The following is a 56,755-nucleotide window of genomic DNA, read 5'->3' as shown; positions in this document are numbered from 1 at the left end:
AACATCGAGTCCAAAGACCCGAGCCAGATCATCAGCGGCAACGAAAAGGTGGTTCGCCCCCGTCTCTCAGACGCCGAGTTCTTCTTCAAGACCGACCTCAAGCAGACCCTGGCCTCCCGCCTGCCGCGCCTTGAAACCGTGCTGTTCCAGCAACAGCTGGGCACCGTCAAGGCCAAGGTCGAGCGCATCGAGACCGTCGCCGGCTTTATCGCCGAGCGCATCAGTGGTGGCGATAGTGCCGTCGTGACTCAGGCCCGCCGTGCCGGTCTGCTCTCCAAGTGTGACCTGATGACCAACATGGTCGGCGAGTTCACCGACACCCAGGGTGTCATGGGGATGCACTACGCCCGTCACGATGGCGAAGACGAAGCGGTTGCCGTGGCCCTCAACGAGCAGTACATGCCGCGCTTTGCCGGTGATGCCCTGCCGTCCGGTCTGGTTGCCTGCGCCGTCGCGCTGGCCGACAAGTTCGACACCCTGGCCGGTATCTTCGGCATCGGCATGCTGCCGAAGGGTGACAAGGATCCGTTCGCCCTGCGTCGCGCCGCCATCGGTGCCCTGCGCATCATGACCGAGAAGCAGCTGGATCTGGATCTGGTTGAACTGGTTGAAGAAGCGGTACGCGTCTACGGCGACAAGCTGACCAACAAAACCGTCGTCACCGACGTGGTCGACTTTATGCTGGGCCGCTTCCGCGCCGCCTATCAGGACGAAGGCATCGGTGCCGACGTGGTGCTGGCCGTACTGGCCCGCCGCCCGACCCGTCCGCTCGACTTCGATCGTCGCGTCAAGGCCGTCAGCCACTTCCGCACGCTGGATGCCGCACTGGCACTGGCTGCCGCCAACAAGCGCGTGAGCAACATTCTGGCCAAGGTCGAAGGCGAGTTGCCGACTGCCGTCAAACCGGAACTGCTGGTCGATGCTGCCGAGAAGGCGCTGGCCACCCAGGTTGCTGCACTGCAAGCCGAACTGGCCCCGCTGTTCGCCGCCGGTGACTATCAGGCTGCCCTCACCCGTCTGGCCGCCCTGCGCGAGCCGGTCGATACCTTCTTCAACGAAGTGATGGTGATGGCCGACGACGAGGCCCTCAAGGCCAACCGTCTGGCGCTGCTGAACAACCTGCGCAACCTGTTCCTGCAAGTCGCGGATATCTCCCTGCTGCAGTGATTCCGGTTGGGTAAGTGATATAAAAACGGCGCCGCGAGGCGCCGTTTATTTTATTGAAAACAGACTGTATGGAGATGGTATTCACCTGACAGTTGCCCACAAAAGGGAGTGGTCATACGGCTTCAAACCGGATAACAAAACGGTACCCCTACCGTGTTATCCGGAGTCACCGTATGACCACCAACGAGAAAGTAGCACGTCGCAAACTCAGCCTGCTAGAGCTCGCCAAAGAGCTCAATAATGTCAGCAAAGCCTGCAAGCTCATCGGCTACAGCCGTCAGCAGTTCTACGAAATTCGCCGTAACTACCAGACCTATGGCGCCGAGGGATTGCTCGACAAATTGCCCGGGTGTAAAGGGGCTCATCCCAATCGGGTCGCTCCTGAGATTGAACAGGCCATCCTCGATTACTCCCTCACCAGACCAACTCATGGCCCGCTGCGGGTCGCCCAAGAACTGGCTCTGCAAGGCATCAATGTCAGTGCGGGTGGTGTGCGTGGCGTGTGGCAACGTCACGACTTGCTCTCCAAACACGACCGCTTGTTGCGCCTCGAGAAAACCCACCGGGAGCAGACCATTGAGCTCAATGACGAGCAGATTCGCCTGTTAGAACGCTTCAGCCCCGAGTTTCGCGAACGCCAGATTGAGGTCCACTACACCGGGGAACTGGTGGCGGTCGACACCTTCTTCGTCGGCGCACTCAAGGGGGTGGGCAAGGTGTATCTGCAAACCGTACTGGACTGCTACAGCCGCCACGCCTGGGGACGGCTCTACACCAGCAAGCTGCCGGTGACCTCGGTTCATGTGCTCAATGAAACGGTATTGCCGTTCTTCGAAGCCCATGAGGCGCGGGTCTATACCATCCTGTCGGACAACGGGCGCGAGTTCTGCGGCCGCCCTGACCATCATCCCTACGAGCTGTTCCTGCAACTGGAGGGGATTGAGCACCGGACCACCAAGGTACGCAGGCCGCAGAGCAACGGCTTTATCGAGCGGCTACATCGCACCCTGCTGGATGAACACTTCCGTATCAAGGGGAGGACAACCTGGTATGAGTCGGTAGAGCAGATGCAGACAGACCTGGACAGCTATCTGGATCACTACAACACCCAGCGGCCACATCAAGGCAGGATGATGGAAGGACAGACTCCCTACAGCATGTTCAAAAAGGGTCTGAAATTGATACCGAAGGAAGTGCGCACTAAAGTAGCGTAAACAAGACACCGGTTTGAGGCCGGTGTCAGGTGATAACTAGATCTGTACAAACAGACTGAATTATTATGAAGACACAATTGGCTGATAATCTTGTGAGCTAAATGGCTTGAAACTTTCTGGCCATACACTCTTAAACTCACACAGGATTTTATATTGCTCTGGTGCGTCAGCATTAAATTTGATAGTTGTAATTTTGGGTAATGGTTTTCTTTCTGAATTCAAGATGTCTGTTAGCACCCAAATATCTTCGTTAAGATATTTAGGAAAATAACCAATTTTTCTTTCCCCATGAAATAATGCTACAGCCAAACTGTCATGGGAGTTAGTTCTTTCAAACTCATAATCAATTTTCTCTCCTGGGGTAAGCATCAATGATTCATCTTGCACTGGCTCCATATAACGATGCCCACTAACAAAAAAATTGAATGAGTAAATATCACTCCCATTTCTCTCTGGAGCTAGAATGACACGGAAATTATCAGTTGTCTTTGAACCACTTGTCACACCTAAAAAACGGAATAGATCGAAATCGTCACTATTCATATCTGTCCATTCAAGCATAGAGTGATATTCTGGTCTACGACTAGAAAGAATTCGATTACTTAAGAATGGGAAAATATCTTCTGAAAAATATGTTTTATCCTTACTTTGCATGCGAGGAAGACCAGAAAAATTCTTATGATTGGCACCCTTTGTGTAAGAAAGAATAAATAAGTTATCTTTGTGTTCTAACTTAGCAACAGGAATCCACATTCTTGATTGTGGCTGTGGGTCTTGCCAGATAACATATAAGCTACTCATATGTCCTCATTAATTCCTTTCGAACTGCTGGATTTAAACATTTCACAAAAGTTTTTTCTAGAGAAATTATATTATCTCTATTACATTTAAACATTTTGCTTGCAAACTGTTTTGATACATCATCCAACACCTCCTTTGGAATCAAATTCAAGATCTCATCAAATCTCTCACATGGGTAATTTTTAATTTTCTCTACCCATTTTAGCGCCGCGTTTGGTGTAAGTATACCAAAGAATTCAAAAGCGCTAAGAGTCTTTAATCTGTTATCTTTTAGGTAGAAATAAGACTTTGATTTCTTGACGTAGGTCTCAACTTTTTGACCTCGATCTTTAGACATGAGCCTCTGGCTCTTCTTCTCAATTGACTCATTTCTGCCTAAACTGGCAGCGTGGTCAAATGTAGGAGATAAGTGATATGTACCATTTTTTGTAGTCAAGAACCCCCAGTTTTCACTATGTCTATCTTGGTTTGAAATTAATGCATCAAGCATCAGATACCCACAGAAAAAATCTGCAGCACTCTTTATTCCAGTTTGACTATTGAATTTTAAAGGTTTATTTCTGATGAGCCTGCGCATAATTAGATAAACGAGAAATATATTCTGCTTCTCTTCTGTTACTAGCGATTGCTGATCGTTATATTTTTTTAGAATTTCGTTCCCAAGGCTTAAGGACAGAGTCTTATCAACCACAATGTTTGGCGTTAAAACACCTCTTTCACCATTATATATTGCAAGTTCATAATCAGCACATGGTATGTCAATTGCCTTTGCTAACTCACAAGCAACCTTTTCAGCCCAATCTTCACCATATCGTTTTATTTCATGCCCATCTCTGTCGTAAGTTACAACAGATTTAAACAAAAACTCTCCACCTGACTCATCAGTGTACCAGAACTTAGATTTCGTACCGAGTTCTTCTATGTTAACTTTGTCAAAAGCTGATATATCATAGATCCTAAACATTGGAGATTGTCTGATTATTGTTTATGACTCACATGTAATCATTGGCACAATCATTTTTCAATAAATTTCATATCTAGATGCAGCTATGATGTATTCAAGAATCCTCTTGGTGGTTTATATGCTTGTTTTCCAATTACGTTTGGTTTCGCTCGGAAAACCACCACAGAACTAAATAGCTGATCCTAATTTCGCTCCAGTTGCATAAGCCCATGTCCATTACCGGGGAACGGGGCGGCATGATCCAGGAAGTAGAACACGCGACGTAATAACTCACCCAATGTGCGGCATTGGTGGTTCCGGGTGATCGTTTCATGGAGGGCATGCCACAGCCGCTCAATCTGGTTCACCCATGGCGAATACACCGGCTGAAAAAGCACGATGAACTTCGGATTTCTTGCCAGCCATCGCTGTGCTTTTTTGCTCTTGTGGATGATGTAGTTATCCAGGATCAGCGTGATGCTCTTGGCGCGCCGATAAGTTCGCTTTAGTGTCTGGAGCAGTGACAAGAACAAGTCCGTGTCTTTGCTATCGCTCGCCACATAGGTCACGTTACCTGTTCCGGCATGCAGGGCGCCAGCGAGGTAATGTTTGCGATTCTGGCCCGGAGTTGCCACTTTCTTCTGCTTCCCTCGCATCATCCAGTCCGCCCCCAGCTTGGGATTGAGGTGGATATCCACCTCATCTTCATAGAACACGGGATGGTCCGCACTGCAGCGTCCCAAGGCCTCATTGATGGCGGCCATTTTCCGCTCTTTATGGGGATCGCGGATGTGCAAAGTGGGCGCGGCCCGGCGCCAGACAATCCCTAGCCTGGGCAGCCATCGCCGTATTGTTGAAGCATGCAATGTCAGGCGCCAACTCCGTTTGAGTTCAAGCGCCATCAGTTCGGTACTCCAACGAGAGCGCTGATATCCGAGCTCCTGTGGAGACAACTGGATCAACAGGTGTAATAGACCCGAGATGTGAGCAAATGGCAGCACCGGCTTGCGCCCCCGAGGCTCGCTTTCAAGCCCCTCCAGACCGTACAAGGTGTACCAGTTCACCCAGCGATTGATCGATGACCGGGCGGCGGCAGTGAGCCGAGAAACAGCCGAGACACTGTGCCCGTCAGCAAGGAGCAAGATGGCGTTGAGCCTCCGGCAGAGATCTTTATCTTTGGTCCGGTGCATCTTGTTGATGATCCGGCGTCGCTCATCATGGTCGGGGAGTGTTAGTATCATTTCGGGCTCGGCTCGTTTGTCGTTTGATTGGTTTGGCGATTAATCAGATCGCACAAACGACGCCGAGTTCCCTTCTTTCCCGGATAAGTGATCTACATTTCGGAACGGTTATTTAGCAGCTTAGATTGATATTTCACTGCTGAGAAGGTTGCCATGACCATAGCTCGTTCACGCCAGAGCAACCTCGCTGATACGTCCTATTGCCACCTGGTCAGCCGCAGTGCTCAGCCAGCCGAATTTCTACCTCTCTGTTGCATGGCAGAAACCGCAATCAAAGTCTCTCGTTCGTCCAATTAGGCTGCGCTAATCGAGCCTACGATTCCTGTGCCAATGCAGCGACAATCGCTTCCACGCTCTGGGTGACCGACAGGGTGGCGCTATCCAGCACCAGACGCTCCTTGTCCCAGGGTTGATAGTCGCGCTCGATCACTGCCTGCCAATCCGGCAATGCCAGCCCCTCGATATCCACCGTCCTGTTCTCGACCCGTTCGCGGTGCAGACTTGGGTTGGAGCAGACCACTTCGACATCGAGACAGGGCACCCCGACCGAGCGGGCGATGTCGTGGTAGGCATCCCGGGTGAGCTGGATGGGGTTAACGGAATCCGTGATGACGATCGAGCCAAGTGCCAGGTTCTCTCTGGCCAGCCCATAGGCGATGAAATAACCGGCCGGCCCCATCTCGTTATCCGCCTGCTCAGCGGCACGAATGGCCTGCTCTATGGTATCAATGCGCAGGTAGACGGCGCCCAGCCGCCGGGCCAGGGCTCGCGCTATGGTGCTTTTTCCGCTGCCCGGCAAACCACTGAAGATGATCAGCATATCCCATTCCCGTGATAAAAGAAGAATCCGAGCCATAGGGTATCGGATTGCCATCGCCCCCACAGCCCGTAGGTTCGATTAGCCGCCAGGCGTAATCGGACGTTCGCGTAAATGGACTCTCCCGCCATCACGGCCAGCCGAATTTTCCACTCCGGTTGGCCGCTCCTGTTGCACGGCAACAACCACTATCAACACCTCTCGTTCGTCCGATTACGCTGCGCTAATCGAACCTGCGGGGCGACGGAGGCCTACGGAGTATGCTGCTTGGTATTGATCGGTCATTGTCGAATCCATCATGGCCCCGACTTTGCCACACAATCCTCTACCCGATACCCGCCAGCCCCAAGGAATAACCTCTGCCGGCGAGAGAGGAGCTGTTATCCTTTGAGGCAATCTCTCGCGACCCCACGCCTTGAAAGGAACGTCATGGACATACCTGCCGCCCCGTCCCCCGCCATCTGCCAGCTGTGCCAGGAGAAAGCAGATCTCGACTTCGACTTCACCATGGCCTTTCAGCCCATCGTCGATTGCAGCCAACGCACTGTCTTCGGCTACGAGGCCCTGGTGCGGGGGCTCAACAACGAGTCGGCGCAGAGCGTGATTGACCGGGTCAACGACGACAACCGCTACCGCTTCGATCAGCTGTGCCGGATCAAGGCCATCGCGCTGGCCGCCCGCCTCGACATGCGGGGCATGCTGAGCATCAACTTCCTGCCCAATGCGGTCTATCGCCCGGAGCGCTGCATCCGCACCACGTTGCAGGCGGCCCGCGAGCATCTCTTTCCCATCGAGCAGATCATGTTCGAGTTCACCGAGGTGGAACAGGTGCAGGACAACCGCCATATTCGCGGCATCGTCGATCACTATCAGGCCCTGGGCTTCAAGACGGCGATCGACGACTTTGGCGCCGGTTACTCGGGCCTGAGCCTGCTGGCCGATTTTCGCCCCGACATCATCAAACTCGATATGCACCTGCTGCGCGGCATCGACCAGGACCCGATCCGTCAGGCCATCGTTCGCCACTGTCTGGCGCTGTTTACGGAGTTGCAGATCACCCCGCTGGCGGAAGGGGTCGAGACCCGCGACGAGATGGCCTGCCTGCGGGAGATGGGCGTCAGCCTGATGCAGGGCTATCTGTTTGCCCGCCCCGGCTTCGAAACCCTGCCCGAGGTGGATTTCGCCAGCCTGTGAGCGGCGCTGGCTATCTCCCTTAGTTGGCGTTCATTCGGGCAAGGCGGGACGGGAGGCGGCCCGGAGGGTATCCACGGGCGGGCGGCAGAAAGCGCTGGACCGGGCAACCCCCTGGGCTAGGATAGGACTGTCACCCTTTGCAACCACCGCTCTGACAGGGACACCATGGCGCAGGTTTCAGGATACCGCTTCTTCGCTCTTTCACTGCTCTTGCTGCTGGCCTTCCAGGTATGGGGGGCGCAAGGCAGGGGCAACATCACACTGGTGAGCTCCCTTGAAACCAGGGAGTCCCCCTATGGTCGCTGGCTCGATCTCATCTATCGGGATGCGTTCGCCCGCCTGGGCTATGACTTCCAGTACCAGGGCTACCCCGGGGGACGGGCCCCCCTGCTGGCAGAGCAGGGACAGGTCGATGGCGAGATCCACCGCGCCGCCAGCTACCAGCAGCAGACCCGCACCCTCCAGCGCGTGCCAGAGCCCCATTTCGCCGTCTCCTATCAGGCCTATGCCCACCAGCCCGGGATCCAGCTGCAGGGGTGGCACAGCCTGCAGGGCACCGGTTATCGGGTCGAGTTTCGCCGTGGCGCCAAGCTGCCGGAGATGATGCTGGGCAAGGTGGTGGCACCGGACCGGCTCTTTGCCATCGCCACCGCCGAGCAGGGGATGGGCAAGCTGCTCAAGGGGCGCAGTGACCTCTATGTGGAGCAGACCCTGATTGCCAGCCAGACCCTGGCCGCCCTGACGCGCCAGGACCCGGGCTATGCCGGCATCTACTCCGCCGGGGTGATGGAGCTGGCCGATTCTTACGTCTACCTGCACGAACGGCATCAGGATCTGCTGGCCCCCCTTGCCAGCGTGATCCGGCAAATGAAGCAGGACGGCACGGTGGCGCGCTATGAGCAGCAGGCCATGGCGGCTGAGGGCACCAGCCAGCCATGACGTCCTCTTTTTCCGCAAGCCCTCCCGCGCCCTGACCATGCAGGAGACCCGGGGCGATCAATTCTGTCGCAGACTCATGGCCGCAGCGGGCACCCTGTTCGTCAACACCACGTTGACAAAAACGCCCCTGTATCAGGGAACTCGCCATATAAAACCCCATCGACCTTGTGTTCATCTGGCTTGCGGCCAAAAGGCACTATGTCCGTCTGTGCATACCCCAAATCTTGCAACATCCCCCGCTCCGACCGCCCCATCATTTCGATGGAGTCGCGTCATCGTTCAGGCATATCTTCCCCTTGAGGCCCGTGCCAGGGCCCGATCACAGGAGCAATACATAATGAAAAAAGCAGTAACGGCCGCCTTGCTGGCCATGATGATGGCGGCCTCGGTTCAGGCGGCAGACAAGGTGACCACGGTGCCGGTGCACTTCGCCAAAGGCGCGCACAGCGCCAAGGTTGACGGCACCTTCTCCGGTTATGACACCATCAACTACACCCTGGGCGCCAAAGAAGGCCAGACCATGACGGTCGCCATCACCGGCAGCACCAATGCCAACTTCAACGTCTTCGCGCCGGGCGCCATCCCGGGTCAGGCCGAGGCACTGGGCGGCGGCAACGTGGACACAAAATGGCAAGGCACCCTGCCCAAGTCGGGCAAGTACCTGATCCAGGTCTACCAGATGCGCGCCACCGCCCGTAAAGGCGCCAAGGTCCCCCACTCCCTGTCGGTCGGCATTCAGTAACCGACGCCAATATTGCCTGTGTGACAAGCAAGAAGGAGCCCATGAGGCTCCTTCTTTGTCATTGTGTGCTGGCACTGCGACCCGGGTAACGGCTCAGCCCTTGTAGGCGGGCAGCAGGTCCACCATGTTGAGCAGGTGGAAGGCGGCGGTCAGCACGCCGAACAGGATCACCAGGACGATCATGAAGAGGCCACCGGGGGCGCGGAAGCCCTCGCCACCGTCTTCGCGCCGGGCCGACCGCACCTTCCAGGCCAGCAGAGGCGGGATGATGCAGGTCCACAGGGTCGCCACGGCGCCCGCATAGCCGATGGCCACCAGGAAGCCGAACGGGAACAGCAAGGAGAGCACCAGGGGCGGCAGGAAGGTCACCGCCCAGGACTTGGCGCGGCCACCCCGGCTGTTGTCGAACTTGAACAGATCCGCCAGGTAGTCGAACACCCCGAGCCCCACCCCGATGAAGGAGGAGAGGATGGCCGCCATGGAGAAGGCGTTGAGGGCGCTGGCCACCGCCTTGGACTCGATCACCGAACCGAGAGCCTTGAGCAGGGCATCCACGTTGCCCCCCTCCGCGATCACCGGGCCGAACTCGCTGCGGGGCAGGTTGCCAAAGACGCTCACCAGCCAGATGAGGTAAAACGCGAGCGCGATCAGGGTGCCCCCCAGAATGGCGCGGCTGGCGCGACGCTCTTCACCGTAGTAGGCGCGCATGGAGGAGACCGAATGGTGGTAGCCGAACGAGGTGAGCGCCACCGGCAGCATCACCAGGGCATAGGGGGCGTAGCTCACTTCGCTGCCCACCCGGTCGAGCAGCAGATCGAGGCGCACGTTCATCGACAGGCCCGAGATGCCGAAGGCAAAGCTCAGCCCCATCAGGATCACCAGCAACACCGAGATGCGGTCCACCGCCCGGGTGGAGTGCCACACCAGCAGGGAGAAGGCTAGGGTAAAGAGCACGGACGCCCACTGGCTGCCCATCCCCGTCATGCCGTCGATGATGAGACCGGCCGAGGTGATGTAGGCATAGAGCAGGATGCCGCCGACGAAATAAACGCTGAGATTGTTGAGGGCGTTGACCTTCTCCCCCAGCAGATCCCGCGTCACGGTATCGAAGGAGACGCGCAGGGGATAGCCCCGATAGGACTCCAGCAGCATCCAGCCGGAGACCGTCATCACCACCATGGTCAGTGCCACCGCGAGCATGGACCAGAGGGTCCAGGCGCCCGCCCCCGCACTCGGCAGCCCCAGCATGCCTGCCCCCACACAGACGCCGGCAATGATGCATGCCCCGCCCACCAACGATGGTTTCTGTTCCATTACTCCCCCAAACGGATTGTCGACTGGTCACGGCACACCGCCGTGCTTCTCCTGCGTTCGCCACTGCTGGCGCCGGGGGACTTTACCCTGCATGCCTTCGGGTATCAAATCCGGAGGGAAAATGGGGGGAAACGGGCCGGATCCTGCGCCCCATCCGTGGAATATGTTCGGGATGGGGCCAGGTTCAGCACACCAGGGTCAGCCGGTGTAGACGGGCAGCAGACCCGCCATGGCCATCAGGTGGAAGATGGCGGTAAGCACCCCGAAGACGATGACGGCCACCACCATGGGCTGGCCACCGGGGGCCTTGAACCCCGCCTCGTCCGGGGCCAGCTCCCGGGACTTCTTCGCCAGCAGGGCCGGGATGATGCAGGCCCAGACGGTCGCCGCGGCCCCGGCATAGCCGATGGCCACCACGAAGCCGAACGGGAACATCAGGGAGAGCGCCAGGGGGGGCAGGAAGGTCACCGCCCAGGATTTGGCCCGCCCCCGGCGACAGTTGTCGAACCGGAACAGATCCGCCAGATAGTCGAACACCCCAAGCCCCACCCCGATGAAGGAGGAGAGGATGGCCGCCATGGAGAAGAGGTTGATGGCCTGGGAGACCTGCCTGGACTCGATCACCGAGGCCAGCGCCCCCAGCAGCACATCCACGTCACCCCCCTTGGCGATGACGGGGCCGAAGGCGGAACGAGGCAGGTTGCCGAAGATGCTGAGCAGCCACAGCAGATAGAGCGCCAGGGCGATCAGGGTCCCCCCAGGATCGCCTGCCTGGCTTTCTGCTCCTCGCCGTAATAGGCGCGCATCGATGCCACCGAGTGGTGGTAGCCAAACGAGGTGAGCGCCACCGGCAACATGGCCAGGGCGTAAGGGGCGCGGCCCAGCTCCTCGGCAAAGGAGTTGAACAGCTTGGCGGTGTCGACCTTGCTGGCAAGCCCGGAGACCCCGAACACGAAGCTCAGCACCATGAAGACGATCAGGACGACCGAAATCCTGTCCACCGCCCGGGTCGAATGCCAGACGAACCAGGAGAACACCAGCACGAACAACACCGAGGCCAGCTGGCTATTGATGCCCAGCAGGCCGCCCAGGATGAGACCCGACGAGGTGATGTAGGCATAGAGCAAAATGCCGCCCACGAAATAGACGGTGAGGTTGTTGAAGAGATTGATCCTGTGACCGAGCAGATCCTTGGTCACCGAGTTGAAGGAGGCGGTCAATGCGTAGGGTTTCAGGGCTTCCAGCAGCATCCAGCCTGAAACCGTCATGACGACCATGGTAAGAATGATGGCGAGGGTTGACCAACTGGTCCAGGCCCCGGCTCCCGCGCTCGGCAGCCCCAGCATGCCAGCACCGACACAGACGCTGGCAATGATGCAGGCCCCTCCGATGACGGACGGTGTTGATGTCATGTGTGTCACTCCAAATCTTTCACAGAGCAGTGAAAAAAAGGGCACAGAAAAATCTGTGCCCCTGACTCGTTATGCTTCTATCAATTTTTTCTGCGTCTTGCCGGCTGACGGGTCGTTATGCTCGACCTCTTTCAGTCTGGCGGTGAAGTGGCGCAGCACGGCCGGCTCGTAAATGAAGTCCAGCCCCTTCACCCGGTGGGCGTTCTTCTTCACCTCGCCGAAGGCCTCGATGACAAAGTCCATGTGGGTCTGGGTATAGGTGGCACGGGGGATGGTCAGGCGCAGCAGCTCCGCCGGGCAGGGGTGCTGCTTGCCGGTGGCGGGGTCGCGCCCCAGCAGCAGGGAACCTATCTCCACCGCGCGGATGCCGGCGACCTTGTAGAGCTCGCAGGCCAGGGCGTGGGCCGGGAACTGATCCGCCGGGATGTGGGGCAGCAGCTTGCCCGCATCCACGAAGGCCGCATGGCCCCCCGCCTGCTGGCACACCACGCCGATGGCCTCCAGCCCGTCCACCAGGTACTGCACCTGGCCGATGCGATAGGCCAGCCAGTCCTGGCGCATGCCGTCCCGCAGGCCCACCGCCAGGCGCTCCATGGCGCCCCCTTCTAGGCCGCCATAGGTCGGGAAGCCCTCCTGCACCACGCACAGGGTGCGGCACTCGGTGTAGACGTCCAGCATGCTGTCATCCTTGAAGCACAGCAGCCCCCCCATCTGCACCATGGCATCCTTCTTCGCCGACATGGCGAGGCCGTCCGCGTACTTGTAGGACTCCCTGGTGATCTCCTCGATGGTCCAGTTCGCGTAGCCGGGCTCCCGCTGCTGGATGAAGTAGGCGTTCTCGGCGAAGCGGGCGGAGTCCATGATGACCGGGATGTCGTACTTTCTGGCGATCTCGTACACCGCCTTCAGGTTGGCAATGGAGACCGGCTGCCCCCCGGCGGAGTTGCAAGTGATGGTGCTGACGATGTAGGGCACGTTGGCGGGGCCCGCCTCCAGGATGGCCTCTTCCAGCTTCACCAGATCGAAGTTGCCCTTGAAGTCGGCGGTGACCGAGGTATCGAACGCCTCCCTGGTGTAGACGTTCTTCGCCACGCAGCAGTTGATCTGGGTGTGGCCCTGGGTGGTGTCGAAGAAGTAGTTGGAGAGGGCCACCATCTTCTTGCGATCCAGCCCCTTCTCCTGCTCCCGCTTCTTGATGAGCACGGGGATGTAAATCTGCTCGGCGCCGCGCCCCTGGTGAGTGGGGATGGTCAGGGAGTAGCCGAAGATCTCCTGCACCGCCTGTTGCAGGGCATAGTAGCTGCGGCTGCCGCTGTAGGCCTCGTCACCGCGCAGCATGGCGGCCTGCATGTCCTGGGTGATGGCGCCGGTGCCGCTGTCGGTCAGCAGGTCGATGAAGACGTCTTCGCTGTCCAGCAGGAAGGGGTTCATGCCCGCCCGGACAATGGCCTCTTCCCGATAGGCACGGGTGGTGCGCTTGACCGGCTCGATGACACGAATACGGAAGGGTTCGGGCAGATGCTTGAAGTTTTCCATAATATAAACACCCCAGATTTAAATATTCAGAATGAGTCTCTTCCCCCGCCGAAAATAGAATGTCCGGCAGGTGGGAAATATTGGGAAATAGGTGCACGACATCGCCTCGCCAGAATAAACAGGCGAAGATAGGTGCAGCTATTTCAGTTCAGGAATGGAGGCGGGCTCGTGGCATGGCAGGCATGCCGCGCCGCCGCGAGGAATTACAGCGGGAAGAAGAACGCGATCTTATGGTCCAGGGTAAACCACTTGGGATAGCTGACCTTGATATTCATGTTGTTGCTCATCCAATTGATATTAACAACGCCAAATAACAGCACCCATTATGGTGGGGAGCGCTATATGATCAATTGCAATATGAGCAAAGTGGGATGGCGCTAACAATTTGGCGGGGGATTTTTATACAGCTTATTATCGCCAATCCGAAAGATCCCCCCATCATCCACCTTTTGCCCTTTCCCCCCTCAGTGGGTCAACCAGGGCAGCCGCTGCAACAACTCGTAGCGGTCAGGGATCGGTGTCTGGCTGACCCAGAGATCCAGCAAGCCGTAGGAGAGCAGCGGCAACACCAGCAGCAACAGACAGAGCAGCCCCAGCAGTTGGCGGGGGGCGAGTCGCTGCCCTTGCGTGCCAAGATGCAGGGCATCGGCCCGCTTGGGGCAGGCGGCCACGCAGCTCTGGCAGCTGGTGCACTCGAGGCTCTGCACCGCGATGAGCTGGTGCACCTGGATGCGCGAGGGGCAGGCCCGGCTGCACTTGTCGCAGTCGTGGCCCAGGCTTCGCAGGCAACGGGCCGGGTCACGGCGAATGCGCAGCGGGGTCAGCAGGCCGAGCAGGGCCATCCAGGCGCCATAGGGACAGAGGTAGCGACAGAACCCTTGCCGAAAGGTGGCGGTGAGCAGCAGCACCCAGCCAAGGCACAGGCCCGAGATCAGGGTCAGGTTGAAGAAGAAGGCCCCCATCTTCATGTCCGCCGCCTGATGGTAGGGGCTGGCGAGGTAGCCGGGCAGGGCGGCGGCGGGTACCGCCAGCAATATGATGAAGAGCAGAAAACCGAGCACCAGAAACTTCTGGCCGCGCAACACGGCATCGAGCCAGCGCGGCGGGGTCCACTCCCCCGGCAACAGGCGCGAGCGCAGGCCGTGCAGCCACTCCCCCACCAGCCCGAGCGGGCAGAACCAGGCACAAAACGCCCGACCCAGCAGCAGGGCCGACAGGGAGAGCACCAGCACGGTGACGGTGGCCGCCGGGTGATGGGGGTCCGTCAGCCCCTGCCCGAGCCAGGCCCGCAGCCCGAGACCACCGGCGATGGGCAGGAAACCGTCCACCACGTCGGGGCGCACCAGCCAGGGAACCGTCCCCCGTGCCAGCAGCCAGATATAGACCCCATATTGCACCGACACCAGCAACCAGCAGAGCAGCAGCAGATGACGCGCCCACTCCCGCAGCGGCTGACTGCCCAGCTCGTCCAGTGCGGGGAAGGGCTGGATGCGATGAAGCAGGCTGAGACTGCCGACCACCAGCCCCAGGCCAAGCCAGAGGCTGACATCTGCCGCCGCCAGCCAGGCAATGACCAGCACTCCGAGGGAGAGTCGAGATGACCAGCCCGGCCCCGTTTTCAACACCAACAGGACCAGATAGACCAGTCCGGCCACCATGGTCATCGCCTCAATCACGCTCATGCATCCTCCACTGCGTACACCCGATCTGGCGGCAATGATAACCAACATCTGAGTTGATTATTTTGATCTGCATAGGCACAGGGGGAGATTCGGGCCAGTGCCCCTGCCCGCGATTGAGCCTATGCCTTGCGGCTGTGGAACAGCGGCTGGTCGGATTCGGCCTGCTCGGCCCAGAAGTGGATGTTGAAGCGGGCATCCTCCGACAGCTCGACCCTGTGCCAGTACCGGGGTGGGCTGGTGGCAAACTCCCCGGCCCGGATCACCAGGCTCAGCTCGGGCTCTTCGGCCTGCTCATCGGCAAAACCGTGATAGGTGACGGTGCCCTCCATCACGCAGAGCTGGCCGAACACCCCGGCCGCGGTGTTGTGGTGGGTGAGCAGGGCCTGGGGCACATTCTGGCGGGTGAAGAAGGGGGTGGAGCGGCGCACCACCCAGTGAGACGGGATCAGTTGCATGGCCATATCGGTTCTCCTCAGATGGCCGGGTCGACCCGGCCAGTACAATGAAAGGGGTTAACGGGGCAGCTGACGCAGCAGCGGGAAGGCGGCGCTCATCTGGTCGCCCCCCACCACGAAGCCGCACAGCTCGCCGGCTTGGTCGCGCGCCTCGGCCACCATGCCGTGGCTGTTCCAGCGGCACTGCCAGGCAAGATCCTCGCCCCGGGTGCGACCGGCCAGTTGCAGCGGGTAGCGCGGCGTCTTCACCTTCACCAGCATGGGGGGCAAAGTCAGCGGGGTCGGCGTCCCGAGCAGGGTGCGCGCCAGCGCATTGGCCCCCAGCACGATGGGTTGCAGGAAGGGGAGCAGCTGGCCCTGCCACTGGGCGCAATCCCCCAGCGCGAAGATATGGGGGTCGCTGGTCTGCAGCCGATCGTCGACCAGGATGCCACGCTCCACTGCCAGCCCGGCCCCGCGGGCCAGGGCCAGATTCGGCCGCAGGCCGATCGCGGCGATCACCAGATCCTGCTCGCTGATGCGGCCATTGGTCAGGGTCACCCGCCAGCCATCCCCCGGCTGGGCATCCATCCTGGCGAGACCCGTCCCGAACTGCAGGCTGACCCCCTGGCTGCGTAGCGCCTGTTGCAGCGGCTCGGTCAGGGCGGCGGGCAGCAGGGCGCTTAAGGGGCTGTCGGCCAGATCCACCAGCGTCACCTCTTTTCCTGCGCTCGCCATGTCCATCGCCAGCTCGCAGCCGATGAGCCCCGCCCCCAGCACCAGGATGCGGCGGGCCTGGCGCAGTTGCGCCTCGATGGCGGCGAACTCCTGCTGGCTGTTGAGGGTGACCAGGTGTTCGCTGCCCGGCAGATCGGGGCGCGCCGCGCTCGCCCCGGTGGCCAGCACCAGCTTGCCGTAGGGGAATTCCCCCTGCTCGGTCAGCACCAACCGCCTTGCTGGGTCGATGCCATGCACCGGGCAGTGGGGCAGCAGCGCGATGCGCTGCTGCTCGGCAAAATCGCTGCCGCTCTGGCGGGTCATGGCCGCGGCAGGGCAGCCCCGACTCACCACGTGGCTCAAGTCGGGCTTGTTGTACTCGTCACCGCTGTCGGCGGTGATGAGGCGGATGGGCTGCTCGGCATCCAGCTTGCGCAGGCTCTTGACCAGCTGCTGGGCGGCGAAGCCGCTGCCGATCACCACTATCTCCCGGCTGATGCCGGCGTCACTCTGCGTTGCTGCGCTCATACACAGACCTCCACGGCGCAGGGTTCAAATACCTCCTTGCCGATGCCGCAACCCGGGCAAAGGAAACTCTCCGGTACCTGGGCCCAGGGGGTGCCCGGCGCCACCAGCTGATCCGGCTCGCCCAGCGCCGGGTCATAGACCCACTGGCAGACGGTGCAGAGCATGGCCTGGTCATCGTCCCATTCGGCGGCGGCCGCTGCGGCTTGCGGCTCAACAGCAGGCATCGCGAGGACGGGCGTCACGGTTGTCTGGGTTGTGGTGATCGGGCGGGGTGCGTCCAGCGGGTGCAACGCCCACTGACGGGCGAGCTGGCGGCCATGCTCGCGGCATTCGGCCAGCGCCGAACCATCCGGGCGCCACTTGGCCTTGAGGGAGATGCTGATGTCAAAGCCTGCGTCCATCAATCGGGTCTGGATCCGGTCCACCGCACCGCCGGTCCAGCCGTAGCTGCCGAAGGCCGAGGCACGCTTGTTGCGAAAACGCAGGCCGGTGATCTCCTCGAGCATGCCCGCCACCTTGGGCATCATGACGTTGTTCATGGTGGAGGATCCCACCAGTATCCCCTTGGAGCGGAACACCTGGGTCAGGATCTCGTTCTTGTCGTGGCGGGCCACGTTGTAGATCTTCACCGCCACGCCGGGGTCCACCTCGTGGATGCCCTGGGCGATGGCGTCGGCCATCATGCGGGTGTTGTTGGACATGGAGTCGTAGAACAAGGTGATGCGATCTTCCTGATAGTGGTCGGCCCACTCCAGGTATTTCAGGATGATCTGGGTGGGGTCCTCGCGCCAGACGATGCCGTGGGAGGTGGCCACCATGCTCACTGGCAGGTTGAAGCCGAGCACCTCTTTGATCTTGGCTGTCACCAGGGGGCTGAAGGGGGTGAGGATGTTGGCGTAGTAGCGCTGGCACTGCTCCATCAGCTCGCTCTGATCCACCTCGTCGTTGAACAGGTGCTCGTCGCAGTAGTGCTGGCCGAAGGCGTCGTTGGAGAACAGCACCGCGTCCTCGGTCATGTAGGTCATCATGCTGTCGGGCCAGTGCAGCATGGGGGTCTCGATGAACACCAGCTGCTTGCCGTTGCCGATGTCCAGGCTGTCACCGGTCTTGACCGGGTGGAAGTTCCACTCCGGGTGGTGATGATGGCCGGTGATGGAGTCGATGGCGTTGTGGGTGCAGTAGATGGGGGTGCCGGGAATGCGGGCCATCAGCTCGGTCAGGGCGCCGGCGTGATCCTCCTCGGCGTGGTTGATCACCACGTAGTCGATGGCGGCGAGATCGATCTCGGCCGCCAGGTTCTGCACGAACTCCCGGCTGAACTTGTGATCGACGGTGTCGATCAGCACGTTTTTCCCTTCGCGGATGAGGTAGCTGTTGTAGCTGGTGCCCTTGTGGGTCTTGTACTCGGTGCCGTGGAAGTCGCGTACCTCCCAGTCCCGTTGGCCGACCCAGTGGATGTTGTTCTTGACGTGAATGCTCATCAGGCAGTTCCTCGAATGCAATAGTGGATGTTCAACTGAACCAGCTATTGCAGCGGACGTGCCAAATTGTAACCCATTGTTTTTAATGGCTTCGCATGTCACTCGTTGTCATTAAGACACCACACCTTTATAGTCAAAATCACAAACATACTGTCATTTGGACAATTATCGTGATCTCGACCGACAGCCTGGCGCGCATCGCCCTCGACCTGCAACTCGGCATCTCCCATCAGGACCGCTTCCACCGCCTGATCCAGAGCGTGCGCAGCCTGCTGAACTCGGATGCCTCGGCCCTGCTGCGCTACGAGGGGGGCCAGTTCATCCCGCTGGCCATCGACGGCCTGATGCAGGACGTGCTGGGGCGCCGCTTCGCCCTCAAGGATCACCCGCGCCTCGAGGCCATCGCCCGCGCCGGGGATGTGGTGCGCTTCCCTGCCGACAGCGCCCTGCCCGACCCCTATGACGGCCTGCTGCCGGATCACGACGACTTCAAGGTACACGCCTGCGTCGGCCTGCCGCTCTTCTCGGATCAGGCGCTGATCGGCGCCCTGACCATAGACGGCATGAACCCGACCCAGTTCGACGGCATCAGCGACGAGGAGCTGCGGCTGGTGGGGGCTCTGGCCGCCGCCGCCCTCGACAACGCCCTGCTGCTGGAGCGGCTCGCCCGCCAGAGCAGCGAACCCCTCGCTCCCTCCACCCAGAATGGGCCGGGCCAGCCCGAGATGATTGGCCGCTCCCCCGCCATGGCCCGGTTGCGCCACGAGATAGACGTGGTGGCAAGCTCCGAGCTGAACGTGCTGATTTTGGGGGAGACCGGGGTCGGCAAGGAGCTGATCGCCAAGGCGGTGCATGGCGGCTCGCCCCGCGCCCATGCCCCCCTGGTCTACCTCAACTGCGCCGCCCTGCCGGAATCCGTGGCCGAGAGCGAGCTGTTCGGCCACGTGAAGGGGGCCTTCACCGGCGCCATCCACAATCGGGCGGGCAAGTTCGAGCTCGCGGACAAGGGCACTCTGTTTCTCGACGAGATAGGGGAGCTCTCCCTGGCACTGCAGGCCAAGCTGCTGCGGGTGCTGCAATACGGCGATCTGCAGCGGATCGGTGACGACACCCCGCTCAAGGTGAATGTGCGCATCCTGGCGGCCACCAACCGGGATCTGAAACAGGCGGTGGTCGAGGGGCAGTTTCGGGCCGACCTCTACCACCGGCTGAGCGTGTTCCCGATCCACGCCCCGGCACTGCGGGAACGCCCGGGCGACATTCCCCTGCTGGCCGGTTACTTTTGCGAGCGCTGCCGGCTCGGCCTGGGGCTGGAGCAGCTGCGTATCCAGCCACAAGCGCTGCAACTGCTCGAGCGCCACGACTGGCCCGGCAACGTGCGGGAGCTGGAGCACGCCATCCACCGCGCCGCCGTGCTGGCCAGGGCCGAACAGGGCAGCCCCTCGCCGACCCTGAAACCCCACCACTTCAACCTGGGGGCGACGGGCTCATCCCTGCCCGCCGACACCGTCAGCCAGCCCGCCTCCCCGGCCATTGCCGGCCTCGGCCTGCGCGCCGCCACCGATCTGTTCCAGCGCCAGCTCATCGAGCAGACCCTGACGGCCCATGACGGCAACTGGGCCGCCACCGCCCGGGCGCTGGATCTGGACGGCGGCAACCTGCACCGCCTCGCCAGGCGGCTCGGCCTCAAGGCCTGACGCCCCCAGATTCGAGAGGGGCCCAAAAACAGAAACCCCCTCGCTGGCGAGGGGGTTTCTTGTTCATGGCACCCGTGGCGCCGTCAGCGCAGGGACTTGACCGAGCGGCGGACGATGAGCTCGGGCTGCACCGTCATGGACTCCACTTCCAGCTCCTTGTTGCGGATCCGGCTCACCAGTTGCTGCACCGCCAGCAGACCGAGCTCGGCCTTGGGGTGGCGGATGGTGGTGAGCGGCGGGCTGGAGAAGCGCGCCATCTCCACATCGTCATAGCCGATCATGGAGATATCGTCCGGCACCTTGACCCCGGCCTCCCAGGCGGCGCAGATGGCACCGATGGCCATGGGATCGTCGAAGGCAAAGACCGCAGTCGGGCGAGGGGTGAGGGCCAGGATGCGCTGCATGGCATCGAAGCCGCTCTGGCTCTCGTAGTCCCCTTCGAAGATCTGCTCTTCTTTCAGGGTCATCCCCTGTTCAGCCAGGGCATCGCGCACCCCGTCCAGCCGTTGCTGGGTAGTCGGCTTGGCGAGATGGCCGGTGATGCAGACGATGTTGGTGTGGCCCTGCTCCAGCAGATGGCGCACCGCCAGACGCGCGCCGATGCGGGCGTTGTCGTTGATCACGTTGGCGAAATCGCACTCGTTGCCCCAGTCCAGCACCACTTGCGGCACGTTTTTGTGGATACGCAGCATGTCCCTGAACTGGGTGTCGATATCGGTCCCCAGCACCAGCAGGCCGTCGACCCGCTTTTCCATCAGCATGCGCAGATAGTGCTGCTGGCGGGGCGGCTGGTTCTCGGTGTTGCACAGGATCAGGCTGTAACCCTGCTCGAAGCAGTAGGCTTCCACCCCCTGTACCACTTCCGCGAAGAAGGGGTTGGCACTGGTGGTCACCAGCATGCCAATGGTCTTGGTCGAATTGATCTTGAGACTGCGCGCCACCGAGTTGGGCGCGTAGTTCAGCTCTGCCACCGCCTCAAGCACTTTCTGGGTTGCGTCTTCGCTGACCCGACGGGTGTGATTGAGTACATGTGAGACGGTGGAGATGGATACGCCTGCGCGCGAGGCGACATCCTTGATAGTTGCCATCTCTGTCTCCTGAATAACAAAGGCGGAACAGTAGCAGATTTCCCGAATAAAGGCTTGGTTTTAACGGGCGCTGCCAGTGAATTATCAATGCTGGCTAATCTATGCGGTCATTTCTTTTTGCGCAAACGGATTTTGGTCAAAATGAGAGCGGACGCAGAATGAAATATCGTCAGTTTTTTACTCTGGAAATTGTCACCATGACAATTTGTTATGTGTATGTTGCACCACATTGACGACATTAAACTCCAGCAAACAGCAATAAACTGCGTGTTAGTTTCACAAAACCCCTCTCACACCTGCTCCGGTTAGTATCTTTAACATCTTGTTATTGCCCGGCGAGGAATGATAGAACCTTATCTATCGCCGGGCTGGCGGGACACAGGCTCGGAATGACGTGCATAAAATGAAACAATTCACTGATTAAGGGACGAATCAATGCATAACTTCAGCAAAATGGCAGTCAGAGCAGCGGTTTCTTTGGCTCTGTTTGGATCAGTTTCCATGGCCAATGCGGCCGATACCATCAAGATCGGCATCGCCGGCCCCCTGACCGGCCCGGTCGCCCAGTACGGTGACATGCAGTTCACCGGCGGCAAGATGGCGGTCGAGCAGATCAACAAGGCGGGCGGCATCAAGGGCAAGCAGATCGAAGCCGTCATCTATGACGATGCCTGCGATCCCAAACAGGCCGTGGCCATCGCCAACAAGGTAATCAACGACGGCGTCAAGTTCGTGGTCGGCCACCTCTGCTCCGACAACACCCTGCCCGCCTCCGACATCTATGAAGATGAAGGGGTCCTGATGGTCACCCCCGCCTCCACCAACCCCAAGATCACCGAGCGCGGTTACCAGCTGACCCTGCGTACCATCGGTCTGGACAGCGACCAGGGCCCGACCGCCGCCAAGTACATCATCGAGCAGGTCAAACCCCAGCGCGTGGCCGTCATCCACGACAAGAAACAGTACGGCGAAGGCATCGCCTCCAGCGTGAAAGCCGCGCTGGACAAGGCAGGCGTCAAGGTCGTTGCCTATGAGGGCATCACCGCCGGCGACAAGGACTTCTCCGCCCTGATCGCCAAGCTGCAAAAAGAGAACGTCGACTTCGTCTACTACGGCGGCTACCACCCCGAGCTGGGTCTGATCCTGCGCCAGGCTGGCGAGAAGGGTCTGAAGGCCAAGTTCATGGGTCCGGAAGGCGTGGGCAACAAGGACATCTCCGCCATCGGCGGCCCGGCTTCCGAAGGCCTGCTGGTGACCCTGCCGAACAAATATGACCTGGTGCCGGCCAACGCCCCCATCGTAGAAGCGTTCAAGGCCAAGGGGCAGGACTCCTCCGGTCCGTTCGTCTGGACCACCTACGCCGCCATGCAGGCCCTGGCGGCCGGTATCGCCAAGGCGGGCGAGGATGATCCGGCTGCCGTCGCTGCCGCCATCAAGGCCGCACCGATCGACACCGTGATGGGCCCCCTGACCTGGGCGCCGAACGGTGACCTGAAAGGCTTCGAATTCGGTGTGTTCCAGTGGCACGCCGACGGTACCTCCACTCAACTCAAATAATCTGCCGGTCGGGGTGACGTGAGTCACCCCTCCTTTCTTTGCGGGCAAGTACACAGGGAACGCGGTATGTCCGAACACCTTCTTTATCTGGTTCAGCAGTTGCTGAACGGATTGACCATAGGCAGCACCTATGCGTTGATCGCCATCGGCTACACCATGGTCTACGGCATCATCGGCATGATCAACTTCGCCCACGGCGAGGTCTACATGATCGGCTCCTATGTCGCCTTCATGGTGATGGCCGGGCTCATGATGATGGGCATCGACAGCACCGTGCTGCTGCTGGGGGGCGCCTTCCTGGTCAGCATCATCATCACCGGCAGCTATGGCTGGTCCATAGAACGGGTGGCCTATCGTCCACTGCGGGGCGGCAACCGCCTGATCCCCCTCATCTCCGCCATCGGCATGTCGATCTTCCTGCAGAACATGATGCGGATGGCCCAGGGCTCGCGTGACATCGCCATGCCCACTCTGATCTCCGGGGGCTGGACCCTCGGCGGCGAGGATGGCTTCCAGGCCAGCCTCTCCTACATGCAGCTCATCATCTTCGTGGTGACCTTCGTCACCATGCTGGCGTTGACCCAGTTCATCGGCCGCTCCCGCATGGGGCGTGCCTGCCGTGCCTGTTCCGAAGACATCAAGATGGCCAACCTGCTAGGGATAGACACCCACGTGGTCATCTCCATCACCTTCGTGCTGGGGGCCGCCCTGGCCGCCGTCGCGGGGGTGCTGCTCGGCATGTACTACGGTGTCATCAACCCCTATCTCGGCTTCATGGCGGGCTTGAAGGCCTTCACCGCCGCGGTATTGGGCGGCATCGGCAGCATTCCCGGCGCCGTACTGGGCGGCCTGCTGCTCGGCGTGGTGGAAGCGCTCACCGCGGGCTATCTCAGCACCGAGTACAAGGATGTGATGGCCTTTGCCCTGCTCATCTTCGTGTTGCTCTTCATGCCCACCGGCATCCTGGGTCGTCCGGAGGTCGAGAAGGTATGAAAAACCAATCTATGCATGCCCTCGTGCTGCTGTTCATGACCATCACTGGCATTCTCGGCCGTCCGGAAGTGGAGAAAGTCTGATGAAACGTCAATTTATCCATGCCTGCATCGCCAGCCTGGTGCTGCTGGTGCTCTCCTTCTGGCTGCTCGGCTTCAAGCTGGAGACCGATGGCTCCCGCCTGCTGGTGGTGAGCCGCCTCGATGTATCGCTGGCCTGGCTGCTGGGGGGCGCCACCATCGTCTTCTGGTTCCAGATGCTGCGCGGCCAGATAAGCCGGCTGTTCCAGGCCTCCATCAGCGGCTTCTCCGTCGGCTTCACCAAGCTGGTGCTGCCAAGCCCCGAAGAGGCCCCCAAGCTCTATAACCTCACCGCCGTGCTGGTGCTGCTGTTTGCGGTGAGCTGGCCCTTCATGGCCTCTCGCGGCGCCATCGATCTGGCCACCCTCACCCTGATTTACATCATGCTGGGGCTGGGACTGAACGTGGTGGTGGGCCTCGCCGGTCTGCTCGACCTCGGCTACGTCGGCTTCTATGCGGTCGGCGCCTACAGCTACGCCCTGCTCAACACCTACTTCGGTCTGAGCTTCTGGGAGTGTCTTCCCATCGCCGGTCTGCTGGCGGCCACCTTCGGCTTCCTGCTCGGGTTCCCGGTGCTGCGGCTGCGGGGGGACTACCTGGCCATCGTCACCCTGGGCTTTGGCGAGATCATCCGCATCCTGCTCAACAACATGACCACCCTGACCGGCGGTCCGAACGGGATCTCCGGCATTCCGAAACCGACTCTGGGGGGGCTGGAGTTCAACCGCACCGTCAAGGATGGGGGCTTTGGCACCTTCCACGACTTCTTCGGCATCGCCTACAACGCCAACCACAAGGTGATCTTCCTCTACCTGATGGCCCTGGTGCTGGTAGTGGCGACCCTGTTCGTCATCAACCGCCTGCTGCGCATGCCGCTCGGCCGTGCCTGGGAGGCGCTGCGGGAAGACGAGATCGCCTGCAAGTCCCTGGGGCTCAACCCCACCATCATCAAGCTGACCGCCTTCACCATAGGCGCCTGCTTCGCGGGCTTTGCCGGCAGCTTCTTCGCCTCGCGCCAGGGCTTCATCAGCCCGGAATCCTTCGTCTTCATCGAGTCGGCCATCGTTCTTGCGATTGTGGTGCTGGGGGGCATGGGATCCCAGATCGGGGTGGTGCTGGCGGCCATCGTGATGACGGTGCTGCCGGAGCTCGCCCGCGAGTTCAACGAATATCGCATGCTGATGTTCGGTCTCTTGATGGTATTCATGATGATCTGGCGGCCGCAGGGACTGCTGCCCATGAGTCGACCCCATATGGAGCTGCGTAAATGAGCAACAATCAACCATTGTTGGATGTCTCAGATCTGTCGATGCGCTTTGGCGGCCTGCTTGCGGTCAACGGCGTCAAGCTGGATGTGGAAAGGGGGGAGGTGATCTCCATCATCGGCCCCAACGGGGCGGGCAAGACCACCATCTTCAACTGCCTGACCGGCTTCTATCGCCCGAGTGGCGGTGTCATTCGCTACAAGGGTGAAGAGATCCAGGGGTTGCCCGGCCACCTCATCGCCCGCAAGGGCATAGTGCGGACTTTCCAGCACGTGCGCCTGTTCAAGGAGATGACGGCGGTGGAAAACCTGCTGGTGGCCCAGCACAGGCATCTCAATACCGGCTTCATCGCCGGCCTGTTCAAGACCCCCTCTTTCCGCCGTGCCGAGAAAGAGGGGTTGGAGCAGTCCGCCTTCTGGCTGGAGAAGGTGGGCCTCAAGGATCTCGCCAACCGCGCCGCGGGCAACCTGGCTTACGGCCAGCAGCGCCGCCTCGAGATCGCCCGCTGCATGGCGACCCGGCCCGAACTGCTGATGCTGGATGAACCGGCCGCAGGTCTCAATCCCAAGGAAACCGACGAGCTCAACGAGCTCATCTCCAACCTGCGAGACGAGTTCGGGGTCTCGGTGCTGCTGATCGAGCACGATATGAAGCTGGTGATGGAGATCTCCAACCGCATCTTCGTGGTCAACCAGGGCACCCCGCTGGCCCACGGCAAACCGGACGAAATCCGCAGCAATCCGGCGGTGATCAAGGCCTATCTGGGCGAGTCGTAAGGACAAAAAGATGTTAGAACTTCGCAACGTATCGACCCACTACGGCAAAATTCAGGCGCTGCACGACGTCAGCGTCGAGGTGAAAGAGGGGGAAATCGTCACCCTGATCGGCGCCAACGGCGCCGGCAAGACCACTCTGCTGATGACCCTGTGTGGCGAGCCCAAGCCCAGCAGCGGTTCCATCTGGTTCGAGGGGGAGCAGATAGACTCCCTCACCACCGCCCGCATCATGCGCAAGGACATCGCCGTGGTGCCGGAGGGGCGCCGCATCTTCGCCCGCCTCACGGTGGAGGAGAACCTGCTGATGGGGGCCTTCTTCGTCGACAAGGCGGAGCAGCGCGGCCTGCTGGATCAGATATTTACCTTGTTCCCCCGCCTGCACGAGCGGCTGGAGCAGCGGGCAGGCACCATGTCCGGCGGCGAGCAGCAGATGCTGGCCATCGGCCGCGCCTTGATGAGCAAGCCGCGCCTGCTGCTGCTGGATGAACCCTCCCTCGGATTGGCGCCCATCGTCATCCAGCAGATCTTCGACACCATAGAGCAACTGCGCCAGAAGGGGATGACCATCTTCCTGGTGGAGCAGAACGCGAACCAGGCGCTCAAGCTGGCGGATCGCGGCTATGTGCTGGAGAACGGCCGGGTGGTGCTGCAAGACACGGGAGAGGCCCTGCTGGCCAACCCCGCCGTCCGCCAGGCCTATCTCGGCGGCTGAGGATGCAGCAACCATCGTCACCCTTCCCCTGCCGCGCTCCCCGAGCCCGGCAGGGGAACAGCCCCCCGCCGAGGAGCACATTGTGAGCCGTGCGCGGGCGACGCAGGATCAGCACCACTTCTGGCACGATCCCGCCCTGCCCTTCATCGAGGCGCGGGCGGTGCAGGATGGCCGGCGCGTCTGCTATGACAAGCACAGCCACCCCCACTTCTCCATCGGTGCCATCACCGGCGGCCACAGCCACTACCTCAACCAGCGCAGCCTGCAAGAGGTCGGCCGCGGCAGCCTGGTGCTGATGAACCCGGAAGAGGTGCATGCCTGCAATCCAGTCGCTGACCAGCCCTGGTCCTATCTGATGTTCTACATCGACAACCTCTGGTTGCAGCGCCAGCAGGAGGAGGCCGGGCTCGGAAACGCGTTTCGCCCCTTCGACATGACCGCAAGCCGGGATCCCCTGCTCTACCAGGGGCTCTGCCGGCTTCACCGGCAACTGGTGGAGGAGCCGGATCCCCTGGCTCGCGAAGTGACCTGCCACCTCTTCAGCCGCCAGCTTCTGGCCAGGCTCACCCCGGCCAAGTGGGATGACCGCCCTCCCCGGCACCTGCAGCGAGCCGCCGAGCTGATGCAGGACGAGAGTGCCTGCGCCCTCACCCTGGCACAGCTGAGTGCGGTGGCCGGGCTTACCCCTTCCCACTTCGTGCGCGCCTTCAGCCGCCACTACGGCATGACGCCCCACGCCTACCTGCTCGATCAGCGCATTCGCCACGCCCGCACCCTGCTGCGCCAGGGGCAGCCCCTGGCGGAAGTGGCCCTTGCCAGCGGTTTTGCCGATCAGGCCCACTTCCAGCGCCAGTTCAAACGCCGGGTGGCAGCCACCCCGGGCCAGTACAGAGCGCAGCTCGCCCCTCAGGACGAGCGCACCAGATAGGCGGCGCTGAGCAGCAGCAAGAGCGCCATGGCCCGATTGAACCAGCGCAACCGGCGGGGAGAGACCAGCCACCCCTGCAATCGGCTGCCCGCATAGGCCCAGCAGGCGATGGAGCCGAGGCAGATCACCAGATAGATGCCGGTAAAGAGGGCGATCTGGCTCATGCCGCCCGCGATCCCATAGGCTCCCATCCCCATGCTGGCGGCGAGCCAGGCCTTGGGATTGAGCCACTGCATCAAGGCCCCGTACCAGAAGGCGGGGGGCACGCCCTCTACTTCCTCCACCTCGCCGCTGTCCACCAGCAACTGCCAGGCCATCCAGCCGAGAAAGAGCACGCCTCCCCAGTGAATGGCCCCCAGCGCCACAGGCCAGCGGGACAGGGCGCCGCCAAGACCCAGCCCCATCAGCAGGAGCAGCAGGATGAAGCCGAGGGTGGCCCCCACCACGTGGCGCAGGCTGGCCGTGAAACCGTACCGGGCGCCGGTGCCAAGGGCGACCAGATTGACCGGCCCCGGGGAGATGGACATGGCCAGGGCAAACCCGGCCATGGATAACAGCAGACTGAATTCCATGGATGATGCTCATTCAATTGAGGGAAGCCCGAGCCTACCCGGCCCGGGCGGCCCGATATTGAAGAAAATTGCGATCCCCTGGATGCCGCCTCCATTGCACACTTAGCGCAAACCGCCGCTTGCGGTAAACTGCCCTTCAACCTTCCATTTTCAGGACATCTCAATGGACCAGTTTGCCCATATCAGCGCCCATGATGCCCACCAGAAGCTGAGCGCAGGCGAAGCCCGTCTCGTGGACATTCGCGATCCCCAATCCTTCGAGACGGCCCACGCGGTCGGCGCCTTCCACCTCACCAACGGCACCCTGGTTCGCTTTATGAACGAGGTGGACTTCGATACCCCCGTCATCGTGATGTGCTATCACGGCAACAGCAGCCAGGGGGCGGCCCAGTACCTGCTGCAACAGGGCTATGACGAGGTCTATAGCCTGGATGGCGGTTTCGAGGCCTGGCGCAGGGAGTTCCCCATCCAGGCGGGGGACGCATGACAGAGGCGGGTCGCTCCTCCTCGACCGGCATGATCCAGCTGCTGGTGCTGGGCGACGCCCGCATGGCCCAGGCGCTGGTGGATTATCTCGCTACCCTGGGCATTCCGTGCGAGCTGACCCAGTCCGAGCTCGGCGTCTCGGTCTGGCTGGCGGACGAACGGCGCCTCGCCCAGGCCCAGCAGGAGGTCAAGCGCTTCCTGAGCGAACCCAATCACCCCCGCTACATGGAGGCCTCCTGGCAATCCGGCCATGCCGATGCCCGGATCGACTACAGCAAGGGGATGACGGATCCGGTCACCGATTTCCTCCACCAGGCGGGCCCCCTGACCCTGGTGGTCATCATCGCCTGCCTGGCCATCTACGCTCTGGATGCCATCGGCCTGCCCATCTTCGACGAGCTCGCCTTCCACCCCACCCTGGCCCAGTTCACCGACTGGCAGGCCTGGCGCTACGTCACCCCGGCCTTCATCCACTTCTCGGTGCTGCACCTGGTGTTCAACCTGTTGTGGTGGTGGTATCTCGGTGGCCAGATAGAGCAGCGCCTCGGCAGCGGCAAGCTGTTCATCCTGCTCATCGTCGGGGCTGCCCTGCCCAATATCGCCGAGTTCTTTGTCAGCGGCCCGCGCTTTGGCGGCCTCTCCGGGGTGGTCTATGCCCTGCTCGGCTACAGCTGGCTGCGAACCAGGCTTCAACCGGATTGCGGCCTCGCCATGCCGCCAGCCCTGATGGGCTTCATGCTGGTCTGGCTGGTGCTCGGCTTCCTGGACATGCTCGGCACCCCCACCGCCAACATGGCCCATTTGGTCGGCCTGCTGGTCGGTCTTGCCCAAGGCTGGCTGGACAGGCACCACAGGCCGGGGTGAGGCCTGGTTGCCGGCAACGGCTCGGCAACCAAAGCGACCACCAACATGGCTCACCTGGCGGGTCTGCTGGTCGGCCTTGCCCAAGGCTGGCTGGACAGGCACCACAGGCCGGGGTGAGGCCTGGTTGCCGGCAACTGCTCTGTAACCAAAGCGACCACCAACATGGCCCACCTGGCGGGCCTGCTGATCGGCCTTGCCCAGGGCTGGCTGGACAGGCACCACAGGCCGCGGTGAGGCCTGGTTGCCGGCAACGGCTCGGCAACCATAGCGACCACCACTGGCGGGTCTGCTGGTCGGCCTTGCCCAAGGCTGGCTGGACAGGCACCACAGGCCAGCCTGAGCCGATTTGCCATAAAAAAACGCCGCCCCAAGGGGCGGCGTTTTTATTGGTCGGCCGGCTTACTGCTTGAGCAGGCTGCCGTCGGTCACCTTGACCGCGGTACCGCCGCTTGCGAAGAAGCTGCCGAACTGGGTCTGCATCTCGGTGGTGACGGCGCCGGTCGGATCGAAGTTCTCGTCCGGTGCCAGCAGCGAGCTGTGACCCCCGGCCACGAAGCGGGCAGCTCTGTGGTTGGCGGCGCCGGTGGCGGTCAGCGGTTGCAGGGCCAGGACCTTGAACAGCGGCTCGGTGCCACCCAGCGGGGCGGTGGCGATGCTGTTCGGGATCACCCGATCCGACAGGCTCAGGGCGCCGTCGCCGACGATTTCGGTGGCAAACAGCGGGAAGTCCGCCGCGATGCCGCTCCCCAGGTTGATGGGGTCTGCCGAATCCAGCACCGACTGCGCCGCGAAGCTGTAGCTCTGCAGGGTGCTGGCCGCCGTGGCCTGGGTGGCCGCATCCTGGCTCGGCAGGAACTCGTTGACGAAGCAGGTCGGCACCGCCGTCTTGCAGTTCGGGGCGTAGGCGGTGAAGGCTGCCTTCAGGGCCGCACTGCCAGCGGTCAGCACGCTCATCTGGATGGTCGGACCGAAGGTCGGCGAGTTCAGCAACAGCGGCGCTATGCCGCCACCCGGCATGGCCAGGCCGCCAGTGTCGAACTTGAACAGGGCGTCTGCCGTCGGGTTGCCAACAGACTGGTTGGCCACCGCCAGCAGGTTGGCCCCCGCGATGGCACCCAGGGAGTGACCCAGGAAGTGTACCTTGAGGCTGCCTGCGGTGCCGATGGCGCCCTTGGCATTGGCCAGCCCCACCGCCAGACGCAGGCCCAGCAGATCCGCCACGCTCTGTTTCAGGTTGTCGCGGGCCACGGTCAGGTAGCTCAGGTTCAGGTAGGGGGTCGGGTTGTCGGAGGTGGTCACCGAGTCCATGCTGCCGGTCAGGGCGAAGCCGCGTTCACCGTGCAGGGGATGATCGATCACCACCACGGCCACGTTCTTGCTCGCCTGGGCACCGGCACCAATCTGGCCAAGGGCCAGGGCATAGGCGTTCTCCTTCACGGAGGTGACGCCGTGCTGATAGATGATCACGTCGGTGATGTTCGCCAGCGGCGCGGCAGCGAAGATCCGCATCGGGACGGACTGCACCTCTTCCAGTGCCGGCAGCGGGTTGAAGCGCCCGATATTCATCTCGGGATCCAGCGCCTTGCCGCCGGAGGTGAGGGTCACCCCGATCAGCTTGCTCGCCTCCGCCAGCAGCTCGGCCTGACGGCTCGGATCGGCGATGAGTTCGCCCAGCAGGGCCGGATCCACGCCCGCCCCCACCAGGCCGCCGATCACTTCGGCATCCTGGGCCTTCAGGGCGTTCGCAATTGCGTAGAGGCTGGGGATGGCACCGTGCCAGGACTGGGTCTTCGCCTTGTCCCAGGAGCCGGCGGTGGCCGGGGAGGAGAGGAAGTAGGGCAGCTTGACGGTACCGCTGTAGACGGTGGTACCCAAGGCCAGATTGTGGAGCGGAGTGCCGTCACCAAAAGCGGCGGCAATCGCATCCTTCTGCTCCTGGGGCAGGAAGTTCTCGGCGTCCAGCTGGGTCAGGAAGGGGCTGCCGCCGCTCACCGACAGGGTATAGGTGCCAGGCAGGCTGGTATTGCCCAAGGCGTCCTGCTTCCATAGGGCGGCGGCGTCCAGGGTCGGGCTCTTGAGCACGGATGCGGCCGCCCCTTTCACCGCCACCAGCACGTCGGCGCCGGACTGGGTACCGAACCAGTCGGAGAAGATCACGTGGTCGCTGGTGATGCCGGTGGCCGCCTTGAACAGCCCTTCCTGCAGCGCAATCAGGCCGCTGATGGTCTGCTCCTGGGCGTTGCTGCCGGTGCTGGTCTTGTAGTTGCTGTAGTCGCTACCCGGTCGCAGGGGGGCACCCGTGCTGTCTTTGAGGGTATCGGTCGCCACTATCATGTAGTAGGAAGAGGGGTTGAGCGGCTTGAGCGGCACCAGATTCAGCTTGCCGGTCGTCTCGGCCACCACGAAGTCCACCCCGTAGGTCAGCACCTTTTTCACGCCGCTCGGACGCAGGGCCGCACTGTCAAACTCCAGCTCCATCAGGTAGAGGGGTGCCACGGAGGCTGCGAATTCAGCAGCGGCCGGCGCCTTGACCAGGATGCCGGAGGCCGTCACCGGCACTATCTGGATCGCCTGGGTAGTCGACCAGCCATCCAGGGTGGAGAGGGCGGACACCGGGTTGGAGAGATCCGCCGTCTCCGTGGAGAATTTCAGGGTACCGTCGGTCGCACGGGCTGCCAGGGCGCTGGGTCGGACTGCATTGGAGCCGCTCAGCAGATAATCGAGATAGCTTGAGGTATCGCCTGTGTTGTCGTCACTGCCACCACAACCGCTCAGCAGCGCACTGACGACGGCCGCGTAAATTAGCTTTTTCTTCATATCCTTATCTCTTTTATGTTGTTATCCATGATGAGCCTGACGGGGTAGGGTTCAAACCCGACCGAATCATATTAACAGCAACGCAACAATTAATAAGCCTCTGGTCAGTCATCTGATCTGATTTTTTTGTGTACACCATCAAGGAATTGGAATTGATTCCCGGTGTCACAGGGTAGCAGCCAGGGTACATCAACCAGACCCGACCAGAGCCCGATGGGATCTATGGCGCAAAAAGCCGCCCCGATCTCGGCAAAGGGGACGATTTGTCGGTAGAATGGCGCCATTGCTTAAGGAGACCCCCATGATCGACCCGAAAAAACTGGAAGAGATCGCCAAACAGATACACAACGCCCTGCCCCCCGGCATTCGCAGCATGGGTGAAGAGGTGGAGAAAAAGACCCGTCAGGTCTTGCAGGCCCAGCTCAACAAGCTGGATCTGGTGAGCCGCGAGGAATTCGACGTGCAGACCAAGGTACTGCTGCGCACCCGGGAGAAGCTGACCGCCCTCGAGGCCAAGCTGGCCCAGCTCGAGCAGCAGCTCGCTGCCAAGGGCGAATGATCCGGCGTGACCCGCCGTAGATAGCACAAACCCCAGCCAGGCTGGGGTTTGTCGTTTTTATGGGGACAACGAGTTTCTCATCCCCCCCTCTCTCGCAAGACGATAAGGGGGCAGATCGACGCTCTGCTGTTGACCGTGGTCAGATAAACTCGTAGGCATCGCCGAAGATGCGCTCGGGCTCGGCGCCCAGCACCTTGAACTCTTCCCGCGCGGCACCAGCCATCTCGAAGCGGCCCGCCACATAGATGTCGTAGTCATGCAGGCTGACGAAGTCATCCATGATGGCCTTGTGCACCAGCCCGGTCCTGCCGGTCCAGTCGCTCTCGGGCTCCTGCACCACGGGAATGAAGGTCAGCGGCGCATAGTCGCGCTCCCACTGCTGCATCTGCTCCAGCTCGTAGAGCCAGTGCGCCTGGCGTACGCCCCAGTAGAGGAACACCGGACGCTTGCTGCCGCTGCCGATCAGGTATTCCAGGATGGCGCGGGCATAGGAGAAGCCGGTGCCTCCCGCCATCAGGATCAGCGGTCGGGGGGATTCGTCGCGCAGGAACGCCTTGCCGGCGGCCAACTCGACCTCGATCTCTCCCTGCTCGCGCATGCGGGCCAGCACCTGACCGGCATAGGCATTCTCGGGAGTGGCACCGATCTGCAGCTCCAGCACGCCGGAGCGGGTCGGCGAGTTGGCGATGGAGAAGGGGCGCTTGTCCGAATCGCTCATCACCACCAGCAGATACTGGCCCGGCTTGAAGCTCACCTCCTGCTGCGGCGCCAGCGCCACGTGCCAGATGGTGTCGACATATTCGCGCAGTTCCTCTACGCGGCACTTGATACGTTGCATTCTTGTCCTTGTGAGGGGCCTGCCCGGCCCGCTTCGCTCATGGTTTCACTGTTTTTATGGCGACCAGTTGGTGGTCAGGTCCGTCGAGCATACCCAATTCGGCACGGCAATACCGCACTTTTGCGTCACAATGGCCGCGCCCCATCGGGGATCCCTCAGTCGAGGATCTTCAGCTCGTCCCAGATGGCATCGATCTTCTGCTTTACCGCCTCGTCCTGGACGATGGGCTGACCCCACTCCCGGTTGCTCTCCCCCGGCCACTTGTTGGTGGCATCCAGCCCCATTTTGGAGCCGAGCCCGGAGACCGGCGAGGCGAAGTCCAGGTAGTCGATGGGGGTGTGCTCGATCAGGGTGGTGTCCCGAGCCGGGTCCATCCGGGTGGTGATGGCCCAGATCACGTCCTTCCAGTCTCGGGCGTTGATGTCGTCATCACAGACGATCACGAACTTGGTGTACATGAACTGGCGCAGGAAGGACCAGACTCCCAGCATCACCCGCTTGGCGTGGCCAGGGTAACGCTTCTTGATGGTCACCACCGCCATCCGGTAGGAGCACCCCTCCGGCGGCAGGTAGAAATCCACTATCTCGGGGAATTGCTTCTGCAACAGCGGCACGAACACCTCGTTGAGCGCCACCCCGAGCACCGCCGGCTCATCGGGCGGACGGCCGGTGTAGGTGCTGTGGTAGATGGCATCCCGGCGCATGGTCATGTGGGTGATGGTGAAGACCGGGAACTCGTCCACTTCGTTGTAGTAGCCGGTGTGATCGCCGTAAGGCCCTTCGGGGGCCATCTCCCCCGGCTCCAGATAGCCTTCCAGCACGATCTCGGCGCTGGCGGGCACCTCCAAATCGCAACTCAGCGCCTTCACCACCTCGGTACGGCTGCCCCGCAGCAGACCGGCAAAGGCGTATTCGGAGAGGCTGTCCGGCACCGGCGTCACCGCGCCCAGGATGGTCGCCGGATCGGCGCCCAGCGCCACCGCCACCGGGAAGCGTTCGCCCGGGTGGGCCTCCTGCCACTCGCGAAAATCAATGGCGCCACCCCGGTGATCCAGCCAGCGCATGATCAGCTTGTTCTTGCCGATCTTTTGCTGGCGATAGATGCCGAGGTTCTGTCGCTTCTTGTAGGGACCGCGGGTGATGGTCAGCCCCCAGGTGACCAGGGGCGCCACATCCCCGGGCCAGCAGTGCTGGATGGGGATCTGATCCAGATCCACCGCGTCCCCTTCCAGCACCACCTGCTGACAGGGGGCCGAAGAGAGCCGCTTGGTCGGCATGTTGAGCACCTGCTTGAAGATGGGCAGCTTCTCCATCAGCTCCTTGAGCCCGCGAGGCGGCTCCGGCTCTTTCAGGTAGGAGAGCCAGGTCCCCACCTGGCGCAGGGCGCTGACGTTGGGCTGGCCCATGCCCATGGCAACCCGGTCCGGCGTGCCGAACAGGTTGGTCAACACCGGCATGGTGTAGCCCTTGGGATTCTCAAACAGCAGAGCCGGGCCCCCCGCACGCAGGGTACGGTCGCTGATCTCGGTCATCTCCAGATAGGGGTCTATCTCGCGACTGATGCGCCTGAGCTGTCCGTTTTGTTCCAACTGCGCGATAAAATCACGCAAGTCCTTGTATTTCATGCAAGTACCCCAGCGGGATCAGGTGGTCCCGCATTATAGCCCTGGCGGCGTATCCGGTGTACCCGTATCGGACCTCATGACGGACGAGGCGTGTCGCCGCTCCTGAAGCGTCAGCCGGTTTGCCAATTGACCCAGGAGCCTGGGCTCGTCCATCTGCAACAACAGGCCGGCCACCAGCCCGCCATACTGGTGCTTGCCGAGTTCGGCCAGGAGGAACTGCTGGGCCCCGTCCGGCAAGGGGGAGAGGCGGCTGAGCTGGTGCAGGGCGGGGACCATCAGGCGGCTGTTCTGGCTGGCGGCGATCAGCAGATCGCTCGCCTCCTGCCCTGAATAAAAGCGGGAAATGGTGTGTAGCGCAGTCAGACTATCGTGATCCACTGGCTGACGCCACAGCTTGAGGTAGAGTGCCGTCTCCCCGGTCTGTTCGATGAAGTGCAGCAGCAACTGGTTGTCCGGCAGGAAGAGATTGAGGGCGGCAAGCCGCTGCGCCTCTCGGCGCAGCACGGATACCGGCTGCCGATCGAGCACCGCCAGCAGGGCCTGCTGCTGCTGTGTCAGCTCGGGATTGCGGCTGTAGTAGACCTGCTTGAAGTCGAAGCGATCCTGCTCCAGCAACTGGCGATAGTTGTCCTGCCAGGCCAGCTGCTGCCAGTGGCTCAGCACCAGCCGGGCCTCGGCGGGGAAGTCGTAGGCGGGTAGCTGCACCAGGAAACCGTCCACCTTCCCTTCCACCAGCCATTGTGGCGCCTTGGCCGCTTGTGCCCGCACCCAGGCCAGCAGCGCCGGGCTCGGTGCGCCCGATGACTTGAGCTCACCCAGCAACTGGAACAACAGGAACTCCCGCTGCCCCACCGACAGGGTCTCGAGCAACGAGTCCATGGCATCAAACTGCCCGAGCGCCATACGGCCGTCCAGGTACGCCCGATGCCCCTCCAGTCCCTCGTCCGCCACCAGGGGAGCCTGCAATTGCGGCGGGGAATCGGCATGCACCGGGGCCGCCAGCCACAACCAACCCATCCATATGAACAACACCAGCTTCATGACGTCCCTTTCCTTGTGACATCGAGGCTTCATACTACTAAGCCAGCCGTGAAATAGATAAACAAAAACCGCGACCTGGGCCGCGGTTTTGTCATGGAAGAGGCTGTTACTTCTGTTGACGCTTCATGGAGTCGAAGAACTCGTCGTTGGTCTTGGTCGCAGCCAGCTTGTCGATGAGGAACTCGATGCTGTCGATCTCGCCCATGGGGTGAATGATCTTGCGCAGGATCCACATCTTCTGCAGCTCGTCCGGTGCGGTCAGCAGCTCTTCCTTGCGGGTGCCGGAGCGGGTGATGTCGATGGCCGGGTAGACGCGCTTCTCGGCAATCTTGCGCGAGAGGTGCAGTTCCATGTTGCCGGTACCCTTGAACTCTTCGTAGATGACTTCATCCATCTTGGAGCCGGTATCGATCAGCGCGGTGGCGATGATGGTCAGGCTGCCGCCCTCTTCGACGTTGCGCGCCGCACCGAAGAAACGCTTCGGACGGTGCAGGGCGTTGGCATCCACACCACCGGTCAGCACCTTGCCGGAAGACGGGATGACGGTGTTGTAGGCGCGAGCCAGACGGGTGATGGAGTCCAGCAGGATCACCACGTCCTTCTTGTGCTCGACCAGACGCTTGGCCTTCTCGATCACCATTTCGGCGACCTGGACGTGACGGGAGGCCGGCTCGTCGAAGGTGGAGGCGATGACTTCGCCCTTCACCATCCGCTGCATCTCGGTCACTTCTTCCGGACGCTCGTCAATCAGCAGCACGATCAGCTCACAATCCGGGTGGTTGTAGGCGATGCTCTGGGCGATGTTCTGCAGCAGCATGGTCTTACCGGCCTTGGGCGGTGCAACGATGAGACCGCGCTGGCCCTTGCCGATCGGGGATGCCAGATCCAGTACACGGGCGGTGATGTCTTCGGTGGAACCGTTGCCACGCTCCATGCGCAGACGCTCGTTGGCGTGCAGGGGCGTGAGGTTTTCAAACAGGATCTTGTTGCGGGAGTTTTCCGGACGGTCGTAGTTGACGTCGTTGACCTTGAGCAGGGCGAAATAGCGCTCGCCCTCTTTCGGCGGCCGGATCTTGCCGGAGATGGTGTCGCCGGTACGCAGGTTGAAGCGGCGGATCTGGCTCGGGGAGACATAGATGTCATCCGGACCAGCGAGATAAGAGCCGTCTGCACTGCGCAGGAAACCGAAACCGTCGGTCAGGATTTCCAGCACACCGTCGCCAAAGATATCCTCGCCGCCCTTGGCGTGCGCCTTGAGGATTGCAAAGATAATGTCTTTCTTGTGCGCCCGAGCCAGATTTTCCAACCCCATGGATTCGCCAAGCTGGACCAGCTCGGACACAGGAGTGTTCTTAAGTTCAGTCAGATTCATAGTGGTGAAAGTCTGTAAGCAAGGATTGAAATGAGGAGACAGTCTGCTGGATTGATGCTGATCGGATTTGACTTGCCAGGCTGGTAGTTAAGCAAAGAGTCAGGCAAAAAGGTTAGCAAACGAGCGATAAACTAGCACCAATCAGGGTGAGCGTCTAGGTGATAAAACACAAGGAGCGCATTATTGCAATGCGCTCCTTCTTGATTATTACAGGTTGCCGTCCAGGAACTCTTTCAGTTGGGTCTTGGACAGGGCGCCGACCTTGGTCGCTGCCACTTCACCATTCTTGAACAGCAGCAGGGTCGGGATACCACGAATGCCGTACTTGGGCGGAGTGTCGGCGTTATGATCGATATTCAATTTCGCCACGGTCACGCGACCTTCATATTCCTGAGCAACTTCGTTCAGGATCGGGGCAATCATCTTGCACGGTCCACACCATTCGGCCCAGAAATCGACCAGAACAGGGCTGTCGGCGTTGATTACATCGGCCTCGAAGCTGGCATCGCTCAGCTGAACAATCTTGTCACTCATCTCCAACTCCAGTCAGTAATTAAGGCTTTATTGATGGTTCAACAAAGGCAATAGTTGCCCTATTTGAAATGATCCTGTTTATTATTGCAAGCCTAACCTGATAACCTACCGCCATGAGCAAAACACATCTAACGACCGAAAAATTCGCCCAAATGGGCCTCGAACCCGAAGTTCTGGCTGGTCTGGAATCAAAGGGATTTCACTATTGTACGCCCATCCAGGCACTGTCCCTGCCCCTGCTGGTTGAAGGTCATGACCTCGCCGGTCAGGCTCAGACGGGGACCGGCAAAACCCTGGCTTTCCTGGCGGCGACATTCAACTATTTGCTGACCCATCCGCTGACCAGGCCGCGCCTCGTCAACCAGCCCCGCGCCATCATCATGGCCCCGACCCGGGAGCTGGCCGTCCAGATCTATAACGATGCAGAGAGCATGTCAGCCTCCACCGGGCTCAAGCTCGGTCTCGCCTATGGTGGCGAAGGCTACGACAAGCAGCTGGCCGTGCTGGAACAGGGCGTCGACATCCTGATCGGCACCACCGGCCGCATCATCGACTACTTCAAGTCCAAGGTCATCGATCTCGGCAACATCCAGGTCGTGGTACTGGACGAAGCGGATCGCATGTTCGATCTGGGCTTCATCAAGGACATCCGTTTCCTGTTCCGCCGCATGCCCCCCGCCACCGAGCGTCTGAGCATGCTGTTCTCCGCCACCCTCTCCCTGCGGGTGCAGGAGCTAGCCTATGAACACATGAACCACCCGGAACATGTGCAGGTCGAACCGGAACAGATGACCGGCGTGCGGATCAAGGAGGAGCTCTTCTACCCCTCCAACGAAGACAAGATGTTGCTGCTGCTCTCCCTGATGGAAGAGGAGTGGCCCGAGAAAGCCATCGTCTTCGCCAACACCAAGCACGTCTGTGAAGACGTTCATGCGTGGCTGGAGAACGACGGCCACCGCGTCGGCCTGCTGACCGGCGACGTGCCGCAGAAGAAGCGGATGAAGATCCTGGAAGAGTTCACCAAGGGCACCCTGGATATCCTGGTCGCCACCGACGTGGCCGCCCGTGGTCTGCACATCCCCGACGTGACTCACGTCTTCAACTACGACCTGCCCGACGATGCCGAAGACTATGTCCACCGCATCGGTCGTACCGGCCGCGCCGGCAAAAGCGGTCACTCCATCAGCCTGGCCTGTGAAGACTATGCCTTCAACCTGCCGGCCATCGAGGAGTACATCCACCACCCCATCCCGGTCAGCAAGTATGACCGCGAGGCGCTGCTGGATGACGTCACCGCACCAAAACGGGTGTTCCGCAACCGCCAGCCGGTGAACCGCAACATGCGGGATCGCCAGGGCGGTGGCAACAGCAACAACCGTCGTCGCCCCCCCCGCAAGAACTGAGGGATCGGCCAAGTTGCACAACTCGCCTCTCTATGCCGCCATCGACCTCGGCTCCAACAGCTTTCACATGCTGGTGGTGCGCGAGGTCGCCGGTGCCCTGCGCACCGTCACCAAGGTCAAGCGCAAGGTACGCCTCGCCGCCGGCCTCGATGCCGATTTTCGCCTCAACCGTGCCGCCATGGAGCGGGGCTGGGACTGTCTGCGCCTCTTCTCCGAGCAGTTGCAGGACATCCCGTCCGACAACATCCGGGTAGTGGGCACCGCCACCCTGCGCCTGGCCACCAACGTCGACGAATTCATCAGCGAAGCGGAACGGGTGCTCAACCACAGCATCGAGATCATCTCGGGCGAGGAAGAAGCCAAGACCATCTATGAAGGTGTCTCCTGGACGTCGGCAGGGGAAGGCAACCGGCTGGTGATCGACATCGGCGGGGCCAGCACCGAGCTGGTGATCGGCGAGCAGAGCGAAGCCAAGCTGCTCAACAGCCTGCACATGGGCTGCGTCACCTGGCTCAACAACCACTTCGGTGATGGCGAGCTCTCCGAGGCGCGCTTCAACCAGGCCATTGCCGCCGCCAAGGCGGTACTGGAGAAAGTGGCTGCGGACTACCGTGTCCTCGGCTGGCGCACCTGCGTCGGCGCCTCCGGCACCGTCCAGGCGCTGCAAGAGATCATGCTGGCCCAGGGCAAGAGCGAGCGGGTCACCCTGCCCAAGTTGCAAGAGCTGATGGGTCAGGCCATCGCCTGCGGCAGACTCGATCAGTTGCAGCTCGAAGGGCTGGCGGCCGAACGGCTGACCGTGTTTCCTTCCGGTCTCGCCATCCTGATCGCCATCTTCGAGACCCTCGACATCGAGAGCATGACCCTGGCGGGCGGTGCCCTGCGTGAAGGACTCATCTACGGCCTGCTCGGCAACAATCACGACTGTGATGCCCGGGATCGCACCGCCGACAGCCTGATCAGCCGCTACCAGCTCGACAAGGAGCACGCCGAGCGGGTCCGCGACACCGCCATCGAGGCGTTCACCCAGTTGCAGCCGGCCTGGCGCCTCTCCAAGCGCTACGGCCGCCCGATCCTGCGCTACGCGGCCCTGCTGCACGAAATCGGTCTGTGCATCGAGTACAAGAAGGCGCCGCAGCACGCCGCCTACATCATCGACAACATCGACATGCCGGGCTTCACCCCCGCGCAGAAGAAGCTGCTGTCGGCCCTGCTGTTCAACCAGCGGGATGAATTCAAGCTGGAGCCGCTGGAGAAACAGGGCGCCGTCACCGGTCGCCAGGCGATCCGGCTGGCCCGCATCCTGCGCATCTCCCTCATCCTCTGCATGCGCCGGACCCAGGGCACTGTGCCCAGGTTCATGCTGCAAGCCGATGAAGATGCCCTGACCCTGACCCTGCCCAAGGGGTGGCTGGACGAGCACTACCTGCGCGCCAGCGAGCTGCGCCTCGAGGTGGAACGCCAGCAGAAGATGGGCTGGTCCACCCGGCTGCTGGAAGCCTGAGGCGCACACCCCATGGCCGATTACCAACCCGTCAGCTGTGACCTGTACGACTGGTTGGAGATCGCCGCAAGCTGGCAACTGCCCGTCACGATCACCGACCGGGATGGACGAACCTGGGCGGACAGGATCCGCACCATAGAAGCCAGCGACGGAGTGGAATATCTGCTGCTGGAGCGCGCTGAGCGCCTCAGCCTGGCAGACCTGGCAACCCTGGAACTCGTCTGGCAAGGGGAAGAAAAGCGGATCCACTTCGCCCCACCCCGCAGCCAATGAATAGCAAGAGGGCCAACCTGATCAGGTTGGCCCTCTTCGTTTGACGCTCAGACTCCCTGCCCGTCGCCACTCAACTTGCCAGCGCCGCCATCACATAGACGTCGAAGCGGTTGCTCTTGGTCTCGATGGCCATGCTGGGCTTGTGCTCGTTGAGCCAGCCCGCATAGTCGGGCCGCTTCACCACCACCCGCTTGTCAGCCATCCTGAGCGCCGCCGGCAGCAGGGCATCCGCGTCGAGATCCGCCCCCACCAGGGACTGGAACACCCGCATCTCTTTTTTCACCAGCGCCGATTTCTGCTTGTGGGGGAACATGGGATCCAGGTAGATGACCTCCGGCCGCTCGGTCAGCGCCAGCAGGGTCTCCACCGCCGGGCCTTGCAGCAGTTGCATCCGCTCGCGCACCCAGGGGCCTATCTCGGGATCCTGCGCCGCCCGGGTCAGACCGTCCTGGAGCAGGGCCGCCACCACGGGGCTGCGTTCGATCAGGGTCACCTTGCAGCCGAGGGAGGCGAGCACGAAGGCATCGCGCCCGAGCCCGGCGGTGGCATCCACCACGGTCGGCATGGCTCCCGACTTCAATCCCACCGCCTTGGCGATGGACTGGCCGCGCCCGCCACCGAACTTGCGTCTATGGGCCACCGCCCCTTCCACGAAGTCCACATAGACGGCCCCCAGCTTGGGTTCGTCCAGCTTGCGCAGCTCCAACCGCGATTCGGTCAGCACCAGGGCGAAGGGAGCGGGAAACGCCACGTCGGCAAGGCGCTGGCGCAGGGCGTCGAGCTCGCCATCGCGGGCGGGCACTTCACTGAAAACCTGAATATGGGGCATAACATGGACTCATCACGGCGCAGAAGCCGGCATGATAGCAGAAGCGGGGGGTCAGCTCACCGTGGTCAGATTCGCCAGGTTCATTCCCTGACGGTTGAGACTCAGGTACTCGGTCAGATCGTCGAAGGGCAGCGGGCGGCTGAGCAGATACCCCTGGGTGAAGGCGCACCCCTTCTGGCAGAGGAAGTTGAGCTGCTCCCGGGTCTCCACCCCTTCGATCACCACCTGCATGCCGAGGTTGTGCACGATGTTGATGATGCCGTCGAGCAGCAGGCGGTCCTGCTCGTTGAAGGGAATATGGCGCACGAAGGAGCGATCGATCTTCACCAGATCCACCGGGAAGGTACGCAGGTAGTTCAGTGCCGAGTAGCCGGTGCCGAAGTCGTCGATGGCCAGCTTGCAGCCCGCCTCGCGCAGAGCATCGATCCGCACCCTGTGCTGATCGCTGGTCTCCATCAGCAGAGATTCGGTGATCTCGATGATGATGTCCGCCGGATCCAGCTCGAAGTGGCGGATCACCCTGAGCCACTCGTTGGCCTCCGGGTCTATGGTCTGGAATTCCAGGGTGGAGCGGTTGATGGACATCTGCAGATCCGGGAAGCCGGACTGCTGCAATCTGGCCAGATCCCGGCAAGACTGCCACAGCACCAGGGCACCCAGCCCCTGGATGAGCCCCGCCTCTTCCGCCAGCGGGATGAAATCCGCCGGTGAGACCTGACCCCAGTGGGGGTGATACCAGCGCACCAGGGCCTCCAGCTTGGCGACCCGGCCGCTGCGGTTGTCCCAGATGGGCTGGTAGGCCATGGTCAGCTGGCCCAGCTTGATGGCCTCCGCCAGATCGTGCTGCATCTGGTGGCGCTGGCTCACCTCTTCCCGCATGGAGGCGTTGTAGGTGCCGAGGGGACGTCCCTGGCGCTTGGCGACGAACAGGGCCTGCTCGGCATTGCGCAAGAGCTCGTCGCTGTCGCCGCCGTCATTGGGACAGAGGGTGATCCCCAGGGTGGCAGTCACATAGAGGTGCTGGTTGGCCAGCATGAAGGGGCGGGCAAAGCCGCCGATCACCTGCTTGGCAAACACCTCGGCCTGACGGCGGTTGACGATACCGGGCACCAGGAAGGCAAACTCGTCGCCGCCGATGCGGGCCACCAGGTCCTCGGTGCGCACCCGGCTCACCAGCCGATCCGATACTTCCCGCAGCAGGGCGTCGCCCACATGGTGATCCATGCTGTTGTTGACCGCCTTGAAGTTGTTGAGGTCGAGCACCATGAGGGCGAAGCGTTCCCCCCGCTCGCAGAAGCGGGCCAGACAGCGACCGAACAGCCAGCGGTTGGGCAGGCCGGTGAGGTTGTCGTAGTTGGCCTGGGCGGCGATCTTCTGCTCCGCCAGCTTGGTCTGGGAAAGATCGCTGAAGATGGCGATGTACTGACTGATCTTGCCCCCTTCCCGCACGGCGCTGATCATCAGCTGCTGGGGATAGAGCTTGCCATTCTTGCGCTTGTTCCACACCTCCCCACGCCAGATCCCCACCCGCTCCAGGGCGTGGTACATGTCCGCATAGAAGGTCTGATCGTGTAGTCCAGACTTGAGCATGCTGGGCCGCTGGCCACACGCCTCCTCCTCGCTGTAACCGGTGATCTTCTCGAAGGCCGGATTGACCGAGATGATGCGACTGTCGGCATCGCACACCAGAATGGCTTCGGAGAGGTTGTCATAGACCCGGTGGGAGAGCTTGAGCTGCTCCGCATGGCGCCTGATGGGATCGATGTTCTCCAGCACCACCATGAGATAGTCGGGGTGCATCTGCTCGTTGCGGATGAGGGTCACCGTCACCCGTCCCCACAGGACGGTCCCATCCCGATGGAGATAACGCTTCTCCTGGGTAAACGCGGGACGCTCTCCCCGCTTGAGGGCGTCGTAGAGCGCAATACTGGTCTGCCAGTCGTCCGGATGGTTGATTTCGGCGACGGTGAGCTGTTGCAGCTCCTCCTGGCTGTAGCCGAGCATCTTCTCGATGGCCGGGTTCGCCCAGAGGATCTTGCCGCCCAGATCCACCTTGCCGATGCCCACGGGCGCATGGGACATCATGGTGTCCAGGAAGTGGTGATGTTCCGGTTGCGCCGGCTGCTCCTGGCTCTGGCGCTGCTGATACATCAGCGCCAGTTCACGACCGGCGAGCGGGGCCAGCAGACGCAGCAGGCCCACTATCTTCTCCATTCTCGGCATGGCCCGCTTGAACATGACGCTGCACAGGCCGATGGTCTCTCCCTCGGCGTTCTTGAGCGCGACGCCGGCATAGGCTCTCACCTCGCAGCGCTCCAGCACGGCGGCGTGGGGGAACAGCTGGCGGGTGCGATCACTGAACCAGGCTTCACCCTGTTGCATGGCGATCTCCCCCGGAGTGTCGGCGAGGGGGAAGCTGTAGGCGTTGATGTCGAGGGAGGCGGGATAGGCGGCATGCACGGTAAAGAACAGACCCGCCTGATCCTTGCCGGACACCAGGACGAAGTCAGCCCCCACCGCGTTGGCGATTTCACTCACAAAGGCATCAAAATATCCCTGACCACTCGAATGAGACAGGCTGGAGATGATTTGATAGACAGACTCGAGTGCTCGCCTCATGGCAAGGTTCTTTCTCTCCCTGGAAGGTAGAACCCGACTCTACTGAAGAGGCGGGGACAGTGCAAACATGCACTCCGCAAGATATTAAAAAGGCTTGGAAAAAGGGACCAAAAGGTCCCTTTTTCTATCAAAAATCACGTTTCGATCCCACTATGCCGCAAATGTGTACCTGCTTGAAGCTCCCGCAGTGGCGCGGCAGCTCATCCAATCGAGGCTCACTGTGGCGGCGGGACCTCACGCGGCGATACCGCTGTGACGCAGCAGCGCATCCACCTGGGGCTCCCGGCCACGGAAGGCACGGAACAGCTCCATCGGCTCCCTGGAGCCGCCCTTTTCCAGAATGTTCTTCAGGAAGGAGTGGCCCGTGGCCGGGTTGAAGATCCCCTCCTCCTCGAAGCGGGAGAAGGCGTCGGCAGAGAGTACCTCGGCCCACTTGTAGCTGTAGTAGCCCGCCGCGTAGCCGCCCGCGAAGATGTGGGAGAAGCTGTGCTGGAAGCGGTTGAACGCCGGGGGCGTCATCACGGCGACCTGGCTGCGCACCTCATCCAGCAGCGCAGGGATCTGATCCGCTCTGGTCGGGTCAAAGGTCTGGTGCAGACGGAAGTCGAACAGGGCGAACTCCAGCTGGCGCAGCATCTGCATCGCCGCCTGGAAGTTGCGGGCGGTCAGCATCTTCTCCAGCAGATCGGCGGGCAGCGGCTCCCCGGTCTCGTAATGGCCGGAGATGAAGGCCAGCGCCTCGGATTCCCAGCACCAGTTCTCGAGGAACTGGCTCGGCAGCTCCACCGCATCCCAGGCCACGCCGTTGATGCCAGCCACGCCAGCCACATCGATGCGGGTCAGCATGTGGTGAATGCCGTGGCCGAACTCGTGGAACAGGGTGACCACTTCGTTGTGGGTAAACAGGGCCGGCTTGCCGTCCACCGGGCCGTTGAAGTTGCAGGTCAGGTAGGCCACCGGCTTTTGCAGGGAGCCGTCCTGACGGTAGCGGCGACCCAGGCAGACATCCATCCAGGCGCCGCCCTGCTTGTGCTCGCGGGCGTAGAGATCCAGGTAGAAGCTGCCGCGCAGCTCGTCATCGGCGTCAAAGATGTCGTAGAAGCGCACGTCCGGGTGCCAGGTGTCGATGCCGAGACGCTCGCGCACCTTCATGCCGAACACCCGCTTGACCACCTCGAACAGCCCCTTCACGACCCGACCAGCGGGGAAATAAGGACGCAACTGCTCATCAGAGACCGAAAACTTGTGCTGTTTGAGCTTTTCTGCGTAATAGGCAAGATCCCAGGCCGCCAGTTCGTCCTGACCGTGCTGCTCGGCGGCAAAGGCGCGGATCTCTTCGAGCTCCGCCTTGCCTTGGGGCAGGGACTTGGCAGCCAGGTCGGTGAGGAAGTCCACCACCTGCTCCGGCTTGTCCGCCATCTTGGTCGCGAGGGAGAGCTCGGCATAGTTGGCAAAGCCCAGCAGTCGGGCCAGCTCCCGGCGCAGGGTGAGCAACTCGGTCATGATGGCGGAGTTGTCCCACTTGCCGGCGTTGGGGCCCTGGTCGGAGGCGCGGGTGGTGAAGGCCTCATACAGCTCGGCACGCAGGGCGCGGCTGTCGGCATACATCATCACCGGCAGGTAGGAGGGGATGTCCAGGGTGAACAGCCACCCCTCCTTGCCCTTGAGTTCGGCCATCTGGCGCGCGGCAGCCTGGGCGCTCGCGGGCAGACCGGCCAGCTCGGCCTCGTCGGTCACCAGCTTGTGCCAGCCCTGGGTCGCGTCCAGCACGTTGTTGCTGAAACGGGAGGCGAGCTCCGAGAGGCGGGCCTGGATCTCGCCGTAACGCTGCTGCGCCTCGGCAGGCAGACCGATGCCGGAGAGGCGGAAATCGCGCAGGGTGTTCAGGATCTCCTTGCGCTGGGCATCATCCAGCCGGGGGAAGTCATCGCTCTCGGAGAGGGCCAGATAGGCTTGATAGAGCCCTTCATGCTGACCGACATAGGTCTGGAATTCGGAAAGCAGCGGCAGGCAGGCATCGTGAGCCGCCCGCAGCGCCTCGCTGTTCTGCACGGCGTTGAGGTGGCTGATGGGGGACCAGATCCGGGAGAGGCGGTCGTTGACCTCTTCCAGCGGGGCGATCAGGCTGTCCCAGGTGTGAGGCTCCTTCTGGGCCAGCACGTCCTCAATCTTCTGTTTGCAATCGGCGATGGCCTGCGTCACGGCAGGTTGCACCTGATCGGGCTGGATCTGGCTGAAGGGAGGCAGCGAGTCCATTGTCAGCAAAGGGTTAGTCATCTGCGGTACCTCTAAATGCTCTGCAGCCCCTGCCGTCCAGAAGCCTGCTTGGACCATCTAAGATGTAGGCAGAAACCCCATTTATCAAGCCTTTGCCGCCAAGAGACGGGCTTGTTGCCCACTTTTTCAGGCATTTTGTTCATAAAACCAGCACTTCATCTGCCAGAGACGACAATGCCGGCCCGAGGGCCGGCATTGTGAGGGCATGGACACTCCCCGCCTCAGCGTCGGGCGTCCTCTTTCAACCACTGGGCGACCCGCTTGGCGAAGTAGGTGAGGATGCCATCGGCCCCGGCCCGCTTGAAGCAGAGCAGGGATTCCATCACGCACTCTTTCTCCTTGAGCCAGCCATTCTGGATCGCCGCCATGTGCATGGCGTACTCGCCGCTCACCTGATAGGCGAAGGTCGGCACGCCGAACTGATCCTTCACCCGGCGGATGATGTCCAGGTAGGGCATGCCCGGCTTGACCATCACGCTGTCCGCCCCTTCGGCTATGTCGAGGGCCACCTCGTGCAGGGCTTCGTTGCCGTTGGCCGGGTCCATCTGGTAGGTGGCCTTGTTGCTCTTGCCGAGGTTGGCGGCGGAGCCCACCGCATCGCGGAACGGGCCGTAGTAGTGGGAGGCGTACTTGGCGGAGTAGGCCATGATCTGCACGTTGACGAAGCCATTCTCCTCCAGCGCCGCGCGGATGGCACCGATGCGGCCGTCCATCATGTCGGACGGTGCCACCATGTCGGCCCCGGCGGCGGCATGGGAGAGCGCCTGCTTCACCAGGATCTCGGTGGTGATGTCGTTCTGCACATAGCCTTCGTCATCGATGATGCCGTCCTGGCCATGGGTGGTGAAGGGGTCGAGCGCCACATCGGTGATGACCCCGAGCTCCGGGAAGCGAGCCTTGAGGGCACGGGTCGCCCGCTGGGCCAGGGCATCCGGGTTGTAGGCCTCTTCCGCCATCAGACTCTTTCTCTCCAGCGGCGTCACCGGGAACAGGGCCACCGCCGGCACACCCAGGGCCACCAGTTCGGCGGCCTCTTCGAGCAGCAGATCGATGGAGAGCCTGTCCACCCCCGGCATGGAGGCAACGGCCTCTCGCTGACCCTCCCCCTCCAGCACGAACACGGGATAGATGAGATCGTCGACGGTCAGTACGTTCTCCCGCACCAGGCGGCGGCTGAAGTCATGTTTGCGCACCCGGCGCAGGCGACGGCCCGGGAAGGCCCCCGGAAGAGTTGTGGCCATGAATCACTCCAAAAGCGGAAGTTGGAAGAATGCGGCGGAGGTGGCCCGGGTATGGGCCAGCAAGGCCTCGGGCGCTTCACCACGGCAGGCCGCCACCACCTGGGCGATGTGCGGCAAAAAAGCGGGTTCGTTGCGTTTGGGCCTGGGTTTCAGATCCCGCGGCACTAGGTAGGGGGCGTCCGTCTCTATCATCAGGCGACCCGCCGGAATGCGGGCCACCTGCTCGCGCAGCAGCTGGCCACGGCGCTCGTCACAGAGCCAGCCGGTCACCCCGATATTCAGCCCCAGCGCCAGGCACTCGTCCAGCTCGGCGTCGGAGCCGGTGAAGCAGTGCAGCACGGCCCCCGGCAGGCGGGGCAACCAGGGGCGCAGGATCTCAACGAATTTGTCATGGGCATCGCGGCAGTGCAGAAACACCGGCATCCCGAGCTCGGCGGCGAGCGCCAGCTGGGCGTCAAACACCGCATCCTGCACCGGGCGGGGGGAGAAGTCCCGGTTGTAGTCGAGACCGCACTCGCCGATAGCCACCACCTGGGGCAGGGCCGCCAGTTCGCGCAAGGCAGGCAGGGTCGCCTCATCGACGCTTTTGGCATCGTGGGGATGCACCCCGGCGGTGGAGAAGCAGTAACCGGGCCAGCGGGCGGCCAATGCGGCGCTTTCGCGGCTGCCGGCCAGATCGGTGCCCGTCAGGATCAGGGCTTCCACCCCGGCGGCGCGCGCGCGTTCCACCAGGTCGGCCTGTTCGCCTGCGAACTGGCTGCTGGTCAGGTTCAAACCGATGTCGATCATGGAGTCAGGGGTTCCGGACAAACGAGGTGCATATCAGGCATTTGAAAACCATCTACTCGATGGGGCCTTACCATACGCCTCGAACGGATGCATGAAAAGAGGAAGGGAGCCTCAGCTCCCCTCTTCCGTTTGTTGCTGCTCTTCGTCCTCTTTCTTCACGTAGAAGCGGGCGAAGAACAGACCTATCTCCCACAGGCCCCACATGGGGATCGCGAGCAGGGTCTGGGAGAAGACATCGGGCGGCGTCAGAAGCATGCCGACCACGAAGACCCCGACGATGACGTAGGGGCGCTTCTCCTTCAGGCTCCTGGGGGTGGTCACCCCGGTCCAGCAGAGCAGTATGGTGGCCACCGGGATCTCGAACGCCACCCCGAACGCGAAGAACAGGGTCAGCACGAAGTCCAGGTAGCTGGCGATGTCGGTCGCCACCGTCACCCCGGCGGGGGCGGTACTGGTGAAGAAGCCGAACACCAGGGGGAACACCACGTAGTAGGCGAACGCCATCCCCGCATAGAACAGCACGGCGCTGGAGGCCACCAGGGGCAGGATCAGCCGCCGTTCGTGCTGGTACAGACCGGGTGCGATGAAAGCCCAGGCCTGATAGAGCAGATAGGGGATCGCCACGAAGAAGGAGACCACCAGGGTCAGCTTGATGGGCGTGATGAAGGGCGTCGCCACATCCGTCGCTATCATGCTGGTGCCTGCCGGCAACTGGCTGAGCAGCGGCTGGGCCACGAAGTCGTAGATGTTGTTGGAGAAGTAGATGAGCGCGATGAACACCAGCAGGATGGCGGAGATCGCGCGCAGCAGACGGGTTCTCAGCTCCACCAGATGGCTGATGAGGGGTTGTTCTGCCTGACTCATGGCTTCACCTCCCCTGTGGCTGCGGACTCGCTGGCAGGCACAGGCTCGCTCTCTCGCTGGCTGTTGACCGGCGGAACCTCTGGGGTCGCGGGTACCGAGGCCGCCACCGGAGTGGCTGGCTCAGCCTGGGCGGGCTCCCGAGGCGGGCGGATCTCGTTCTCCCCCTGATAGGGACGATTCACCGACTGGGCGGCCGCTTTCAACTGCTCGATGGACTCCTGCAGCTCGGGGCTCAGGTTGTTCATCTGCAACCGTTCGGCCTTCTTCAGGTCGTTGTGCAGATCCTGCAACTTGAGCTCCTGCTCCAGCTCGGCCTTGACCGAGTTGGCGGTGCTGCGGATCAGCCTTATCCAGTGGCTGGCGGTGCGGATCGCGACCGGCAACCGCTCGGGACCCAGCACCACCAGGGCGACGACGCCGATGACGACCAGTTCCCAAAAACCGATGTCGAACATGGCTTAGGCCTGATCTTTGTCTTTCTGCTTGGCGGCTTCGGCGTTGCTGGCCGTCTCGTTCAACTGCTTGGTCGGGAACTCGGCATCTTTCTGCTCGGGTTTGGTGTCGGCCGGCTCATCGGAGAGCGCCTTCTTGAACCCCTTGACCGCCGCGCCCAGATCGCCGCCGATACCGCGCAATTTCTTGGTGCCGAACAACAGCACGACGATGACTGCGATGATCAACAACTGCCAAATACTGATACCACCCATGACTTTCTCTCCGGATAGGCGCCCGATGGCGCAGGTTATTTAATGGGAACGAGTTCGCAACCAACCCAGCAGCCAGCATAACCCGGCGCCGGCGAGGCTGATTTGTCCCCACTCAATGTGTTGTTTCTGGGTCAGCAAGAATACACCCGCGAGCAGCAGGCTGGCTCCAACCCCTAAGAGGTAGCGGGCCTGCCCCTGACGGCGACTGTGGCGACGGAAATCGGCAAACATCTGGTCGAAGTGGTGCTGCTGATGGCGGGCCTGACGCAGGGTCTCATAGACCAGCTCCGGCAGCTCCGGCAGTTTCTCCGCCCAGAACGGCGCCTTCTCCTTGATGGCATTCCACACCGCCTTGGGGCCGACCTGCTCGTGCATCCAGTTTTCCAGATAGGGCTTGGCGGTCTGCCACAAATCCAGCTGCGGGTAGAGCTGGCGACCCAGCCCTTCCACATAGAGCAGGGTCTTTTGCAGCAGCACCAGCTGCGGCTGCACCTGCATGTTGAAGCGACGGGCGGTGTTGAACAGATTGAGCAGCACGTAGCCGAAGGAGATCTCGGAGAGCGGTTTCTCGAAGATGGGCTCCAGCACGGTGCGGATGGCGAACTCGAACTCGTCCACCTTGGTATCGGGCGGTACCCAGCCTGACTCCACGTGCAGCTCGGCCACACGGCGGTAGTCGCGGTTGAAGAAGGCGAGGAAGTTCTCCGCCAGGTAGCGCTTGTCTTCCCGGTTGAGGGTGCCGACGATGCCGCAGTCGATGCCGATCCAGAGCGGATTCTCGGGGTGTTCGAAAGAGACGAAGATGTTGCCCGGGTGCATGTCGGCGTGGAAGAAGCTGTCGCGGAACACCTGGGTGAAGAACACCTCCACTCCGCGCTCGGCCAGCAGCTTCATGTTGGTGCCGTTGGCTTCCAGCGCGGCAATGTCGGAGACCGGAATGCCGTAGATGCGCTCCATCACCAGCACCTGCTCACGGCAATGGTCCGTGAACACCTCGGGCACGTAGAGCGCCTCGGAGCCGGTGAAGTTGCGGCGCAGCTGGATGGCGTTGGCCGCTTCGCGCATCAGGTTGAGCTCGTCGAGTATGGTCTTGCGATACTCCTCCACCACCTCGACGGGGCGCAGTCGGCCGCTCTGGGGCACGAAACGGGCCACCAGACGGGCCAGGGCCTGCATCAGGCGCAGGTCGGCCTCGATGACCGGCTCGATATCGGGACGGATCACCTTGATGACGATCTCGCGGCCGTTCTCCTTCAACCGGGCGGTGTGCACCTGGGCGATGGAGGCGGATGCCAGCGGCGTCTCGTCGAACTCATCGAACAGAGTCTCGACGGGGCAACCCAGGCTCTCTTCTATCTGGCGACGGGCGGCCTGACCACAGAAGGGAGGCACCCTGTCCTGCAGCAGGGCCAGCTCTTCGGCAATGTCAGGGGGCAGCAGGTCTCGGCGGGTCGAGAGCATCTGGCCGAACTTGATGAAGATGGGACCCAGGGCCTCGAAGGCGAGGCGAATGCGGGCGCCACGGCTCATGCCCTGTTGCTTGTTCTTGAGCCAGAACAGACTGCGACGGGCCAGACGGCCAGGCCAGGGCTGATAACGGGCGGGCACCAGCTCGTCGATGCCCTGTTCCAGCAGGATGCTGACGATGCGATAGAGGCGTTTGAACTCCTTCGGGGTCATCAGCTCACCTGCTGTTCGAGGCGGGCAAGCCGCAACTCGATCGCCTTCATCTGTTGGGCCAGCTCTTCGACATCGTCATTGAAGCTCGCCACTTCCAGCGGACCCGGGGCAAGCCTCGCCTCCTCGGTCAGATACTCAGCCACTTGACGCTGGGAACGGCACAACTCTCGCCCCACAAAACGGCGAGCCTGACGGGCACCACTGCACAGGGTGTGGGCCACCACATCGCCGGTGTAGCGGGACAGCTCCTCTTCCCAGTCGATATCGAGCTCGCCAAGCAGGGCGCTGAATGCCTGCACCAGCTGGGGGTCACCGCTCAGGTCCAGCTTCTCCTCGCGGATGTAGCGGGTCAGGGCGGAAGGCTCCTTGAGCAGGCCGAGGGCGGTCAGGGAGAGGCTCAGCACCGCATCCACCTCCCCTTCAAACCTGGCCAGCACATCCAGACGGCGCTCCGAGAAGACAAACCAGAGCGGCTTGAGCTCGCGCAGCTCCAGTTTGAGTACCTTGCCCGTCAGCTTGCGCAACCGCTCCGGGCTCTGTTTGTCCAGGGCCAGCAACTGGTTGAGGCTGGTTTCGATCACCGCGGTGACCATGGCATCCATCGGCATAGGCGACCTTAAAACTTGTAACCGCGGTGCAGGGCAACCACGCCCTGGGTCAGGTTGTAAAACTCGACCTGTTCGAAACCGACATTCTCCATCATGCCTGCCAGGGTCTGCTGATCCGGGTGCATGCGGATCGATTCCGCCAGGTATTTGTAACTTTCGCTGTCGTTTGCGACGATTTCGCCCATTTTCGGCAGCAATTTGAAGGAGTAGAGATCATAAAGCTTGGCGATCACTTCGCTCACCGGCTTGGAGAACTCCAGCACCAGCAGGCGGCCACCCGGCTTGAGCACCCGGAACATGGAGGCAAGCGCCTTGTCCTTGTCGGTGACGTTGCGCAGGCCGAAGCCGATGGTGATGACGTCGAAATGGTTGTCAGGGAACGGGAGCGCCTCGGCATTGGCCTGTACGTAGGAGACGTTGTTGGCCACCCCCAGGTTGCGCAGCTTGTCGCGGCCCACCTTGAGCATGGAGTCGTTGATGTCCGCCAGGACCACCTGGCCGGTCTCACCCACGATGCGGGAGAACTTGGCGGTCAAATCCCCTGTGCCGCCAGCCAGATCCAGCACCTTCTGTCCTTTGCGGACACCGGAGCAGTCGATGGTAAAGCGCTTCCAGAGGCGATGGATGCCGAACGACATCAGATCGTTCATCAGATCGTACTTGGCCGCTACCGAATGAAAGACACCGGCGACCAGGGTTTCCTTCTCGGTCGCTGCCACGGTTTTATAGCCAAAATGCGTAGTAGTAGTCTGTTCCGACATCCCTCAAATACCCATAGAGCAAAGAATGGCCGCCAGTTTACCAGAGCCGATGGCGTGCGGACACCTCAAACCCGGCTTGCGACCAACTGCATCCCCAGCACGACCATGGCCAGACAGAGGAACAGATTGAGACCGATATTGAGCAGCGCTTTCAGATAAGCCCCTTGCTGGGCCAGCACGACCGTATCGAGGGCAAAGGAGGAGAAGGTGGTCAGGGCACCGAGGACACCCACCATCAGCAATGGCTTCATCGGGTGTTCCACCACGTGACCATGGCTGATCAGGGCATAGGCAATCCCCATGATGAAGGAACCCACCACGTTGACCACCAGGGTGCCATAGGGAAAGTGGCGTCCCAGCAGCCATGCCATCAGCTCGGCGATGCCAAAGCGCAGGCAGGCACCGAAGGCGCCCCCGACAGCGACAAATAACCAGGTTTGCATCAAGCAGTCTCCAAGATTGTCAGGTTGGCATTATGCAAAATCTCGACAGCAGGGGACAGCCAGGCAATTAATCGACCCGGCAAGACCCTAGCGGCGAAAGTCTACCCGTTCTGGATTCACAAGATGGAGGGTCGTCTCGGCCGGGCGAGTATCAGCGATGACTCTGCCATGACGGATGGAATAACATACCGGCACCTGGCGGCGCACCGCATCGAAACCATTCTCTGCAGGAAGGATCAGCAGGTTGGCGGGCTTGCCCACCTCGATGCCGTAGCGATCCTGCACGTTCAGGGTGCGGGCACTGTGACAGCTGATCAGCTTGAGACTGTCGTTGATCTGTTCGTAGCCCATGATCTGGCAGACATGCAGCCCCATATGCAGCACCTGCAACATGTTGGCCGTGCCCATGGGATACCAGGGATCGAACACGTCGTCGTGGCCGAAGCAGACGTTGATGTTCGCCTCCAGCATCTCCTTCACCCGGGTGATGCCACGACGCTTGGGATAGGTATCGAAGCGCCCCTGCAGGTGAATGTTCACCAGCGGATTGGCGACGAAGTTGATGTCCGCCATCCTGAGCAGCCTGAATAGCCGCGACGCATAGGCTCCGTTGTAGGAGTGCATGGCGGTGGTGTGGCTGGCGGTTACCCTATGGCCAATACCGCGCTCGTAGGCCAGGGTTGCCAGTGTCTCGATAAAACGGGACTGTTCGTCATCGATTTCGTCGCAATGCACATCCACCAGAACCTGATATTTCTCCGCAAGATCGAAGACGTAGTGCAGACTCTCGACCCCGTACTCCCGGGTAAACTCGAAATGGGGGATGGCACCGATCACGTCGGCCCCCAGCTTGAGAGCCTCTTCCAGCAATGCCTTGCCGTTGGGGTAGGAGAGGATCCCCTCCTGTGGGAAGGCCACTATCTGCAGCTCCACCCACTCCTTCATCTCCTCCCGCACCTCCAGCATCGCCTTCAGGGCGACCAGATTGGGGTCGGAAACATCCACGTGAGTCCGCACGAACTGGATGCCGTTGGCAATCTGCCATTTCAGTGTCTGGATGGCGCGTTGTTTCACATCCTCATGGGTCAGCAGCGCCTTGCGCTCGGCCCAACGCTCGATCCCCTCGAACAGGGTGCCGGAGAGGTTCCAGCTCGGTTCACCGGCCGTCTGGGTGGTATCGAGGTGAATGTGCGGTTCGATAAAGGGGGGGATGACAAGGCCTTGCTCACCATCAAGCTCATGGGCTGCGAGCAGAGGGGTGCTCATGGGCTCGATGGCCCGGATCACGCCTCCCTGACAGAGGATTTGCCACATCCCTTCCCTGCCCGCCAGACGCACATTCCTAATCAGCATGTTCTTCCCCTTCGAAAGCGTAGTTGTCTTTGCCAATCCACAACTTAGCCCGGATCCCTTTAATAGAGAAGCTCCGCCCGGAAAGCATACGGGATAGAAAGGGAAGATATGTCAGCAACAAGAAGGTGCGACATTGCAGAACTGCAATTTGCGATGGATGGCTGAAAGGCAGATACAAAAAAGCCTCCCGATTGGGAGGCTTTCTTATTTAATGGTGCTGATACCCAGAATCGAACTGGGGACCTCATCCTTACCAAGGATGCGCTCTACCGACTGAGCCATATCAGCACACTAACCGGTAAAGACCACGCTCAATGCGTAATCTAAAATTGGGTGCCTGGCAGTGTCCTACTCTCGCATGGCGAATGCCACACTACCATCGGCGCTACAGCGTTTCACTTCTGAGTTCGGCATGGGGTCAGGTGGTTCCACTGCGCTATTGCCGCCAGGCAAAATCTTCAATCTTAGAAAGCTGACGTGAATAACGACTTTGCTAGTTGCTGGTCATTATCACTGAATTTGTAAGTAGTTCATGCACTTGCTACAAGGCCAGAAACACTTCTTGGGTGTTGTATGGTTAAGCCTCACGGGTAATTAGTATGGGTTAGCTCAACGTATCGCTACGCTTACACACCCCACCTATCAACGTTGTGGTCTCCAACGGCCCTTTAGGACCCTCAAGGGGTCAGGGATGACTCATCTCAGGGCTCGCTTCCCGCTTAGATGCTTTCAGCGGTTATCGATTCCGAACTTAGCTACCGGGCAGTGCCACTGGCGTGACAACCCGAACACCAGAGGTTCGTTCACTCCGGTCCTCTCGTACTAGGAGCAACTCCCTTCAATCATCCAACGCCCACGGCAGATAGGGACCGAACTGTCTCACGACGTTCTGAACCCAGCTCGCGTACCACTTTAAATGGCGAACAGCCATACCCTTGGGACCGACTTCAGCCCCAGGATGTGATGAGCCGACATCGAGGTGCCAAACACCGCCGTCGATATGAACTCTTGGGCGGTATCAGCCTGTTATCCCCGGAGTACCTTTTATCCGTTGAGCGATGGCCCTTCCATTCAGAACCACCGGATCACTATGACCTACTTTCGTACCTGCTCGACCTGTCCGTCTCGCAGTTAAGCTGGCTTATGCCATTGCACTAACCTCCTGATGTCCGACCAGGATTAGCCAACCTTCGTGCTCCTCCGTTACTCTTTGGGAGGAGACCGCCCCAGTCAAACTACCCACCAGGCACTGTCCGCGAGCCCGATTCAGGGCCCTGCGTTAGAACATCAAACATACAAGGGTGGTATTTCAAGGACGGCTCCAGCGCAACTGGCGTCACGCCTTCAAAGCCTCCCACCTATCCTACACATGTAGGTTCAATGTTCAGTGCCAAGCTGTAGTAAAGGTTCACGGGGTCTTTCCGTCTAGCCGCGGGTA

The 56,755-nt window shown here is 61.3% G+C and carries 50 protein-coding genes, 1 tRNA gene, 2 rRNA genes and 1 pseudogene (2 of these 54 cut by a window edge); 18 read left to right on the top strand and 36 right to left on the bottom strand.

Annotated features, from left to right (window positions below; translation table 11 throughout):
- Both glyS and C2U30_RS14910 read left to right on the top strand, forming a co-directional pair.
- Positions 1-1,167, top strand: the 3' portion of a protein-coding gene (glyS, locus tag C2U30_RS14915; protein WP_103244017.1) for a glycine--tRNA ligase subunit beta. 915 nt of this gene lie to the left of the window's left edge; only the last 1,167 of its 2,082 coding nucleotides appear in the window; the start codon falls outside the window, past its left edge; its stop codon occupies positions 1,165-1,167.
- Between the two features lie 173 nt (positions 1,168-1,340).
- On the top strand, positions 1,341-2,381 hold the full coding sequence (locus C2U30_RS14910) for an IS481-like element ISAs19 family transposase (protein WP_042017433.1): 1,041 nt from the start codon (positions 1,341-1,343) through the stop codon (positions 2,379-2,381).
- A 63-nt stretch (positions 2,382-2,444) separates the two neighbouring features.
- Here the strand turns inward: C2U30_RS14910 and C2U30_RS22655 are convergent, their stop codons facing one another.
- The 4 genes from C2U30_RS22655 to C2U30_RS14900 all read right to left on the bottom strand — a co-directional run bounded on the left by C2U30_RS22655 (position 2,445) and on the right by C2U30_RS14900 (position 6,186).
- Complete coding sequence (locus tag C2U30_RS22655; protein WP_158654916.1) at positions 2,445-3,182, bottom strand: HIRAN domain-containing protein; 738 nt, start codon at positions 3,180-3,182, stop codon at positions 2,445-2,447.
- A complete protein-coding gene (locus C2U30_RS22650; protein WP_158654915.1) occupies positions 3,175-4,146 on the bottom strand; it encodes a HipA domain-containing protein in 972 nt (323 codons plus the stop codon). Before C2U30_RS22650 ends, C2U30_RS22655 begins: the two co-directional genes overlap by 8 nt.
- A 182-nt stretch (positions 4,147-4,328) precedes the next feature.
- Positions 4,329-5,366: an IS630-like element ISAeme16 family transposase gene (locus tag C2U30_RS14905; RefSeq protein WP_103244016.1), complete on the bottom strand. Its 1,038-nt coding sequence runs from the start codon at positions 5,364-5,366 to the stop codon at positions 4,329-4,331.
- A gap of 313 nt (positions 5,367-5,679) precedes the next feature.
- The gene (locus C2U30_RS14900) at positions 5,680-6,186 is read right to left on the bottom strand and encodes an AAA family ATPase (protein WP_103244015.1); all 507 of its coding nucleotides are present in this window, start codon (positions 6,184-6,186) and stop codon (positions 5,680-5,682) included.
- A 426-nt stretch (positions 6,187-6,612) separates the two neighbouring features.
- Between C2U30_RS14900 and C2U30_RS14895 the strand changes: the two genes are divergently transcribed.
- From C2U30_RS14895 to C2U30_RS14885, 3 genes are all read left to right on the top strand, one after another.
- On the top strand, positions 6,613-7,377 hold the full coding sequence (locus C2U30_RS14895; RefSeq protein ID WP_103244014.1) for an EAL domain-containing protein: 765 nt from the start codon (positions 6,613-6,615) through the stop codon (positions 7,375-7,377).
- A gap of 165 nt (positions 7,378-7,542) precedes the next feature.
- Positions 7,543-8,316, top strand: coding sequence for a hypothetical protein (locus C2U30_RS14890; protein WP_103244013.1), 774 nt, complete (start codon positions 7,543-7,545; stop codon positions 8,314-8,316).
- A 337-nt stretch (positions 8,317-8,653) separates the two neighbouring features.
- Positions 8,654-9,058, top strand: a complete 405-nt coding sequence (locus C2U30_RS14885; protein WP_010672394.1) for a hypothetical protein — start codon at positions 8,654-8,656, stop codon at positions 9,056-9,058.
- Positions 9,059-9,151: 93 nt separating this feature from the next.
- On the opposite strand, the gene C2U30_RS14880 is transcribed toward C2U30_RS14885, so the two are convergent.
- From C2U30_RS14880 to norV, 8 genes and pseudogenes are all read right to left on the bottom strand, one after another.
- On the bottom strand, positions 9,152-10,372 hold the full coding sequence (locus tag C2U30_RS14880) for an aromatic amino acid transporter (RefSeq protein WP_045522578.1): 1,221 nt from the start codon (positions 10,370-10,372) through the stop codon (positions 9,152-9,154).
- A 198-nt stretch (positions 10,373-10,570) separates the two neighbouring features.
- Positions 10,571-11,784 (bottom strand): annotated as a pseudogene (locus tag C2U30_RS14875) (aromatic amino acid transporter).
- Positions 11,785-11,853: 69 nt separating this feature from the next.
- A complete protein-coding gene (tnaA, locus tag C2U30_RS14870) occupies positions 11,854-13,320 on the bottom strand; it encodes a tryptophanase (protein ID WP_010672391.1) in 1,467 nt (488 codons plus the stop codon).
- A 203-nt stretch (positions 13,321-13,523) separates the two neighbouring features.
- Positions 13,524-13,595 (bottom strand): tryptophanase leader peptide, encoded by a 72-nt coding sequence (tnaC, locus tag C2U30_RS23190; protein ID WP_223302601.1) that lies wholly within the window; start codon positions 13,593-13,595, stop codon positions 13,524-13,526.
- Positions 13,596-13,784: 189 nt separating this feature from the next.
- Positions 13,785-15,002, bottom strand: a complete 1,218-nt coding sequence (locus C2U30_RS14860) for a 4Fe-4S binding protein (RefSeq protein WP_103244012.1) — start codon at positions 15,000-15,002, stop codon at positions 13,785-13,787.
- Between the two features lie 119 nt (positions 15,003-15,121).
- Positions 15,122-15,463 (bottom strand): DUF1971 domain-containing protein, encoded by a 342-nt coding sequence (locus tag C2U30_RS14855; protein WP_103244011.1) that lies wholly within the window; start codon positions 15,461-15,463, stop codon positions 15,122-15,124.
- A 51-nt stretch (positions 15,464-15,514) separates the two neighbouring features.
- Positions 15,515-16,681: an NADH:flavorubredoxin reductase NorW gene (norW, locus tag C2U30_RS14850; RefSeq protein ID WP_103244010.1), complete on the bottom strand. Its 1,167-nt coding sequence runs from the start codon at positions 16,679-16,681 to the stop codon at positions 15,515-15,517.
- Positions 16,678-18,162 (bottom strand): anaerobic nitric oxide reductase flavorubredoxin, encoded by a 1,485-nt coding sequence (gene norV / locus C2U30_RS14845; protein ID WP_045522587.1) that lies wholly within the window; start codon positions 18,160-18,162, stop codon positions 16,678-16,680. The genes norW and norV overlap by 4 nt, the downstream gene beginning before the upstream one ends.
- Before the next feature lie 170 nt (positions 18,163-18,332).
- Here norV and norR point away from each other — a divergent pair, with 170 nt between their 5' ends.
- Complete coding sequence (gene norR / locus C2U30_RS14840) at positions 18,333-19,859, top strand: nitric oxide reductase transcriptional regulator NorR (RefSeq protein ID WP_103244009.1); 1,527 nt, start codon at positions 18,333-18,335, stop codon at positions 19,857-19,859.
- 83 nt (positions 19,860-19,942) lie between these two features.
- Here the strand turns inward: norR and C2U30_RS14835 are convergent, their stop codons facing one another.
- On the bottom strand, positions 19,943-20,947 hold the full coding sequence (locus C2U30_RS14835; RefSeq protein ID WP_010672385.1) for a substrate-binding domain-containing protein: 1,005 nt from the start codon (positions 20,945-20,947) through the stop codon (positions 19,943-19,945).
- A 435-nt stretch (positions 20,948-21,382) separates the two neighbouring features.
- Here C2U30_RS14835 and C2U30_RS14830 point away from each other — a divergent pair, with 435 nt between their 5' ends.
- From C2U30_RS14830 to C2U30_RS14805, 6 genes are all read left to right on the top strand, one after another.
- On the top strand, positions 21,383-22,504 hold the full coding sequence (locus tag C2U30_RS14830) for a branched-chain amino acid ABC transporter substrate-binding protein (protein WP_039041003.1): 1,122 nt from the start codon (positions 21,383-21,385) through the stop codon (positions 22,502-22,504).
- A 66-nt stretch (positions 22,505-22,570) separates the two neighbouring features.
- The gene (gene livH, locus C2U30_RS14825; RefSeq protein WP_010672383.1) at positions 22,571-23,497 is read left to right on the top strand and encodes a high-affinity branched-chain amino acid ABC transporter permease LivH; all 927 of its coding nucleotides are present in this window, start codon (positions 22,571-22,573) and stop codon (positions 23,495-23,497) included.
- Between the two features lie 82 nt (positions 23,498-23,579).
- Positions 23,580-24,848: a high-affinity branched-chain amino acid ABC transporter permease LivM gene (locus tag C2U30_RS14820; RefSeq protein WP_039041002.1), complete on the top strand. Its 1,269-nt coding sequence runs from the start codon at positions 23,580-23,582 to the stop codon at positions 24,846-24,848.
- Positions 24,845-25,618: a high-affinity branched-chain amino acid ABC transporter ATP-binding protein LivG gene (gene livG / locus C2U30_RS14815; protein WP_103244008.1), complete on the top strand. Its 774-nt coding sequence runs from the start codon at positions 24,845-24,847 to the stop codon at positions 25,616-25,618. The genes C2U30_RS14820 and livG overlap by 4 nt, the downstream gene beginning before the upstream one ends.
- Positions 25,619-25,628: 10 nt before the next feature.
- Positions 25,629-26,330, top strand: a complete 702-nt coding sequence (locus C2U30_RS14810) for an ABC transporter ATP-binding protein (protein ID WP_010672380.1) — start codon at positions 25,629-25,631, stop codon at positions 26,328-26,330.
- Positions 26,331-26,412: 82 nt separating this feature from the next.
- A complete protein-coding gene (locus tag C2U30_RS14805; protein WP_103244007.1) occupies positions 26,413-27,258 on the top strand; it encodes a helix-turn-helix transcriptional regulator in 846 nt (281 codons plus the stop codon).
- Here the strand turns inward: C2U30_RS14805 and C2U30_RS14800 are convergent.
- Positions 27,237-27,830, bottom strand: coding sequence for a LysE family translocator (locus C2U30_RS14800; RefSeq protein ID WP_010672378.1), 594 nt, complete (start codon positions 27,828-27,830; stop codon positions 27,237-27,239). The genes C2U30_RS14805 and C2U30_RS14800 overlap by 22 nt on opposite strands.
- Before the next feature lie 163 nt (positions 27,831-27,993).
- On the opposite strand from C2U30_RS14800, the gene glpE reads away from it, so the two are divergent.
- Positions 27,994-28,317 (top strand): thiosulfate sulfurtransferase GlpE, encoded by a 324-nt coding sequence (gene glpE / locus C2U30_RS14795; RefSeq protein WP_005307320.1) that lies wholly within the window; start codon positions 27,994-27,996, stop codon positions 28,315-28,317.
- Positions 28,318-28,346: 29 nt separating this feature from the next.
- Positions 28,347-29,180, top strand: coding sequence for a rhomboid family intramembrane serine protease GlpG (gene glpG, locus C2U30_RS14790; protein WP_029313427.1), 834 nt, complete (start codon positions 28,347-28,349; stop codon positions 29,178-29,180).
- Between the two features lie 399 nt (positions 29,181-29,579).
- Here the strand turns inward: glpG and C2U30_RS14785 are convergent, their stop codons facing one another.
- Positions 29,580-31,997, bottom strand: a complete 2,418-nt coding sequence (locus C2U30_RS14785; RefSeq protein ID WP_103244006.1) for a VolA/Pla-1 family phospholipase — start codon at positions 31,995-31,997, stop codon at positions 29,580-29,582.
- 301 nt (positions 31,998-32,298) lie between these two features.
- Here C2U30_RS14785 and ubiK point away from each other — a divergent pair, with 301 nt between their 5' ends.
- A complete protein-coding gene (gene ubiK / locus C2U30_RS14780) occupies positions 32,299-32,556 on the top strand; it encodes a ubiquinone biosynthesis accessory factor UbiK (protein WP_010672374.1) in 258 nt (85 codons plus the stop codon).
- 139 nt (positions 32,557-32,695) lie between these two features.
- Here ubiK and fre read toward each other — a convergent pair whose 3' ends face one another.
- From fre to trxA, 5 genes are all read right to left on the bottom strand, one after another.
- Positions 32,696-33,394 carry an NAD(P)H-flavin reductase gene (gene fre / locus C2U30_RS14775; RefSeq protein WP_010672373.1) on the bottom strand — a complete coding sequence of 233 codons (699 nt, stop codon included), beginning with the start codon at positions 33,392-33,394 and terminating at the stop codon, positions 32,696-32,698.
- 155 nt (positions 33,395-33,549) lie between these two features.
- Positions 33,550-35,019: a 4-hydroxy-3-polyprenylbenzoate decarboxylase gene (ubiD, locus tag C2U30_RS14770; RefSeq protein WP_010672372.1), complete on the bottom strand. Its 1,470-nt coding sequence runs from the start codon at positions 35,017-35,019 to the stop codon at positions 33,550-33,552.
- A gap of 33 nt (positions 35,020-35,052) precedes the next feature.
- Positions 35,053-36,060, bottom strand: coding sequence for a hypothetical protein (locus C2U30_RS14765; protein ID WP_045522595.1), 1,008 nt, complete (start codon positions 36,058-36,060; stop codon positions 35,053-35,055).
- 106 nt (positions 36,061-36,166) lie between these two features.
- Positions 36,167-37,432, bottom strand: coding sequence for a transcription termination factor Rho (gene rho / locus C2U30_RS14760; protein WP_010672370.1), 1,266 nt, complete (start codon positions 37,430-37,432; stop codon positions 36,167-36,169).
- 207 nt (positions 37,433-37,639) lie between these two features.
- Positions 37,640-37,966: a thioredoxin TrxA gene (gene trxA / locus C2U30_RS14755; protein ID WP_010672369.1), complete on the bottom strand. Its 327-nt coding sequence runs from the start codon at positions 37,964-37,966 to the stop codon at positions 37,640-37,642.
- Positions 37,967-38,079: 113 nt separating this feature from the next.
- On the opposite strand from trxA, the gene rhlB reads away from it, so the two are divergent.
- The 3 genes from rhlB to C2U30_RS14740 are packed head-to-tail and all read left to right on the top strand — an operon-like array spanning position 38,080 to position 41,146.
- Positions 38,080-39,369, top strand: a complete 1,290-nt coding sequence (rhlB, locus tag C2U30_RS14750) for an ATP-dependent RNA helicase RhlB (RefSeq protein WP_042879063.1) — start codon at positions 38,080-38,082, stop codon at positions 39,367-39,369.
- A 13-nt stretch (positions 39,370-39,382) separates the two neighbouring features.
- On the top strand, positions 39,383-40,873 hold the full coding sequence (gene gppA / locus C2U30_RS14745; protein WP_049636360.1) for a guanosine-5'-triphosphate,3'-diphosphate diphosphatase: 1,491 nt from the start codon (positions 39,383-39,385) through the stop codon (positions 40,871-40,873).
- A gap of 12 nt (positions 40,874-40,885) precedes the next feature.
- The gene (locus C2U30_RS14740; RefSeq protein ID WP_041214156.1) at positions 40,886-41,146 is read left to right on the top strand and encodes a Rho-binding antiterminator; all 261 of its coding nucleotides are present in this window, start codon (positions 40,886-40,888) and stop codon (positions 41,144-41,146) included.
- Between the two features lie 70 nt (positions 41,147-41,216).
- Here C2U30_RS14740 and C2U30_RS14735 read toward each other — a convergent pair whose 3' ends face one another.
- From C2U30_RS14735 to C2U30_RS14660, 16 genes are all read right to left on the bottom strand, one after another.
- Positions 41,217-41,975: a class I SAM-dependent methyltransferase gene (locus tag C2U30_RS14735; protein ID WP_202605911.1), complete on the bottom strand. Its 759-nt coding sequence runs from the start codon at positions 41,973-41,975 to the stop codon at positions 41,217-41,219.
- Between the two features lie 51 nt (positions 41,976-42,026).
- A complete protein-coding gene (locus C2U30_RS14730) occupies positions 42,027-44,594 on the bottom strand; it encodes a putative bifunctional diguanylate cyclase/phosphodiesterase (RefSeq protein ID WP_039041083.1) in 2,568 nt (855 codons plus the stop codon).
- A 234-nt stretch (positions 44,595-44,828) separates the two neighbouring features.
- On the bottom strand, positions 44,829-46,871 hold the full coding sequence (gene prlC / locus C2U30_RS14725; RefSeq protein ID WP_045522605.1) for an oligopeptidase A: 2,043 nt from the start codon (positions 46,869-46,871) through the stop codon (positions 44,829-44,831).
- A gap of 221 nt (positions 46,872-47,092) precedes the next feature.
- On the bottom strand, positions 47,093-48,112 hold the full coding sequence (gene hemB, locus C2U30_RS14720) for a porphobilinogen synthase (RefSeq protein WP_039041081.1): 1,020 nt from the start codon (positions 48,110-48,112) through the stop codon (positions 47,093-47,095).
- Between the two features lie 3 nt (positions 48,113-48,115).
- Positions 48,116-48,901: a TatD family hydrolase gene (locus C2U30_RS14715; RefSeq protein WP_103244005.1), complete on the bottom strand. Its 786-nt coding sequence runs from the start codon at positions 48,899-48,901 to the stop codon at positions 48,116-48,118.
- Between the two features lie 111 nt (positions 48,902-49,012).
- Complete coding sequence (gene tatC / locus C2U30_RS14710; protein WP_010672360.1) at positions 49,013-49,765, bottom strand: twin-arginine translocase subunit TatC; 753 nt, start codon at positions 49,763-49,765, stop codon at positions 49,013-49,015.
- Positions 49,762-50,220 carry a Sec-independent protein translocase protein TatB gene (gene tatB, locus C2U30_RS14705; protein WP_103244004.1) on the bottom strand — a complete coding sequence of 153 codons (459 nt, stop codon included), beginning with the start codon at positions 50,218-50,220 and terminating at the stop codon, positions 49,762-49,764. Before tatB ends, tatC begins: the two co-directional genes overlap by 4 nt.
- 3 nt (positions 50,221-50,223) lie before the next feature.
- Positions 50,224-50,472 carry a Sec-independent protein translocase subunit TatA gene (gene tatA, locus C2U30_RS14700; protein ID WP_010672358.1) on the bottom strand — a complete coding sequence of 83 codons (249 nt, stop codon included), beginning with the start codon at positions 50,470-50,472 and terminating at the stop codon, positions 50,224-50,226.
- Positions 50,473-50,511: 39 nt separating this feature from the next.
- The gene (ubiB, locus tag C2U30_RS14695; protein WP_103244003.1) at positions 50,512-52,152 is read right to left on the bottom strand and encodes a ubiquinone biosynthesis regulatory protein kinase UbiB; all 1,641 of its coding nucleotides are present in this window, start codon (positions 52,150-52,152) and stop codon (positions 50,512-50,514) included.
- Positions 52,152-52,760, bottom strand: coding sequence for a ubiquinone biosynthesis accessory factor UbiJ (locus C2U30_RS14690; protein WP_103244002.1), 609 nt, complete (start codon positions 52,758-52,760; stop codon positions 52,152-52,154). Before C2U30_RS14690 ends, ubiB begins: the two co-directional genes overlap by 1 nt.
- 8 nt (positions 52,761-52,768) lie before the next feature.
- On the bottom strand, positions 52,769-53,521 hold the full coding sequence (gene ubiE / locus C2U30_RS14685; RefSeq protein ID WP_039041078.1) for a bifunctional demethylmenaquinone methyltransferase/2-methoxy-6-polyprenyl-1,4-benzoquinol methylase UbiE: 753 nt from the start codon (positions 53,519-53,521) through the stop codon (positions 52,769-52,771).
- A gap of 65 nt (positions 53,522-53,586) precedes the next feature.
- Entirely contained in the window at positions 53,587-53,964 is a 378-nt protein-coding gene (crcB, locus tag C2U30_RS14680; protein WP_041214163.1) for a fluoride efflux transporter CrcB, read from the bottom strand.
- An 87-nt stretch (positions 53,965-54,051) separates the two neighbouring features.
- Positions 54,052-55,317, bottom strand: coding sequence for a cytosine deaminase (locus tag C2U30_RS14675; RefSeq protein WP_103244001.1), 1,266 nt, complete (start codon positions 55,315-55,317; stop codon positions 54,052-54,054).
- A gap of 212 nt (positions 55,318-55,529) precedes the next feature.
- Positions 55,530-55,605 (bottom strand) — tRNA-Thr (locus C2U30_RS14670).
- Between the two features lie 47 nt (positions 55,606-55,652).
- Positions 55,653-55,767 (bottom strand): 5S ribosomal RNA (rrf, locus tag C2U30_RS14665).
- A 123-nt stretch (positions 55,768-55,890) separates the two neighbouring features.
- Positions 55,891-56,755, bottom strand: a 23S ribosomal RNA gene (locus tag C2U30_RS14660) (it continues 2,024 nt past the right edge of the window).

It is taken from the genome of Aeromonas sp. ASNIH5, from assembly GCF_002902865.1.
GTDB lineage: Bacteria > Pseudomonadota > Gammaproteobacteria > Enterobacterales > Aeromonadaceae > Aeromonas > Aeromonas caviae.
This window is presented reverse-complemented; position numbering and strand designations above follow the sequence as displayed.

What these genes read in the sequence shown, in the direction of transcription:
- C2U30_RS14910 (WP_042017433.1), top strand. Translation starts at nt 1,341, where the DNA reads ATGACCACCAACGAGAAAGTAGCACGTCGCAAACTCAGCCTGCTAGAG.
- C2U30_RS22655 (WP_158654916.1), bottom strand. Translation starts at nt 3,182, where the DNA reads ATGAGTAGCTTATATGTTATCTGGCAAGACCCACAGCCACAATCAAGA.
- C2U30_RS22650 (WP_158654915.1), bottom strand. Translation starts at nt 4,146, where the DNA reads ATGTTTAGGATCTATGATATATCAGCTTTTGACAAAGTTAACATAGAA.
- C2U30_RS14905 (WP_103244016.1), bottom strand. Translation starts at nt 5,366, where the DNA reads ATGATACTAACACTCCCCGACCATGATGAGCGACGCCGGATCATCAAC.
- C2U30_RS14900 (WP_103244015.1), bottom strand. Translation starts at nt 6,186, where the DNA reads ATGCTGATCATCTTCAGTGGTTTGCCGGGCAGCGGAAAAAGCACCATA.
- C2U30_RS14895 (WP_103244014.1), top strand. Translation starts at nt 6,613, where the DNA reads ATGGACATACCTGCCGCCCCGTCCCCCGCCATCTGCCAGCTGTGCCAG.
- C2U30_RS14890 (WP_103244013.1), top strand. Translation starts at nt 7,543, where the DNA reads ATGGCGCAGGTTTCAGGATACCGCTTCTTCGCTCTTTCACTGCTCTTG.
- C2U30_RS14885 (WP_010672394.1), top strand. Translation starts at nt 8,654, where the DNA reads ATGAAAAAAGCAGTAACGGCCGCCTTGCTGGCCATGATGATGGCGGCC.
- C2U30_RS14880 (WP_045522578.1), bottom strand. Translation starts at nt 10,372, where the DNA reads ATGGAACAGAAACCATCGTTGGTGGGCGGGGCATGCATCATTGCCGGC.
- tnaA (WP_010672391.1), bottom strand. Translation starts at nt 13,320, where the DNA reads ATGGAAAACTTCAAGCATCTGCCCGAACCCTTCCGTATTCGTGTCATC.
- C2U30_RS14860 (WP_103244012.1), bottom strand. Translation starts at nt 15,002, where the DNA reads ATGAGCGTGATTGAGGCGATGACCATGGTGGCCGGACTGGTCTATCTG.
- C2U30_RS14855 (WP_103244011.1), bottom strand. Translation starts at nt 15,463, where the DNA reads ATGGCCATGCAACTGATCCCGTCTCACTGGGTGGTGCGCCGCTCCACC.
- norW (WP_103244010.1), bottom strand. Translation starts at nt 16,681, where the DNA reads ATGAGCGCAGCAACGCAGAGTGACGCCGGCATCAGCCGGGAGATAGTG.
- norV (WP_045522587.1), bottom strand. Translation starts at nt 18,162, where the DNA reads ATGAGCATTCACGTCAAGAACAACATCCACTGGGTCGGCCAACGGGAC.
- C2U30_RS14835 (WP_010672385.1), bottom strand. Translation starts at nt 20,947, where the DNA reads ATGGCAACTATCAAGGATGTCGCCTCGCGCGCAGGCGTATCCATCTCC.
- C2U30_RS14830 (WP_039041003.1), top strand. Translation starts at nt 21,383, where the DNA reads ATGCATAACTTCAGCAAAATGGCAGTCAGAGCAGCGGTTTCTTTGGCT.
- livH (WP_010672383.1), top strand. Translation starts at nt 22,571, where the DNA reads ATGTCCGAACACCTTCTTTATCTGGTTCAGCAGTTGCTGAACGGATTG.
- C2U30_RS14820 (WP_039041002.1), top strand. Translation starts at nt 23,580, where the DNA reads ATGAAACGTCAATTTATCCATGCCTGCATCGCCAGCCTGGTGCTGCTG.
- livG (WP_103244008.1), top strand. Translation starts at nt 24,845, where the DNA reads ATGAGCAACAATCAACCATTGTTGGATGTCTCAGATCTGTCGATGCGC.
- C2U30_RS14810 (WP_010672380.1), top strand. Translation starts at nt 25,629, where the DNA reads ATGTTAGAACTTCGCAACGTATCGACCCACTACGGCAAAATTCAGGCG.
- C2U30_RS14800 (WP_010672378.1), bottom strand. Translation starts at nt 27,830, where the DNA reads ATGGAATTCAGTCTGCTGTTATCCATGGCCGGGTTTGCCCTGGCCATG.
- glpE (WP_005307320.1), top strand. Translation starts at nt 27,994, where the DNA reads ATGGACCAGTTTGCCCATATCAGCGCCCATGATGCCCACCAGAAGCTG.
- glpG (WP_029313427.1), top strand. Translation starts at nt 28,347, where the DNA reads ATGATCCAGCTGCTGGTGCTGGGCGACGCCCGCATGGCCCAGGCGCTG.
- C2U30_RS14785 (WP_103244006.1), bottom strand. Translation starts at nt 31,997, where the DNA reads ATGAAGAAAAAGCTAATTTACGCGGCCGTCGTCAGTGCGCTGCTGAGC.
- ubiK (WP_010672374.1), top strand. Translation starts at nt 32,299, where the DNA reads ATGATCGACCCGAAAAAACTGGAAGAGATCGCCAAACAGATACACAAC.
- fre (WP_010672373.1), bottom strand. Translation starts at nt 33,394, where the DNA reads ATGCAACGTATCAAGTGCCGCGTAGAGGAACTGCGCGAATATGTCGAC.
- ubiD (WP_010672372.1), bottom strand. Translation starts at nt 35,019, where the DNA reads ATGAAATACAAGGACTTGCGTGATTTTATCGCGCAGTTGGAACAAAAC.
- C2U30_RS14765 (WP_045522595.1), bottom strand. Translation starts at nt 36,060, where the DNA reads ATGAAGCTGGTGTTGTTCATATGGATGGGTTGGTTGTGGCTGGCGGCC.
- rho (WP_010672370.1), bottom strand. Translation starts at nt 37,432, where the DNA reads ATGAATCTGACTGAACTTAAGAACACTCCTGTGTCCGAGCTGGTCCAG.
- trxA (WP_010672369.1), bottom strand. Translation starts at nt 37,966, where the DNA reads ATGAGTGACAAGATTGTTCAGCTGAGCGATGCCAGCTTCGAGGCCGAT.
- rhlB (WP_042879063.1), top strand. Translation starts at nt 38,080, where the DNA reads ATGAGCAAAACACATCTAACGACCGAAAAATTCGCCCAAATGGGCCTC.
- C2U30_RS14740 (WP_041214156.1), top strand. Translation starts at nt 40,886, where the DNA reads ATGGCCGATTACCAACCCGTCAGCTGTGACCTGTACGACTGGTTGGAG.
- C2U30_RS14735 (WP_202605911.1), bottom strand. Translation starts at nt 41,975, where the DNA reads ATGCCCCATATTCAGGTTTTCAGTGAAGTGCCCGCCCGCGATGGCGAG.
- C2U30_RS14730 (WP_039041083.1), bottom strand. Translation starts at nt 44,594, where the DNA reads ATGAGGCGAGCACTCGAGTCTGTCTATCAAATCATCTCCAGCCTGTCT.
- prlC (WP_045522605.1), bottom strand. Translation starts at nt 46,871, where the DNA reads ATGACTAACCCTTTGCTGACAATGGACTCGCTGCCTCCCTTCAGCCAG.
- hemB (WP_039041081.1), bottom strand. Translation starts at nt 48,112, where the DNA reads ATGGCCACAACTCTTCCGGGGGCCTTCCCGGGCCGTCGCCTGCGCCGG.
- C2U30_RS14715 (WP_103244005.1), bottom strand. Translation starts at nt 48,901, where the DNA reads ATGATCGACATCGGTTTGAACCTGACCAGCAGCCAGTTCGCAGGCGAA.
- tatC (WP_010672360.1), bottom strand. Translation starts at nt 49,765, where the DNA reads ATGAGTCAGGCAGAACAACCCCTCATCAGCCATCTGGTGGAGCTGAGA.
- tatB (WP_103244004.1), bottom strand. Translation starts at nt 50,220, where the DNA reads ATGTTCGACATCGGTTTTTGGGAACTGGTCGTCATCGGCGTCGTCGCC.
- tatA (WP_010672358.1), bottom strand. Translation starts at nt 50,472, where the DNA reads ATGGGTGGTATCAGTATTTGGCAGTTGTTGATCATCGCAGTCATCGTC.
- ubiB (WP_103244003.1), bottom strand. Translation starts at nt 52,152, where the DNA reads ATGACCCCGAAGGAGTTCAAACGCCTCTATCGCATCGTCAGCATCCTG.
- C2U30_RS14690 (WP_103244002.1), bottom strand. Translation starts at nt 52,760, where the DNA reads ATGCCGATGGATGCCATGGTCACCGCGGTGATCGAAACCAGCCTCAAC.
- ubiE (WP_039041078.1), bottom strand. Translation starts at nt 53,521, where the DNA reads ATGTCGGAACAGACTACTACTACGCATTTTGGCTATAAAACCGTGGCA.
- crcB (WP_041214163.1), bottom strand. Translation starts at nt 53,964, where the DNA reads ATGCAAACCTGGTTATTTGTCGCTGTCGGGGGCGCCTTCGGTGCCTGC.
- C2U30_RS14675 (WP_103244001.1), bottom strand. Translation starts at nt 55,317, where the DNA reads ATGCTGATTAGGAATGTGCGTCTGGCGGGCAGGGAAGGGATGTGGCAA.